Below are 57,671 nucleotides of genomic sequence, written 5' to 3'. Positions count from 1 at the left end.
ACATTCGAATATGGCGAGCCGGAACTGTCGACAACGGTGATGACACCTAAGCAGTCGCTAAGCATCAAGGTGAAGGTGACGAATACCGGATCGGCAGCTGCTGAGGAAACCGTACAACTCTATATCCGCGATATCGCGGGGGATGTGGTTCGACCGGTCAAGGAGCTGAAGGGATTTCGCAAAATCTTGTTGCAGCCCGGGGAAACGCAGGAAGTCACTTTTGACATCAACGAGGCGCAGCTGCGATATCATCACAGCGATTTGACTTACAGCAGCGATGCGGGCGAGTTTATTGCCTTTGTAGGTCCCAACAGCCGAGATGCTGCCGGCGTGCGATTTATTTTGCAAAAATAGAAATCATCATAAGGATCAAAGGAGTGGAAAGGATGACGACAGCAACGGAGGCGAGGAAAGTTCTTCGTGCGGGGGACTTGACCTTTACGTTATGGAACAGCGGCGATCTGTACGAAATGAAATATCGGGACATCCTGATGAATCAGCTGTTATCCGGCCCGGTGGAAGGCTCGATGAACAATCTGTATTTACGGCTGCATCATCCCGAAGGGATTCGGGCCATTCCCTTACTCGGCATCCGCTCGAACAGTCGGCTGAGCTTCGGAGCGGATCGTGCGGTTTGGAAAGGGGAAGCCGAAGGGATTCAGTACGAGGTCGTTTTGAGACTCGATTCCCGGGGAATTTGGTTCTGGGATGTTCGGTTGGAGGGACAAACCACGGTTGAGGTCGATGTGGTTTATGGCCAAGATATCGGGCTTGCCGAACCGGGAGCGGTGCGAAGTAATGAAGCGTATATGTCACAATACATTGACCATACCGTCTTTCAACATGAACGGCGAGGGGCGGTCATCTGCTCGCGGCAAAACCAGCCGCAGCGCGGGAAATTCCCATATCTGCAGCAAGGGGCGCTGACTGGAGCAACGGGATTTTCGACCGATGGCTTTCAATTTTTTGGGTTGTCCTATAAAGAGACGGATCACCCTGAAGCGCTGATGCGCAAGGAGCTGGCGAACGAAGTATATCAATACGAATTTGCGTATGCGGCGCTTCAAACAGGTCGTCAGGTGCTGAGTGGGCAAGCGCGGGTTGTCTTCTACGGGCTGGTGCGGGAGGATCATCCGGAAGCGATCGAGACGCTGGAATTCCAGGAGTTGATTGAAGATGCGTGGCGTGAATTCGAGGCCGCTCCTGTAAATGCGGTTGAGGCTGCAGCTTCCGTAGCCTTGGCGAAGGAAATTGGCGAGCCGTTGTCGGGTTTACCGATGGACGAGGCCGAAATCGAGGCTTCGTTCCCGCATCGTCAGCATGAGGAGCGGGATGACGGGCAGCTGCTGTCATTCTTTACGGATACGCACGAGCATGTCGTTTTGAAGGCCAAAGAACTTCGAGTTGAGCGTCCGCATGGCATCATCTTGATGTCCGGCGGGAACGACCGGGTGGGCAGCGAAGTGATCACGACAACTTCATACATGTACGGCGTCTTTAATTCCCAAGTCGTCGTGGGCAACACCTCGTTCCACAAGTGGGTATCCAACGTACGCAACGCGCTGAACGTCTCCAAAGCGTCCGGGCAACGGATCTATGTGGAAGTGGACGGAGTGTATCGGCTGCTGACGATGCCGTCGATGTTTGAGATGGGCTTTAACTATGCCCGTTGGACCTATAAACTAGCGGACGATACAATCGTCATCACCAACTATACCGCAACGGATTCCCCGGAACTTGCGCTTAACGTCGTGTCTAAGAACGGCCGAGCGTACCGTTATTTGGTGACAAACCAAATCGTGATGAATGATGTGGAGTTCCAACGATCTTTCCTTATGGAGCAAAACAATGGAGTGCTGACGTTCCGCGCCGACCGTGAAGCGTTGTCTGCTTCCGTCTATCCGGACCTGGCGTACCGGATGCACGTGACGGGAACGGGCTTTAGCGTGGCTGATGAGCGTCGGCTGGCTCCGGATGCCGCGCCGGGCAGCTCGTCACTGGTGGTGTTGGAAATAGAGCCTAGCAGCCATTGGACACTGACGGTGCAAGGGCTGCTGCACGGCGGGGAATCGCAGCCAGCGATTCAGGAAGTCCAGGAAGAAAGTGTTCGGTATCGTGCGTTTTTGAGCCAAGTGATGAACGGTTTCCGGTTATCGCTGGAGGAAGTGTCCGCACCCGCAGCTCAGGAGCTGCAAAAGCTTAATACGCTGGCCTGGTGGTATACGCACAATATGCTCGTTCATTTCTCGGTGCCTCACGGGCTGGAGCAATACGGCGGGGCCGCTTGGGGAACCCGCGATGTGTGCCAGGGGCCGGCGGAATATTTTTTGGCGACGCAAAAATACGAGGTGGTCAAGGACATCCTGAAGACGGTGTATGCTCACCAATATGAGGATGATGGCAATTGGCCGCAATGGTTTATGTTTGATCGGTACTTCCGGATTCAGCAAGAGGAGAGCCATGGCGACATCATCGTTTGGCCGCTGAAGGTGCTAAGTGATTATCTGACGGCGACCGGGGACTATGGATTGCTGGATGAAAAGGTTCCGTATACGGTCAAAGGAAGCTTTGAACCGTCTGCTGCATCGGCGACGATCCGCGAGCATGCGATGAAGGAAATTGGCTATATCCGCAGCCATTTCTTGCATGACACCTACTTGTCTTCCTACGGCGACGGGGATTGGGATGATACGCTTCAACCGGCGAACGCCCAGCTCAAGCGCTTTATGAGCAGCAGCTGGACGGTGGCGTTAACGTACCAGACGTTCCGTCAGTTGGCGGAGGCGCTGTCGGAAGAGGAACCGAGTTGGGCGGAGGAGCTTGCGGAGCTGGCGGAGGGCATCAAGCGTGATTTTAACAAGTATATGCTGAGCACCGAAGTAATCCCGGGCTTCGTCTATATGGAACAACCGGGCCAAGCCGAACTAATGCTGCATCCATCGGATACGAAAACGGGAATTCATTACCGCCTGCTGCCGATGACTCGCAGTATGATCGCCGAGTTGCTCACTGCGGAACAGGCGGAAGCCCATTACGGCGTGATTAGAGAGAAGCTGTACCATCCGGATGGCGTGCGCTTGATGGATCGGCCGGCCAAATACCGAGGCGGTGTGAGCACGCACTTCAAGCGGGCGGAGCAGGCGTCCAACTTCGGGCGTGAGATCGGACTGCAGTACGTCCATGCCCATATCCGCTTCATCGAAGCGATGGCGAAGCTGGGCAAAGCCGAGGAAGCTTGGAGCGGGTTGCACAAGATTAACCCGGTAGGGCTGAAGGATGTCGTGCCAAATGCGGAGCTGCGGCAAAGCAACGTCTACTTCAGCAGTTCGGACGGCAAATTCTCCACCCGTTACGAGGCGGAGGAGCGGTTTGATGAGCTGCGGAGCGGGAAGGTGCCGGTGAAAGGCGGCTGGCGAATCTATTCCAGCGGCCCCGGAATCTATATGAACCAGCTGATCTCCAACTGCCTAGGCATTCGAGTGCGAGGGGAGGACCTAATCATTGACCCTGTGCTGCCGCCGCATTTAGATGGACTGCGGTTTAAATTTGCGTGGATGGGTATCCCCACCACGTTCATCTACCACCTGAAAGGCCAGGGCCGCGTGGTGCGGATCAACGGCCAAGAGATCCCGGTTCGGGAGAATCCGGGATATTACCGGAGCGGCGGCGTTCGGATTGGCCGGCAGGATTTTGCGGCGTTCGGGTCGAATGATCATAACGTCGTTGAAATCTGGATGTAAGCTGAATTCAAGATTCGACGTCGAGTTTGCATCTAAGAAACTCATCGTGATGGGAAGAACACTTTTTGAACTACCGAGTAAAATAGAGGTTCAAAAAGTGGGGTTTCCAGCACCGAGAAGGTTGGATGAAGCTTAGGGACTGAGTAGCGGAGCGTAGGAAAAACCTACGTGAGCAACGGAAGGGCCGGCTGAATTCAAGATTCGACGTCGAGTTTGCATCTAAGAAACTCATCGTGATGGGAAGAACACTTTTTGAACTACCAATTAAGGGGAGTAATGTTGTGGTAAGCATTAAGGACATAGCCAAAAAAGCCGGAGTCTCCATCTCCACGGTATCCTATGCTCTAAATGGAAGCCCGAAAATTACCGACGAGACGACCGCAAGAATTTTGGCGATCGCGGAAGAACTGAATTATGTGCCCAATGCTGCCGCACGTTCCTTAAAAACCCGTGAATCGAAGATCATCGGCGTGTATTTGACCGACTTCAGCGGCGCTTTCTACGGCGACTTGTTGCAAGGCGTCAAAGAAGTGCTGAATCAAAAAGGGTACGACATGGTCGTATGCAGCGGCAAGCAGTCCCATCGACTGCTGCCTGAACGGATGGTCGACGGGGCGATTATTTTGGATGCCACGTTCTCCAGTCAGGAGCTGCTCAAATACGCTGACATTGGGCATAAAATCGTGGTGCTCGACCGCGAGCTCAACCACCCGAACATTAACCAGGTTCTGCTGGATAACAAGGCGGGAGCGACCTTGGCGGTCGAGCACTTGATCGAGTTGGGGCACCGCAAGCTGTATGTCGTTACAGGGCCCAAAGGTTCCTACGACTCGAAGCAGCGGTTAAAAGCAGTAAAGCAGACGGTTGCTCGTTTCGACGGGGTGGAGCTGACCGAAATTGAAGGGAACTTCAACAAGGACGCCGGCGAACGGGCGGCTGAGCAGATCCTTCGGGACGCGACCTCACCGGTGGGCGTATTTTGCCTGAACGACGAAATGGCGATAGGCCTCTACAATGCGGTGAAACAAACCGATTATGTGATCGGGAAAGACATCCACATTATTGGCTTCGATAATATCGAGTTAGCCGAATATACGGTGCCGCGTCTGGCGACGATCGACTATTCCAAACGGAAGTGGGGAGCGTTGGCATCCGAGCAGTTGTTGAAGGTACTGGCCGGGGAGCCGGTTGAGCATGAACGGGTGTACGTGACGTTGGTGAAGGGCGAATCCGTGGGCCAAGCGAGATCGTAAGGAGAGATAAGGGTATCATTTACCCTTATTTTTCATGTTAAGCGAAGAATCGGGCATATAACGGTAAAAAAGGGTCTTATTCTGCCCCAAACGAGCCGAAATCCCCCTTCAAAGCACTATCTGGCGAAAATAAGACCCTAAAATGGCCTTATTTTCCCGCAACAAGGGGTTAAGGCCGAAATAAGGCCATAAATGACCGCTATTTTGACAAGTGAATCACCGCGACGAAACCCAAAAGAAGCCGCTGATCCATCGAATCAGCGGCTTCTTCGTATTTTAGGCTCTCGACCGAACTTCCTGACGCATGAACAGGACGTAGGACAGGCCAAAGCAGATCATAGTGGCGGCCAGCAGACCGGTCAGCTGCGGCCAGATCAACAGCAGGCTCTGGCCCAGCGACAGCGGGCTGGCGATCGCCCCGACAAGCTGATCCATCGTCAGCGGCCCCAAGGCGCGAACGCCAGGGGAGAGCATTGTCGAGATCGTCTCCGAGAACAACTCTGTCGGGGACAGGCGATTCAACGTCAGCACGAGGTTCATCTGCCGCAGCTGCGCATCCGGTGCCGCCATTTGCGACACGGCCGTCGCGCTGTCGATCATATTGATGATCATGCCGTAGAAGATCGTAAAGAACAGCCAGATGGCGATGGACGACAGCGCTGAGGTGGCTGCCTGCCGGAAGCGGATGGAGAACAGGATCGACAAGCAAAGCCAGAAGCCGATGTAGACCACCGCAATCAGCAGGAAGATCAGGATGCGGGCGAATTCCTCTGGAGTTGGCGGATATCCGATCGTAAACAACCCGAGTCCCATCACCAGCAGCCCCAGCGAGAAGACCACGACCGCAATGATCACCAAAGCGGAAACGAATTTGGCCTTGATGAAGTCATCGCGGTAGATCGGCTGCGACAGCAGGCGCCCCAATGTGCCTTTGTTCCGTTCGGAATTGACGGCGTCGAACCCTAACGTGATTCCGATCAGCGGTCCCAACCAGGATAAGAAAGTAGAAAAAGAGGGAACCGCCAGTGCAGAACTGGTTAAGGTATACATCTTTAGGAACAGGAACGTATCGCCGGCCCCGCCGCTAGCGGAACTGCCGCCCGAACGAATCGCCGAGACAGCGGAATAGATCGAGCCGATGCAGGCCAGTACGATGATGCCCATCAGGATTCCAAAGCGCCAGCTGCTCAAGTGGTCGCCGATCTCCTTCTGAACCATCACCCAAAAAGAGGAAGACGAGCGCTCCCGCGGCGGATTCCCTTCTCCGCCGGGACGGAGCTCTGTCCACAGCTTGCGTGCCCGTTCCCGCCACTCATCCAGGCGCAGTTGCTCTTTGAAAGAACGGCTGGCTGCAGTTTTGTTTGGCTGCATCATGACTCACCCCTTTTTTCAAAATAGCGATGGTAAATATCGTCAAGTCCGTATTCCTTACGACGGATGTACACCAGCTCTGCGTCCTTCTGAATTACGGCCTCAGCAATTTGGGCGGTCAGGTCCCGTTCGCATACGACCGTTGCAGTTACGCCGCGTTCGAGCTCGTCGTCTCCTTGCTGCGGGTAACGGATGTCACGGACCCCCTCAATGCCAGAGATGTTGCGAGCTAACTCCTCCGTCCAGCCTTTGGCGCCAACCTCTATATAGACGTTACCGTCCGCATCCAACTGCTTGGACAAGGTGCGGATGTCACCGCAGGCAATTAACTTGCCTTGGACGAAAAGGCCAACCCGGTCGCAAATTTGCTGCACTTGATGCAGATGGTGCGAGGACAGCAGCACCGTCAGCTTCTCGTCGCGGCTGAGCGAAGAGATGAGGGCGAGCAGCTCCCGCACCCCTTCCGGGTCAATCCCCAGCGTCGGTTCGTCGAGGATGATGACCTCCGGATTTTTGATGAGGACGTCCGCCAGACCTAACCGTTGCCGCATCCCGCGGGAGAACGCGCCGACTTTCTTGCCGGCGTTGTCCGCAAGCCCGGTTTTCTCCAACAGGGCTTTGGCGCGCTGCAAGGCTTCTTGCTCCGATACGCCGTTCAGCCTTGCGGTATACACGAGATTATCCAGCGCTGTCCGATCCTCGTAGAACCCGACATCATCAGGCAGATAGCCAACCTTCCGCTTCACCTTCAGCGCCTCGCGCGTCGGGTCAAAGCCGCAAATCCGCGCCTGTCCCGAGGTGGGCTCGGTCAGCCCCAGCATCATCAGGATGGTTGTTGTTTTTCCCGCGCCATTGGGGCCAAGCAGTCCAAAGATTTCTCCGCGAGCGATGCTTAAGTTCAGATGGTCAACAGCGGTGGCTTCTCCGTATTTCTTCGTCAGCTGCACGAGTTCAATGACCGGACGTTCACCAGCAGCCGATGGGGTAGGTGTCATGCCGGTTTCCGTAACCATGGATTATCTTCTCCCATATTTCCGGAACAGGTAATAGATGCCTCCGCAAACGGCCAGTATGATGAGAACCCCCACCCATCCCCATAATACGGACGATTTGACGGTAACCCGCAGATCAGCGTTCGCGCTTTTGTTCGCGGAGGAGGCAGTCAGACTGACGACGTAGTCCCCTGGGAGCGATTTTTTGCTGGATTTAATGGTAGCTTGAACCTGCTTGCTTTCACCCGGCGCGATCGAGGTGATCGAGGAAGGCTCGAAGGACACCTCCCAATCCGTCGGAGCGGCCGAAGAGAAGGAGAGATCCTGCAGCTCAGCAGAGCCGGTATTTTGGACGACGAAGGTCAGTTTGCGTTCGGAGCCTGCTCCAACATCTGCGCTCAGCCGGTCATCTACCGTCGAAAATTTCATGTCGTACGTTCCCGTCACGACCGCTTCGATTTTGGCGTTAGCTGTGGTGTCCCCGCTTGTAGCCGAAATCGGAATTTCATACGTGCCGGCTTTGATTTGCTCCGGCGGCTTCACCTCAATCGTAATCGACTTCTCGGTGTTAGGTTCTACTTCAACCGAAGTGACGCTGTTGCCGTCCGCTTTGAAGCGAACATCCCAGCCTTGATCGGCTTGCGCGCTGAAGGCGTAGGTCTGCTTCTGCGTTGTTCGGTTGCGCAGTACTGCACTGTACGTAAACGTGGAGTCCGAATGGCCCTCCATGTTCGCTTGATCCAAGGTCAGTTCGGTTTTGAAGGTCCCTTGCTCGGAGACGTTCACGACCAGCGGCAGCGTTGCATCATCTGCTTTCAGATTAAACACGTACCGGCCTTTGTTAATTTGCAGCGGAACCTCAAGATCCAGGGTGAAGGATTGCGTTTCACCGGCTTTTACAGCCAACTTGGAAATCTCGCGTCCGCCGGCGGTGAGCTCATATTTCCAATCCTTGCTTTGCGTCTCCAGCGATAGATTGGCCGAAGCCGTACTGCCGCCATGGTTGATAAGGTCAATCGAATACGACACAGATTCGCCCGGTGCAGCGGACCATTCCAAATATGGCGTAAAGAGCTCCAACGAGCCCGCCGCCGAGGCTTTGCCGACCCCGGTTAAGGCACCGCTTAGGGTCGTGACCAGAATGAGCAGCATCAAGGCTGCTTTTCGATAGGTTTGAAGCATCTTTTGTACCCCCTAAGAAAAATAATGATGTTCATCAAGGGTACGCACGAAACCTCGTTTTGGATTTATGGATTATTAGAAATTTTTTTGGGGTTTTCAAGCGAATTCATTTTTGATAAAACGGGAGGTAAGAAGAGGAGAAATTTTGCGGGAGGGACAAGTATGGACCTGCAAAATGAAGAGATGACCAGGCAGCTTCGAGAGATGTGCAACGGTTCGGTCCGTGCATTTGATGCGTTCTATGCCTGTTATTCTCCTTTTGTCATGCAGGTGGCCGGCCGTCTGGTAGGGGAGCGGATGGAGGCCGAAGATATATGCCATGAGGTGTTTTTGGAGGTGTTGCGGCGGGGGCATGATTATGACCCGTCGCGCGGGTCCATCAAAGCCTGGCTGGCGGTGATGACCCGCAGCCGCAGTCTCGACCGATTGCGGCGCAAGGCGCGGCTGAAGTATCCGGGCGATGAGGCGCTGCGCCGGGATGCGGTGGACGAAGACAACTCCGGCGAGAACGAAGTCTTGTCCCGGCTGGAGCGGGAAGCGCTCCGCACAGCGATCTATACGCTGCCGGAGACGCAGAAGAAGGCGATTATGGGCTCTTACTTCGCCTTGCAAACTCAACGCGAAATGGCCGAAGCTTGGAGCGTTCCGATCGGCACCGTAAAGTCTTGGGTACGATACGGACTGAACAATTTGCGCAAGCAGCTGGAGAAGCAAGGTTGGGGAGAAACGCTGGAAGGAGGGAACGAGCATGAACGGGCAAAACAGCGATAAGGTAGGCAACATCGGCGGCCCAGGCAATGAGAAAGTCTGCATTCGGATGTACACCGAGCAGGAGTGGATTGATTGGTTGCTAGGAACGCTGGAGGAACCAAGGCACTCTGAAATGGCGATGCACCTGAATCACTGTAAAATCTGCCTAGAGCAGAAAACGTATTGGGAAAGCGTCCTTGGCCTTGCGAACGAGGACGGTTCAATGCCGGAGCTGAAGCAACCGGAGCATTCGGGGACTACGGTGATGGCAGAGCAACTGAAACTGCAGGACATGTCGGAGCTAGTGAGCGGATCGGCCCCAGGCAACCGGGCGTTACCTCCATATCCGGCGGCAGATCCGGAACAATCGCAATCACAACGGTATCAGCAAATCGTTCCTCCTTCCGTGCCGCGTCTGGACCTATGGGCAGATCTTGCCCCTTCCGTGCGGATCCGGCGCAGTCTGCGGAACCGGGTCAGATGGATTGGCTGGCGCCGCAGAGCGCTAAGGCTGTTCACGGTTCGTTGGAAGTGGACGGTATCGCTGGCGGCCATGCTGCTCGTCCTGGTCGGCATGGGGGTTGTCATCGATCACTTAAACCAGCCGGCCGCCAGCTGGGATCGCTATGTGCAAACCTATGAGCCCGAAGCGCTGCCGGTCCTGTCCAAGCCGGATACCATCTCTTATCCCATCGCTATGGGCCGCATGGAGCCGGAGAACGGCATGGTGTGGTACAATGCAGGTACGCGAGAGATGCTGATGCTGGTCGGCGGGCTCGTTCCGGATAAAGGACAGATGGTTCGCGTCTGGATCGTGAAGGAAGGAGCGCGCGACAGCCTAGGGTTGCTGCAATATCACAACAACCGGGCGCATCTCTACGTCAAGGATAAGACGCTGGGTTACGGCGACAGCCTGGAGCTGACGATTGAACCGGCCTATGGCACGCCGGAGATGAACGGATCTACCAATTCGATCTCGTTAGATTTGTTAGGGCGGTAATGCCAAGAATGCGAGATTTGGGAGGTTATATTTCCTAAATCTCGCTTTTTTTATATGAGAGTTGCGGTTTAGGGCCAGCCACGATACGCCGAATAACGAGATAAGCGGCTTGAGCAGAAAGGAGATACTTCAATATGGATCGGCTTGAATTTATCGGGACCGGGGATGCGATGGGTGTTCCTAGAGTGTATTGTGATTGTGAGGTGTGCGGAGAAGCCCGCAGCTCCGGCCTGAACCGGAGGTATCGCTCTTTAGTGGCAGTGGATGGGGATGAAGGCAACTTTCTGATCGATTGCGGACCGGATTGGCGGTCCGGCATGGAGCGGCGGGGACAGCGTTTTGCGGAGCAGATTCTGGTCACGCATGCCCATTTCGACCATATTGGCGGACTGCCTGAATGGGCCGATGCCTGCCGTTGGCTGGGGAGACGAGGACAGTTGTATGCGCCGCAGGAGGTGCTGGACACGATTCTTCGCCAATTCCCTTGGCTGTGCGGCCATTTGGATCTGCATGCGGTTGACGCTGAGGGCACTCACCTAGCCGGGTGGCAGATTTCTGCATGGAAAGTGTTCCACGGCAAAAACGGCTTTTCCTATGCCTATCGATTGGCGAAAAATGGCTTCACCTGGGCCTACTGCTCCGATTCCATCGCCTTGCCAGCGGATCAGAAACAGCCGTTGTTCGGTCTTGATCTGCTGGTGCTGGGCACAAGCTTCTATCACGAATTCGCAGAATTTTCGACTCGGTCGGTGTATGATGTGAAGGAGGCGCTGGAGCTGCTGAGCGAGGTTCGGCCGGCACGGACGGTGTTCACGCATCTGTCGCATGACATCGATCTGCGGCGCGATTATGGATTGCCAGAGGGCGTAGAATTTGCCACAACCGGAATGAGGGTGTCGTTGCAGAAGGAAAAGTAGAAGCGACACTGGCATGATGATATACGCGAAAAATCAAGTACATTTCACCGAAATGGAGTTCGTTTGGCCAATTGTATATGAAATTTCATGCTTATTCCCCCTATTTGGACGCAAATGCCCTAAATCTATATGAAAAATCGAGTAGATTTCGAGTTTTGGGCGTTAAACAGTAAATTGTACTCGAAATTTCAGCTATATTCATCGACAAGCGATAAAAAAACTAACTGGACGCATCCAGTTAGTTTTTTGCATTCAGCACAAACTTGTCGATTACATGTTTCACGCCGTCTTCGTTATTGCTTAACGTGACATAGTCAGCGATTTCCTTCAATGCAGGAATCGCATTGCCCATCGCCACGCCTAAGCCGGCTGCTTCGAGCATCTCATGGTCGTTCCAGGAGTCGCCGATGGCGATCGTTTCGGACAAGTCGCAGCCGAAATGGGCCGCCAGGAAGCGCAGGGCATGGCCCTTCGTGCCTTCCTTATGCATGATTTCCAGGAAGTTCGGCTTCGATTTGGTGATATGAACGCCGTCTCCCAGCAGCTCGCGCAGTTCCGGTGCGATTTGATCCAGGTAATCCGGTTCATCGATGATCAGCATTTTGGGCGTCGGCTGGGCGACCAACTTGGCAAAATCCGGCTCTACATAATACTTAGTCCGGTTCAGATTGGTGTAGTCGATCAGCTTCTGGTTCTCCTCTCGGGCGTACAGCTTATCATCGATGTACGTTTGCAGGTGCAGGTTGCGCTCGATGCAGTATTCGAACAGCTTGCGTGCTGCCTCCATGGGGACGTAACGCTCGTAGAGCACCTTTTCGTCCATCAGGTTTTTGACGAGCGCGCCTTGGTACGTAATAATCGGCACGTTCAGTCCCGTCTGACGGGCGATCGCTTGGGCAGAAGCGTAGGCGCGGCCGGTTGCCAGCGTGACTACAACGCCCTTGGCCACCGCTTGCTCCAACGCCTGCTGGGTTGCAGGGGTGACCTCTTTGTCATCATTAATTAACGTATCATCTATATCGATGGCAATCAGTTTATACATGGTTTCTCTCCTTTAGGGAAGATCTCTCTATCGAACCGTTCCGGGGGATTCCGATTCAACTCCACCCGATTTCAATTCCGCGAGCAACATGCCGCCCAGAATACATAAACAACCAAGCCCGGTGGCCCAGCCTAACCGCTCGCCGCCAAATAGCACCCCGGTCGCCGCAGCAAACACCGGTTCCATGGCGAAGATGACCGCGACCCGAGAAGGACTGGTGAATTTCTGGCATACAGTCTGGATCCAAAACGCAAATGCGCTGGTAGGCCCAATGGAAACGAGCAATGCCAGCCAAACTTCCGGCTGCATCAGTTGCCCGGCCGTTTCGCTCCAGGAAGCGCTGCGCTCGAACAAGAGCGAACCCGCTGCGCTGAGAACGCCCACAACCGCCATCTGCAACGAAGCTAAGGGCAATGCCGGATAATGGGGAGCAAAGACACCGGTATAAGCAACGTGCAGACCAAAGCCTACTGCGCACAAAAACACGAGCCCGTCTCCCAGGTTCAACACGAAGCCGGAACTGCCGGCAAACGCCAGCAGATAAAGCCCGGCGGCAGCGAGAAAGGCGCTGATCCAGGTGAAACGCGAAATTTGATGTTTTAACAGCCAATAGGACAAAAAAGGCACGATCACAACGGACAATCCGGTGATAAAACCGGCGTTGGAGGTTGAAGTATACAGCAAGCCAACCGTTTGAAACGTATAGCCAATAAACAGGAATAATCCCAGCAGCGCAGCATGCCCCAGCATACGCCAGGTGAGCAGCTTCCATTCCTGCCGGTAGAACACGCTGATGATCAGTGCGAGCAGCAGTGCTGCGCCGATAAAGCGGATGCCGTTAAAAGCCAGGGGCGGGAGCACTCGCACCGCATGCTGAACGATCAGAAAGGTACAGCCCCACATGAACGCCACGAACAGCAGCGCCATATCTGCCAGGCGGGTGCGGCTCGCGGCGTTTTTTTGCGTTAGGGTAGAAGTCGGATGATCGTCATTCTTCAAGGAAAATCAGCCCGATGAATTCGTCCAGCTCAATGTTGCCGAAATAGTGCTTCACGTCAACGCCGGTGAGCGCTTCCCGTACAGCCGAATCCTCATATTTTACGCCTCTCAGCTTGTCCTCGATATCAGCGACGTCGCCGACACCAAAGAAATCACCGTAAATCTTGATGTCCTGAATATGTCCGTCCTTGATGTTCATGCGCAAATCGATAATCCCGACAGGGAATTTCTTCGCATGCTTCACATTGCTCTCCGGCGACAAACCGTAATTCCAATCCCAGTTCTTGTAGCGTTGTGCGGAGATTTCATGGATTTTCGCCCAATCCGCTTCCGTCAGTTTATATTGAGGCACTTCATTTGGTTCCATGCCAAAAATATGCCGCAGCAGCTCTGCGCGGAACTCCTCGATCGTCATTTTGCGATCCAGGAAGTCAATGATGTTGGCCACCCGGCTGCGCACGGATTTGGTGCTCTTGGACTTGAATTTTTCCGGATTGGCGTTCAGTGCGGCTTGGACGTTGTCGAGGTTCAGATTAAACATCAGCGTACCGTGGCTGAACATGCGGCCCCGCGTAGCAAATTGAGCGTTACCGGAAATTTTCTTCTCCCCGACTTGAAGGTCGTTGCGTCCGGTCATTTCCGCATCTACGCCAAGGGATTTGAGCGCAGCGACCACCGGCTCGGTAAACTTGCGGAAGTTATGGAACGACTCGCCGTCATCTTTGGTGATAAAGCTAAAGTTCAAGTTCCCCAGGTCGTGGTAGACCGCACCGCCGCCAGAAAGACGACGAACGACTTGTACGCCGTTCTCCTTCACGTATTCCTGATTGATCTCCTCGATGGTGTTTTGGTGCTTGCCGATAATGATGGAAGGCGCGTTGATATAAAACAGCAAGTAGCTGTCGTCCTCCAGCGGTAAATGTCTTAAGGCATATTCTTCGATGGCCAAATTGACGGACGCATCGGTAATGCCTTCGTTATCGATAAACAGCATGGTTCTCCATCCTCCTATTTTGCGGCCGGATACCTGATTCTCAGGCCCCGGGATGTAGTCATACAAGCATACGATTTTATTGTAAACCAATTGGTGTCGAAACCAAAGGGGGAGCATCGTTTTTTGCGGAAAAAGAACGCCATGTCCTTCCTTGTTGACGGAAAAAGACGGGACAACGATAATGGGGACACCTGAACTTTTTTGAAGCGAAGAGAGGAATGACACTCTATGGAGTTGGAAGTATACGGACACGGCGGCGATCTGCTGACCGCTTCGGCCCGGTATGGCGTGGCGGCTGGAGAATGGACGGATTTTAGCGCGAACATTAATCCGTTGGGACCTCCGCCTGGACTGCTGGAGGCGCTGCGCGAGGCGTTGCCCGGCATTGTGCGGTATCCGGACCCGGGGCATCGCGGACTGGTCAAGCAGTTGAGCATGCACCTTCAAGTCGAGGAGGACATGCTGGTCATTGGTAACGGGGCGGCGGAAAATATGGCATTGGCGCTGCTTGGACTCACTCCGCAGAAGGTGGGGGTGGTGGAGCCTTGTTTTTCGGAATACCGTACGCTCTCGGAGCAGTTTGGCGCCCGGGTGCAGTCGGTGTTTGGAACGGAAGCGCGGGCGTTTAAAGCCGCACCGGAGGAAGTGGAGGAGTTGATTCAGAAGACGGATTTAGTCTTTATCGGTCAGCCCAACAATCCGAACGGTGTGCAATACAGCTTGGATGAACTGCGGCGGTTTGCTGCGGCCGGAGAGCAGTACGGCACGTATATCGTTATTGACGAAGCGTTTATCGACTTTATTCCGGAACCGGAGCGTCAGACATTGCTGCCGGAGCTTCGGAATAACTCGCATCTGATCTTGATTCGGTCGATGACGAAATTTTTTGCGATTCCGGGCCTTCGGCTCGGTTACGCGATCGCCCATCCGGACACGGCCCGGCGCATGAGGGACAAGCAGGTGACCTGGAGCGTCAACTCGTTGGCCTTGCTGGCGGGCGAGGTATGCTTGCGGGCAGATGCTTCGCATGAGCAGGCGACCCTTGAGTTGGTGAAGCGACAGCGTGACCTTATGCACAGCGAGCTGACGCGTCTTGGGTGTCAAACCTGGCCGGGCGAAGCGAACTTCCTGCTTGTGCGGCTGCCAGAGCCGTGGACGGCTGAATCGATGCAAACTGCGCTTGGTCGGCGCGGGGTGCTGGTGCGCAGCTGCGCGATGTATCCGGGGCTGACGAACCGGGATATCCGGCTGGCGGTGAAGGATGAGTCGGCCTGCCGCAAGCTGCTGCGGGAGCTAAATGACGTGATGGTTGATAGGATGGTCTAAGCCTAGGTGTGGGGAGGATGGAAAAATGAAGATAGAGATGCCTTTTATGGAGGCGCAGCCAGGTGAGGTTTATGTTTCTGAAGCCTGGCCGGGGTTGAAGCTGGCGTATGGAGAACGGCATTTGCTGCTGGAGGCGCCGGATGAGATGGACGGGCTGAGCAGCGCGGTGTTTGGCGGAGGAGCTGGGCGGCTGCGGCGGATGGTCAACATCTATGTCGACCGCCAATACCGCTGCGACGACCCGGCGCGAGACATTGCGGAGTTGCTGGAGCAATGGGAGTACCCGGCTGCTGGGACAGCGGGGCTGCTGACGGCGGTCCCGATGCGTTACGCCGCGGTGGCGGAGGAACGCGGCGAGGATTTCGCCGTCGTCTGCTGCGCGACGGCGGGGGCGTCGAACGCCGCGCGGGCGGGCGTTCGGCGGACGACGTTCCCGGCCTCCTGGTCGCCGGGAACGATTAATGTGCTGCTGGCCGTGGATGGGCGGCTGACGCCGGCGGCGATGGTCAACGCCGTGATGACGGCGACGGAGGCCAAGACGGCCGCGCTGGGCGATCTCGGCGTGCGGGACGCCGAGATCGGGCTGGCGGCCACCGGCACCACGACCGACGCGGTCGCGCTTGGCGTGAGTCAGCGGGCCGACTGGCCGCTGCTGCATGCCTACGCGGGCACCGCGACGGACCTGGGCGGCATGGTGGGCCGCCTGGTGTACGCCGCCGTTGAGGCGTCGCTGCGCGCAGCGGCTGCAGGCACCGGTACGGGCGCGAGCGCGGAGGCACGCCGATGATGGCGGCGTGGTGGGTGGTGCCGGTCGCGTATGCGCTCGACCGGATGCTCGGCGATCCGCGCTGGCTCCCCCACCCGGTGGTGGGGATCGGCAAGGCGATCGCCGCGCTCGAGGCGGCCATCCGCCGCCTCGTCCCGCCCCGCCGCTACCGCGCGGCGGGGGTGCTGCTGCCGCTGCTCGTAGCCGGCGGCAGCTTTGCCCTGACCTGGGCGCTGCTGCGCCTGCTGGCCCAGGTCAGCCCATGGCTGGCGGCCGCGGTGGAGGCCGCCCTCATCTGGACGACGATCGCCGCCAAAGGCTTGCGGGAAGCGGGCATGGACGTCGCCGGCCACCTGCTGCGCGGTGACCTGCCCGCTGCCCGCCGTGCGCTGGGCATGATCGTCGGACGCGACACGGCACACCTGGATGCGCCGGAGGTTACGCGCGGCGCCGTCGAGACCGTCGCCGAAAACATCGTCGACGCGGTGGTGTCGCCGCTTCTTTTTGCGCTGCTGGGCGGCGCCCCGCTGGCGATGGCCTACCGGGCGGTCAACACCCTCGATTCGATGGTCGGCTACAAGAACGACAAATACATCGATCTCGGCTGGGCCTCCGCCCGGTTAGACGACATCGCCAATTTCATTCCCGCCCGGCTGACGGCGCTATTGCTGTTCGCCGCAGCCTGGGCGTTGCGGCTGGATGCCCGCGGCGCTGCGCAGGCCGTGCGCCGCGATGCCCCCAAGCATCCGAGCCCGAACAGCGGCTATCCGGAGGCTGCGGTGGCCGGGGCGCTGGGCGTACGGCTCGGCGGAGAAAATTCGTACCACGGCGTCGTATCGTTCCGCGCCTACATGGGGGAGAAAACCCGCGAGATGGTGCCCGAGGACGTTGCCCGTACGGCCCGCTTGATGTTCTGGGTCGCAAATGCCACGGTGATCCTAGGAACGGGGATCTGGATGGCGATCACCGGGAATTGGGGTTGGATATAGGCTTTGAAGCGTGGACACGCTGGGGAGGTGGAAAGAGGATGGACGTGGAATGGTGGCTGGTACGCCACGGCCTGACGGCATGGAACACGGAACGCCGATATCAAGGCCATAGTGATCCCCCGCTGCTGCCAGGAGAGACGTCGGGTTTAACCGGACTGCGCCGGGAGCTGGAAGGGGTAAACTTTGCAGCGGTATATGCCAGTGATTTGCGGCGCTGCTTGGAAACATTGGCTTGGGCTCGTCCGGATCTGCGGGACAAGGTGCACATCGACCCCCGGCTGCGGGAAATGAACTTTGGCCAGTGGGAAGGACAAACCTATGAGATGCTGAAGGATGACGAGCGATACCGGGCTTGGATCGATAACCCGCAGGCGGTAACCCCGCCCGGCGGCGAATCGTGGCAGGCTTTTCAGTCCCGTCTATCGGGGGTATGCGGAGACCTGCTGGCGCGGTCAGGTGCTGTGAAGGAGACGGTCTCTGGCGTCCTAGGCCGGGTTAGCGATCAACCTGCGGAGCCTCTTGCCCCAAAGGTGACGCAGCAGCTCTCCACATCAGTGCAAGAACCATGGCGTCTGCTGATCGTCACCCACGGCGGTGTCATCTCACTGCTTTGTTCGCTGCTCATGCCCGGTCTCAGGTTTTGGGACACCCGTATTGGGCCGGGCGGGGTTCAACGTTTGTATTTTCAAGGGAAAGAAGATGGAGAAGGGGGGAAAGGAAGTTGAAGCTAAGTTTGCTGGATTTCGTACCTAAGCTTCCGGGGACGTCGGCGGAGGAGGCGGTCCAACAAGCAATCCGTTTGGCTCGGGAGGCGGAAGCCCTGGGTTATCATCGCTATTGGACGTCGGAGCATCACGGGATGGAAGGGCTGGCCAGCGCAGCGCCGGAGGTACTGCTGTCTGCCATTGGAGCCGCGACCCGTCGGATTCGTCTCGGCTCCGGTGCCGTATTGCTGCCGCATTACAGTCCGCTGAAGGTTGCAGAAAGCTTCCGGCTGCTGTCGGCCTTGTATCCAGGGCGAGTGGACCTTGGCATCGGAAGAGCTCCCGGCGGGGAGGCGCAGGTGACGATGGCTTTGAGCGGCAATTTTCTGGAACGGGTCGGCCGCTATCCGCAGCTGGCTAAAGATCTGGCGGACCTGCTGGCGGATGAATATCGCTACGACGATCATCCCGTGATAGCTCGGCCGATCCCTAAACTTTCGCCGGAGCTATGGATGCTGGGCACCAATGTGAAAAGCGCCACGTACGCCGCCGAGCTCGGAACGGGCTATGTTTTTGGCCAGTTTATGAGCGACAGCAACGGAGCAGAGATCCTGCGCTCGTATCGGGAAGCCTTCCGCCCCTCCGTTCATCTAGCGAAGCCGTCAACGATTCTGGCGGTGGGGCTGATTTGCGCGGAGAGCGAAGAACATGCACAAGCGTTGGCGGCAAAGACAGGGGAAGGGTACCGCAATCGCGGCGGAGCACCTTTTCAATGGTTTGCGGGGACAGCCTCGCAAGCCCGCGAGTATCTGCTGGACCTGCAAAACCAGTGCGGAAACGACGAGTTCCTGATCGTATCCCCGATCCCCGATTATGAGGAGCGGCTGCATTCCTATCGGCTGGTGGCTGAGTTAGGTATATAATCCCGAGAAGCGGTCTCCCAAGCCCCCCAAACCCGCTCCAACCTAACCATACACAAGTTCCCCTTGGCAACCCGAAAATCGGCTAAGGGGTTTTTCATTTTCCTGAGGAAGGAAACAAGGGGAAATTTACACACCTAAAAAAAACCAACCGGATCCCTGAAGTTCGCGCCTTGTTGAAAGCGCTTAAAGGCATAATAATGGTTTTATCCTAAACACAGGGGGCATGATTTAATGTTCAATAAGAAGCATTGGAAGAGAACATCCGCCATCGCTTTAACCGCCGCGTTGGCGCTGAGTTTGTCGGCGTGCGGAGGCGGCGGGGCGAAGAACGACGCGGCGGCGAACGAGCCGGCCGGCAACGGGGCAACGAGCGGGAGCGGCGGCGAGAAAATCACCATCACGTTCCAAAATATTTACCCGGACCCGGCAACCCCGTCCTATAAAACGATCCATGCGCTGGTCGAAGAGTATGAAGCGGCGCATCCCAACATCCATATCGAGCTCGACACGCTGAATACCGACCAGCAGAAAATCAAGCTAAAAACGCAAGCAGCCTCCAAAGAGGTTCCGGATATTACGATCGTGAATCCGGCGGCGCAAATGAAACCGTTCGTGGACGCCGGCCTGCTGGCGCCGCTGAACGACATGTTGGATCAAAACGGGCTGAAAGACACGTACCAAGAGGGGCTGCTTGATTATTACAGCTTCGACGGCAACGTTTATGCATTGCCAGACGGCAACAACATCGAGGTCGTTTACTATAACAAAGAACTGTTCGAGCAAGCCGGCATCACGAAAGTCCCGGAAACGTTCGACGAATTCCTGGCTGACGTGAAGATTTTCAAAGAAAAAGGCATCACGCCGCTGGCGATCGGGGAGAAGGATTCCTGGACCGGTTCGTTCCTGTTCATGAACATTCTGCTTCGTACAAACGGCGGCCCAGGCTTCCTGCAGGACGTCATGGACGGAAAGAAAACGTTCGAAGATCCGGCCTTCATCGAAGCTGTTGACAAGTTCCAAGAGCTGGTGCAAGCCGGTGCCTTCCCGGACGGCGCAACTTCGATTGACGCTACGGCAGGCGGCAACATCTTCAAATCCGGTCAAGCGGCTATGTGGGTCATCGGTTCTTGGGAAACCGGGGCCATCGACGCTTCGTCCGTTGCAGGTAAAGTGGGAGCGTTCCCGTTCCCGACGGTTAACGGCAAAGGAGACCCCAATGAGTTTATGCTAGCGCCGGGCAGTGCGTTCGCGGTATCGGCGAACAGCGAGCATTTGCAAGAAACGAAGGATTTCTTGAACTTCTTTGCGCTGAACTTCCCGAAGAAGCAATTTGAGAACAAAAACGCGGTTGGCCTTGGTCAAAAAGTTGACGGTGACCTGAAAGCCGCAGGCTACTCTGATCTGGCGATCGAAGTTGCTGAATTGTTCAACAAAGTGAAGGGCGGCGACCTGGCGTTCGACAATACGATGAACCCGGCAACAGCGCAAGTCCACCTCAGCAGCATCCAAAACTTGTTCGTGCAGCAAGTGGATTCCGCTCAAGTGGCCAAAGAGCATCAAACCGCCTATGAAGCCAACAAGCAGTAATTCCTTGAGCCAATAACCCTACCTGATCTTTTTACAAAAAGTTACCTTTCCATCGATGCGAAGTAGCCCTTAACAGCATTCGTGCTAGAGCGCTTCTTCGCATCGCATTTCTATTGGGGGGCGGAGAGATGAAAGTACTGAAGGTGCCCGCACGCACAATAGCCGTCTTCGTATTGCCTTGTCTGTTGTTGTATGTGTGCTTGGTGTTTGTTCCGATACTCGTGTCGTTTGGGACCAGCCTGTTGAACTGGGACGGGATCACCACCCCGAAGTTTACGGGGCTGTCCAATTTCCGGGATATGTTCTGGAACGACCCGGTCTTCTGGCCGTCGGTCCGGAGAACGCTGCTTTATGCGGTAGCCTCCATGCTGGAGATTCCGCTTTGCTTGTTTTTTGCTATATTGCTTAGCCGTTATTTGAAAAAGGGGAATACGCTGGCGTCGATCTATTTTACGCCGGTCATTTTATCGGTTGTTATTATCGGACAACTCTGGAAAACGATCTATAACCCGACCTCGATGGGCGGCATGCTGAACGGCGTGCTGATCGCCTTAGGTCTGGACAGTTGGACGCATAATTGGCTGACTGAGCCGAAAATCGCAATGTACAGTCTGTATTTCGTGTCACTGTGGCAGTATTTCGGCTATCATTTGCTCATTCAATATACCGGGGTGCAGAACATTCCGGATGAAATCTATGAAGCTGCAAAAATCGACGGGGCGGAAGGGTTCAAAGCAGACCGTTACATCACGATGCCGCTGATCGTCCCGATCTTCAAAATATCGATCGTCCTGGCGTTTATCGGCTCGTTGCAGGCGTTCGACCTTGTGATGGTCATGACGGCCGGCGGCCCGGCGCACGCCACCGACGTCATCTCCACGCATATGTACAACAGCTCGTTTCTGTCTTTGAAATACGGGTACGGCAGCGCGATCGCTACGTTCCTGGTTCTGTTGTGCCTCACATGCACGGCGATCATCAATTCCATCTTCAACAAGCTTGAGCGCAAATACAGCTAGCAAAGGAGGCGAGGTTCATGCGAAAAGTCAAAAAAGGAATCGTCTACGTGCTGTTTGCGATTCCGGTCGTTACCCAGCTGTACCCGCTGTTATGGTTGCTGCTGTATTCCTTGAAGACGAATGAGGAGATTATGGGCGGGAGCTTCTTCGCCTTGCCGAAAGAGCTGCAGTGGCACAACTATCAAGACGCCTACGAGTCGGGGAGCTATTTGAAATATTTATCCAACAGCGTGATCGTTACCGGGATCACCATGATCTGCGTCATTCTGCTCAGCTCGATGGTGGCGTATGCGATTTCGCGGTTCCGCTGGCGGTATGGGAACATGGTCATGACCATCTTTTTGATGGGGATGATGATTCCAATGCAGGCTACGCTGTTGCCGTTGATGGTGATTTTCAAAAACGTTGATATTCTCAACACGCATCTGTCGCTGATTTTGCCGTATATCGCTTTTTCCACTCCGATCTCGGTCTTTATCCTTAGCGGGTTCATGAAGAGCATTCCGGCGGAGATCGAGGAATCAGCATTTATCGACGGAGCGAGCATTTATCGGATCTTCCGCAGCATTATTTTGCCGGTGTCCGTTCCGCCGATGATGACGGTTTGTATTTTAACGTTTATCACGATTTGGAACGAATATATCTTGGCTGCTACGTTCATTTCGTCGGAGCGACTGAAGACGCTGCCGTTTGGGGTGTATACGTTCGTCAGCCAATATTCCGTGAACTACGGGGCCATCGGCGCTTTCCTGGTCATGGGTGCGCTGCCGGTCATTTTGATCTATTTCTTCCTGTCCAACCAAATTACGAAAGGAATGGTAGCCGGGGCAGTAAAAGGGTAAAGATTGCGCTTGCAAAATAAGTAAGCCATCTTATAATGAAGGAGCAGCAGGACACGGGGTTGGGAGGGAGAAAACAGTTGCGAAACAGCTTTCATTCCATAAACCATCGGTTGTTTTTGCTGTTTCTTTTTTGTATGTCGGGCATTTTGCTGATCGTCAGCGTGCTCTACTACAGCCGGACGACTGAGCAATATCACGAGAAAATTAGTGACCTATCGCAGAAAAACGTAGCTCAAACCGTCGGGCTGTTTAGCCTGCTTTATGAAGGGTACGACAGCTTGTCGAAGTCGATCACCAACAATTTTGAAATGATCCGCCTGCTGAACGAAAAAACCGACGAGCCGGCGGTTGCCTATATTAACGAACAATCGATTACGAACATTATTGGAGCGATCTTTTATTCCCGTGACGATTTGGTGGGCATTCACGTCATTACCAACCGAGGGAAGATATACAACTACGGCAACTCGATGAATGTGCTGGATCCTTCTTATCCCGAGGAGGATTGGTATCACCAGCTCCGCAATTCATCCGGGAAACTGGTATGGTTGGGCGTCTATTCCCATTCGCTGATCGATTTGGCCGAGGACAGCCCGGTGTTTGCCTTTGGCCGGCAAATTTACGATTTAAACGAGCATAAACCGATAGGCATTGTGCTTTACGAGGTGAACCCGGGGCCGGTGCTGGATGCTTTGGATAATCTCAAGCTGGGCGAGCATAGCGAGGTCTATCTCGTCAATCAGCAGGGCCAGGTGGTCTCTTCATTATCCGAACCGCCACCGGTGCTGGAAGACCTTCCGAAGCTGGATGCGGCTCACAGCTTGGTTGTGGAGCAGGAGGATTCGGGAATTACGGTGGCGTCTCGCCTGCCTTTTTCCGATTGGTCCGTGGTCAGCGTGACACCTCGACAGGACTTGAACGTTGAGCTGGTGGAGACGAAGCGGTATTTGCTGATCGTTATTTCGATTCTGATCATCGTCTCGGCTGTCGTCGCCAGCATCGTATCGCGAACCATTGCGAATCCGCTGAAGAAGCTGATCCGCGAGATGAGGCAGGTGGAGATGGGGAACTTCCGCGGGATGGTGAACGTCTCCTCCTACCAGGAGATTAATATTCTCGTCGCCTCGTTTAACCGAATGGTCAGCCGGATCGAAGAACTGATTGAGCGGGTGAAGATTTCTTCGGTCAGCGAGAAGAACGCCGAGCTGCATGCGCTGCAGTCGCAGGTGAATCCGCATTTTTTGTACAACACGCTGGATATGATTTATTGGATGCTTGATGAGAAAGAGAACGACCGGTTAGGCGAGCTCGTCTTATCGCTGTCTTCGATGTTTCGCTACAGCAGTGAGTGGAAGGATGGAGCCAAGGTTACGCTGCGCGAAGAGCTGGAGCAGATTAACCATTATTTGACGATTATTTTGATCCGGCTGGAGGGCCGACTTCGGGTGGAGAAAACCATCGATGAACGCTGGCTGGACATTCGGCTGCCAAAGATGACCGTTCAGCCGATTATCGAAAACGCAGTGAAGTATGGATTAGAATCGCTCAAACGCCAAGGTGTGCTTAAGTTATATACCCAAGAGGTTGGAGATGTGCTGAAAATCGTGGTGGAGGATAACGGCAACGGGATGACGGCCGAGCGGCTAGCTTGGTTGAAGCAGTCGATCAATTGCCCGATCCCGAAAGTATCCGGCACGGGCAGCAGCGGCATAGGGCTGCAAAATTTGCACCGCCGTCTTCAACATATGTTCGGTGAACGTTACGGTCTGGAGATCGAAAGCATTCCTGATCAAGGAACCAGGGTAGCCGTCGTGCTGCCGCTTCCGATGGAGGGGGACGTTGCAACATGAATATTTTGATTGCGGATGATGAACGGGCGATTCGCGAAGGCATTAAGCGAACGATCAACCGGATTTATCCGGAGTATGGGGTTGAACTGGCTGAAGGGGCAGAGGAAGCCGCGAAGCTGATGGGCGAGAAGCGATTCGACATTGTGCTCACTGATATTTTGATGCCGGGTATGAACGGACTGGAATTTATGCGGATTTCGAAACGCCGATTTCCTCGGGTGAAGTGGGTGGTGATCTCTGCGCACAGCGAATTCGCCTATGCCCAGGAGGCGGTGCGGCTGGGGGCCCGCGATTACTTGCTGAAGCCGATTGGGAAAACGCGCCTGCAGGAAATTATCAGCACCCTGGCCGCAGAGGTTCGCGAGGAAAGCGAGCAGACGAAGGAAGAGGAGCTCTTAAAAGCCAATCTGAAATATTTGCGCGAGGGCGTATTTCAGCGATTAGCCTCGGGTCTGGATATCGGGAACCTGGATTTGACGCCGTTTATGGAGGACTATCAAAGCTTTTATTTGATGATGGTTCAGATGGATGCTGGGGACAAAAACGTGCGGCTGGAGCATTTTATCGTCGAAAATGTGTTGTCCGAACTGATTGAGCGCCACGGCCGAGGGTTTGTCGTGAGCTATGACCGCCAAAGCCTGCTGGGTCTGATCACGCCGCGGGAGCCGGAGCGGATCGAACGGTTTCAGGAGGAAGTGAAGGCGCATTTGAAGCACTATTTGAAGGTGCCTTTTCAAATCGTGCATTCAGGCTTAAACAACGATTTCAAGTCGGTGCCGCAGGTGGTCATGCGCATGAAACAGGCTTCCGATTCGCCGGTTGCCTTGCTGGATCCGCCGAAGGGCAGCGGGGAGAAAGCGATCGAAGTTGCCCTCCAATATATCAAGGAGCACTACAATGAGGAGCTTTCTTTGGAAAAGGTCGCTTCCGTCGTCTTCCTGAACCCGGCGTATTTCAGCCAGCTGTTTAAGCAGAAGGTGGGACTCGGCTACAAGGAATACGTAACCTCGCTCCGTCTGGAGCAAGCGAAGCAGCTGCTGCTGAACCCGAAGCTGAAGGTCGGAGAGATTGCAGAGTACCTCGGCTATCAGGACATCCGCCATTTCGCGCAGATGTTTCGTAAGAAGTATCATGTCACGCCGAATGAATACCGGCAGCAGCAGAATATTAACATCTTGCTGGCCAGCAGCGGCAAGCGGAGTAAGTAGGGAAGAGCGTTCTGTTCTGGTGTACAATGGGAGAATGAACGAATAGACGAGAGAGGATGCCGCAAGATTGCACCCAAGATATAGGATGGTATGGGTTGTTCAAAGAGGAATGTGACGTGTTGTGTTACATTCCTCTTTCTTATTTACAGAATTCCGTCGATTATTTGCACCCAACTTCGGAATGCCTAAATTTTTCCTTTCTATACCTTTAGTCCTATTTTATAATGTTAGCAAAATTTACATATCAGGGGTGGGCATATGAAACGAAACGTTGGGTTGGGAAGACTTGCCGTTTGGTTTAGCTGCGGCTTTACGGTGATCTTGGCCGTCTGTGCGATATGGGCAAAGACGCCGTGGTATATCCCCTGCCTTGCGGTAGTTACTTTCCTCAGTTTAGGAGTTGCGCTGTTCTTTGAACCCGGCTGGCGGGCAGCTTCGGGAGGCGGGGCGCTGGGGAACAAGCGCTCTGCCTTGGGGACAAGTGAACCCCCGCAAGCAGAAACCGATTGGACGGCGGTATTTAACGAATCGCTGGTGGCGGCGGATCGATTGCAGGCGGCGGTTGGTGAAGTGAGCGAGAGCCTCGAGCAGCTGCAACGATTAGCCGATACCGCAGCGGCCGAGGATCAGAAGCTGAAGCAAAGCAGCGAGCGTTCGCTGGAACAGGTGCAGGAGAGTCTGGCGGCGATGGAAGAGGTGGCAGCCTCGGCCTCTCAAATCCATGACGCCGCCGGGCATCTGCTTGCCCGCAGTGAGAATACCCGAGCAGAGGCCATGCGCATGGCGGGAGCGCTGGAGACCGTAGACGGCACCATTCGTGCTTTGGCGCAGTCCCAAGAGTTGATCGAGAGGCCGATGGAGGATTTGGAGGGGAATACTCGGAAGCTGGGGGTATTGTATCGGAGCCTGGAGGAAATTGCATCGGAGGTCGCGTTGCTGGCGTTAAATGCATCGATCGAGGCGGCCCGGTTAGGTGAGCAGGGGAAAGGGTTTGACGTTGTCGCCGTGCGCATGCGCCAGTTGGCGGATCAAAGCACCGAGGCGATCACTTCCTCCGCGCCGTTATTTCAGCAGATCGCTGTAGATGTTGAGCGTGTGAAGTCCACGCTGAAAGAGGGACGGGCCTCGGCCCTGGAAGGCATATCGTTAATGAAACGGATGGGGGAGGACATCCGGTTGATTGCGGATGAAGTAGCCGAGGTGAACGGGCTCGTTGCCGAAGCGGGACGGCGAAGCGGGGAACAAGCCGAGCTGACGCGAAACATGGAGGCGATGCTGAGCGAGGTGCATGAAGCGCTGAATCGGAGCATCATCCATGTGGAGGGGGCGCTGACTCGGATGGAGTCGGAGCGCGAGCATATCTCCAAGCTGCAGACGGTGGTCGTGGGCTTGGATCGGGCCCAGGGCGAACTGATGGTATCGTTGAAGTCCGTCCATTCCGGGACGGATTCAGTTGCCGGGGGCGAGGACGCAGCGGCCCTTGGACAAGCCTATGCCCGAATACTGCTGGAGGTGGCTAAAGAACCGGGGTTTCACTTGCTGGAGCCGGCTGGTCACCGAGCTGCCTTGGAGCAGCTGTTAGCTGCAGAGCCGGGCCTGGAAGCGGCCTGGTCCAACCGCCAGGACGGATCTTTTATCATGTCCATTCCGGAAGCCGGCTTGCTCAACGCTAAAGGACGGGACTGGTTCCGTCGGGCGCTGGCCGGAGAGACGGTCGTCTCCGAAGTGTATATCTCCGCGATCACCAAGCGGCGTTGCCTGACGCTGGCCGTGCCGATTGTCCGGGAAGGCGAAGTCCTCGGCGTCCTGGGCGCCGATTTGTCTTTAGAACAGGGTTGAACGAAGGAATAGCAGATTTCATTATTGTCAGCCTTCCGCTTTTCCCCTATAATCCAAGAGAGAAGAAAGCCTTAAGACAAGCGTACAATTTGTGCCCGTAGGTCCTGGAGCAACGGTGAAGCATGCCGCAGCGCTTCGGGTTAAAAGGGAAGCCGGTGTAAATCCGGCACGGTCCCGCCACTGTAAACAGGGACGAGCTCATGATGCCACTGTCGCCCGCGAAGGGAGATGGGAAGGCGAGTTGTCGTCGATACCTGGAAGTCAGGAGACCTGCCACGGGAATTCAAGACGGTCCTTCGAGGAAAGGATAACGTTCTGCCAAGAGCATCATAGCTTGGCGCTGCCATCGTGGAGTCGCTCCGCTTTGCGTGCGCACAGCATGACTTTGTAGACGTAACCCCATCCGCTAGGATTGGGGTTTTTTCTTTGTGCCGATAGAGAGTTGGCCGCGCTTCTTCGCCGCCGGCTGCACAACGTACTGCTGGAACACAAGGCGATTCTTTATCTATTGCAAAATAAAGCAAGGGGAGATCTGGAAATGAGAAACTGGAGAAGACTAGGAAGCCTGTGGCTGCTGGCCCTGCTGCTGGTGCTTGCAGCCTGCGGTAACAATAACGCTGTCACCCCGGGATCAGGGAATACCGCTGACGCTGCACAGCCAACGCAAAATGCGGGAACGAACGCAGGGGCGGACAATTCGGCGGGACAGGAGACGACTTATCCTTATACCGTAACGGACTCGACTGGCAAAGAGTTCACGTTTGAGGCTGCGCCGGAACGCATCGTGTCGCTGGCACCTTCGGAGACGGAAACGCTGTTTGCGCTGGGGCTTGACGAGCAAGTGGCTGGTGTATCCGATCTGGATGATTATCCTGAAGCGGTGAAGGACAAGCCGCGGATGGGCGGATTTCAGGTGAACGTGGAGGCGATTGTGGCCGCGCAGCCGGATCTCATTCTTGCAGCGAGCGTGATTGACGAAGCGACGGTTAAAAACTTGACGGATATGGGATATAAAGTGTTCCAGTCCAATCCGAAGACAATCAACGAAGTAATGGAGCATATTCAGACCATTGGTGACATTACCAACCACCAGGCTGAAGCTGCCAACGTAGTCGACAAGATGAAGCAAGAGGTCCAAACGGTGACCGATGCGTTAGCTTCGCTCAGTGAAGACCAGAAGAAGAAGGTCTACATCGAGTTTTCTCCGGGCTGGACGGTGGGCAAAGGCGAGTTCATGGATGAGATGATCACGTTATCTGGCGGCATCAACGTTGCTTCCGATATCAAGGGATGGTCCGAGATCAATGAAGAACAAATTATTCAGGCGAACCCGGACGTTATTCTTTACGCGAAAAGCGTTGTTGACGAAAATAACCGGACGTTAGCGGATATCATTAAAGCCCGTTCAGGCTGGGATCAAATTTCGGCTGTGAAGGAGAACCGCATTATCGCATTGGACGATAATCTGCTGGCTCGTACGGGCCCTCGTGTCACGCAAGGACTCATTGAAGTCGCCAAGGCGGTTCACCCGGATTTGATCCAGCCATGAAGCGCGGCAAATTCGCCGGATACGGAGCCATTGGGCTCCTGCTGCTGGTCGTAACGCTGCTGCTCTGCATCGGCATCGGTTCCGTTTATGTGCCGGCTGGGGAAATCGCAGCAATTTTGCTGCATCGTATCCCGGGGTTCGACCGCCTGATCACGCCGGATTGGACGACGGCAGCAGAGCAAATCGTCATACAGGTCCGTTTGCCTCGCGTGCTGCTTGGGATGCTGGTCGGTGCTTCGCTCGCCGTGGCGGGCGCCGGCTTCCAAGGGGTGCTGCGCAACCCGTTGGCGGATCCGTTTACGCTGGGCGTATCGTCAGGCTCGGCAATCGGTGCGGCGGTGCTGATCTTTTTCGGATGGCAGTTTTCCCTGTTTGGGATCTTTACGCTACCGATGGTTGCGTTCCTGGCGGGGGCGGTTACGTTATGGATCGTGATTTGGCTGGCTAGAGAGAACGGACGGCTGCCGATTGAAAGTCTGGTTTTGTCCGGCGTCGTGATGCAATCGTTCCTAGGGGCTGTTGTCTCCTTTTTAACGGCAATGTCGAAGAAAACCATTAATGAAATTTACTATTGGACGATGGGCAGTTTAAGCTTGCGCGGATGGTCGTATACGGCCATCCTTTTGCCGTATTTGCTGCTGGGAGCCTTATTCCTTTGGAGCCGGGCTAAACATTTGAACCTGCTGACTTTAGGTGAACGTCAAGCCTCCCATTCCGGGATGGCCGTAGAACGAACCAAACTAGCTGTGTTGCTCGTTGCTACACTGATGACGGCGGCTGCGGTATCCGTGTCAGGGGTAATCGGATTCGTAGGCCTGGTCGTTCCGCATATGATCCGTCTGATCACCGGCCCGGATTATCGGCTGATCATTCCTTTGTCGGCGCTGGGCGGCGGGATATTTATGATGTGGAGCGACTTGGCGGCTCGCTCGCTGCTGGCTCCAACGGAGGTCCCGCTGGGCATCGTCACCGCCTTTGTGGGGGCGCCTTTCTTTGGGTATCTGTTGTATCGGAAGAAGAAACAGAGGGAGGAGGAGCTGCGTTGATCAAGGTGTCTGGGGTTGCCAAGGCGTTTGGCCGGCTGGAGGTGCTTCACGGTGTGGACTGGCAGGTTGGCTCCGGTGAGTTTTGGGGCTTGATTGGACCCAACGGCAGCGGCAAAACAACCTTGCTCAACTTGATCTCCGGCGTGGAGAAGCCGGATGCCGGCGAGATTGCGTTGAGCGGACGACCGCTTTCGTCGTATTCGCGCAAGGAGCTGTCGCGCAAGGTCGCCGTCCTTCAGCAGGACGGGCTTCCGGCTGTGGCTTTTACGGTGCGTGAAGTGGTGGAAATGGGGCGGTTCGCCCATCAGGATTGGCGCGGCAAGGAGATCGGCGGGGCGAAGGCAGGCGAACGCCTCATTGATGGAATTATGGAACGTCTCGACCTGAAGGAGCTGGAGCATCGTCCGCTGAGTGCGCTTAGCGGGGGGCAACGCCAGCGGGTAGCACTTGGGAAGGTGATGGCTCAGCAGCCCGAGCTGGTGCTGCTCGATGAACCAACAACCTATTTGGATTTGCGTTACCAGATGCAATTTATGGAGCTGGTGGCCGAATGGCAGCGCGATGCCGGACTTACCGTCGTTTCAGTGATGCATGATTTGAATTTGGCTGCCTTGTTTTGCAGCCATCTCTTAGTGATGAGCGGCGGGCAAATTGTGGCGCAAGGCGCGCCGGACGGCATTTTGTCACTGGAGCTGGTTGAAACCGTATTTGGAGTTCAGGCCCACCAAGTGGTTCATCCGGATTCGGACGTTCCGCAGCTATTGCTGCGCCGGGCAAGTTTAGGTTAAGGGTACGAGTCAGTAATACAGAAAAGGGGAATATGGTTATGGCATACAATTCAGTCGAACAGCTTGCGCAAGCAATTACTCCTTTGGACGAAGCAGCGATGAAAGCGGCGCAGGTCCATTTGGACCAGTTGACGAAGCCGCCGGGAAGTCTCGGGAAGTTGGAAGGATTGGCAGTGAAGCTGGCAGGCATCACGGGAATCATTCGTCCGGAGTTTCCAAAACGGTCGGTAATCGTAATGGCGGCGGACCATGGCGTTTGTGAGGAAGGGGTCAGCGCGTTTCCGGCAGAAGTGACGCCGCAGATGGTGCATAACTTTTTGGCCGGCGGCGCAGCGGTGAATGTGCTGGCACGCCAGGCTTCGGCTGACGTCGTTTGCGTGGATATCGGGGTGAATGCAGAGATGTCACATCCGGGGCTGCTGCAACGTAAGTTGCGTTACGGGACAGGAAATATGGCCAAGGGACCGGCGATGAGCCGGGAGGAAGCCGAAGCCGCCATTCGAGTTGGGGCCGAGGTGGTGGCTGATGCGGTGTCCCAAGGCGTTCGACTGTTCGTCACCGGGGAGATGGGTATCGGAAACACCACAGCCAGCGCTGCGATCATGAGCAGTCTGACGGGGATCGCACCGCAGCAGAGCGTTGGGCGTGGAACCGGGGTCAACGATGAACGGCTTCGGCACAAAATTTCCGTCGTGGAGCGGGCGCTGGAGGTCAATCGCCCGAATGCCAACGATCCGCTGGACGTGCTAGCTAAAGTCGGCGGGCTGGAGATTGCCGGAATGACTGGCGTCATTCTGGGAGCCGCAGCTCATCGCTGCCCGGTCGTGATCGACGGCTTTATTTCAACTGTGTCCGCGCTGCTGGCGGTACGTATACAGCCGAATGTGGCCGACTATATTATTGCTTCGCACGTCTCCCACGAGCAGGGACACCGTGCGCTCCTGCAGGAGCTTGGCCTTAACCCGATGCTGGAGCTGGATATGCGGCTTGGGGAAGGCACAGGCGGCGTGCTGGCGCTCCATCTTGTAGATGCGGCTTGCCGGATCGTTGCTGAAATGGCGACGTTCGAAAGCGCGGGCGTCGCGTCCGGTGAAGGAAATGGTGGGGGGACCGAGTGATGAAGATCCTGGTGACCGGCGGAGCCCGCAGCGGCAAAAGCACATTCGCTGAACGTTGGGTCATGAAACAGGCAACATCCGCTGATTACGTTGCAACGGCGCAAGCGTTTGACGATGAGATGAAGGCCCGTATCAGGTTGCACCAGCTCCAGCGGGAGCAAAGCGGGTTCACCTGGACGACGCATGAAGCGCCGCTTGAACTAGCAGAGATGCTGCAGGAGTTAGGTAAGCGGCCCGTTGCAAAGGAGGGCGCGGCCGCCGAAGCCGCGGGTCCGGTTGTGCTGGTCGACTGCCTGACGTTATGGTTGTCGAACGTGCTGCTGAGCGCATCGGAACAGGCCGATGGTGTGGACGCCGTTTTGACGCGGGAAATTGAGCGGTTGACCGCTGCGGCCGAGGCTTTTCCCGGCACTTTGGTGATGGTTACAAATGAGGTCGGCAGCGGGATCGTGCCGGAGTATCCGCTTGGCCGGCAATATCGGGATTGGGCCGGGCTGCTGAACCGAACGATGGCGTCGATCGCGAATCAGGTGTTTCTGGTTACCGCCGGCATCCCCATCGAGTTGAAAAGCAGGGAGTATCGCTTATGACGAACGGACCAGAGCACAAAGCGCCCTCCGGGGCGGGTAAGCATGGAGCTCTGCAGCCGATCTTGGCGGCCTTCCAGTTTCTGTCACGCTTTCCGGTACGGGCTGAACTGGATTTTACAACGGACTTGCTGCGGCGCAGTATCCCCTATTATCCGCTTGTCGGAGCAGCAATCGGCGCTGTTGTCTGGGCAGGCGGTTTGCTTGCCGACTGGCTGCTTCCTTCGTACCCGGCAGCCATCCTTTCCTTATTGATTTGGGTTGGATTAACTGGAGGTTTGCATTTGGACGGTTGGATGGACACGGCCGACGGACTGCTGAGCTACCGGTCACGCGACAAGATGCTTGAGATCATGAAAGACAGCCGGGTAGGCGCCATGGGCGTTCTGGCCTGCGTCCTATTGCTGATGCTCAAAGCCTCGCTGCTGACCTCGCTCTTCCAAGGGGGCCTGCTGACGTCAGGACTGGCGATATGGCTGGCACCTCTGTGGAGCCGGTGGTTTATGACCTGGGCGATGCACCGCTGGCCCAAGGCCCGGCAAGGTGAGGGATTGGCTGCGCAATTCCACGGCTTCAGCGAACGGGATGCCTGGGGGAGTACCATCATGGCGGTGACGATATCCGTTGTAGTGTTGCTGCTCACTTTGCTCGTGTCGCTGGGAGGAATGGACGAATCGGCTTTGCTGCGATCGCTGCTGTTTATCGGCTTGTCTCCCTTTATCGCCTGGGCGGCGGGAACTTGGGCCGCTCGACGAATCAATGCCAAGCTCGGCGGTTTGACCGGCGATACCTACGGGGCGCTGGGCGAAGGGCTGGAAGCGGTACTGTTGTTGCTTGCGGTGCTGATCTTTTCAAATTGATATTTCAAGGTCAGAGGCGCTTTAGGCGGAAGGGAGACCTTTGGCTTTGGGCGCTTTTGCACCATTATCCCCTTGGATCAGAACCAAGGAGAAGAGAAAGGTAGAACTAGATCGAGAGATCCATCGGTATTCCAAAGTGAGTATAGGTCGGCAGTAGGTAGCATAGCGGCAATCGAGCACGTCTCTGCAAGCTAACTGGGCGAAAGGGATAATTTATGTTGCTGCGGGCTTCTTTGCACCATTATCCCCTTGAATCAGAATCAAGAAGGTTAGAGTTGGGAAGGCGAAATAAGGTACCTAAGAGATAAAGACGGACAGCTGGAAGCGGAGAAACATGTTGGGCAAGCACCACCGGCTGAGTGAAAGGGATAATGGTGAAAAAGCGTGCGGAATTACCACTGGCTGAACGAAGGGGATAATGGTGAAAAAGCGTGCGGAATTACCACTCCCCTGAACAAAAGGGATAAAGGTGCAAAAGGGCCTGACGAGACATGGTACTACACGTACGGATTCGGAAGGAGGGAACGCGCGATGGGCGAAAAGCATAAGAAGCTTTGGGATCAGGATCGGGAAAAAGGCGAACCAACAACATCAGGGGCTGTACTCATGGTTCAAGGGACAGCGTCTGACGTGGGGAAGAGTGTGATCGTGACGGCGCTGTGTCGTATTTTTGCGCAGGATGGGCTTCGACCGGCTCCGTTCAAGTCACAAAATATGGCCTTGAACTCGTATGTTACGGCGGACGGCCAAGAAATTGGACGGGCCCAAGGGATTCAGGCGGAGGCTTGCGGCATCGCTGCCACCACCGACATGAATCCGGTATTGATCAAGCCAACCGGGGACATGCACTCGCAGATCGTTGTGCATGGGCGTCCTTACCGTCACCTTAGCGCATCTGATTATCGTGAGGAGTTTCTGCCCCATGCCAAGCCGCTGGTCATGGAAGCGCTCGGTCGGCTCCGCGATAGGCATGGCATTGTGGTGATCGAGGGGGCTGGGAGCCCGGCGGAGATCAACCTGAAGCAACGGGATATCGTTAACATGAACTTGGCTGCATGGGCGGATGCTCCCGTGATTTTGGTGGGGGATATCGACCGCGGCGGGGTATTTGCCTTTCTTGTTGGTACCCTGGAGCTGCTTGAACCGCACGAACGCGCCCGCGTAAAAGGGTTCATTATCAATAAGTTTCGCGGCGATCTGTCTCTGTTGCAGCCTGGCCTGGATTGGCTGGAGCAGCGGACCGGAATCCCCGTACTTGGAGTTCTACCCTACCTAAATGATCTGGAGATCGAAGCGGAGGATTCCGTAGTCCTGGATACCTATCCAGCTCGTTCAGAGCCATCTGCAACGAAGGAACTGGATATCGCCGTCATCCGTTATCCGCATATTTCTAACTTCACGGATTTTGACCCGTTGGCAGCCGAACCGGACGTATCGTTACGTTATGTAAGCAAGCTGTTAGAACTTGGACATCCCGATGTGGTGATCTTGCCGGGGACAAAGGATACGATCAGCGATCTGGAATTTTTGCGCAGGCAAGGGCTGGCGGAGGCAGTTTGCAACCTGATCGAAAAGGGGACGCACACCCAGCTGGTCGGAATTTGCGGCGGATATCAAATGCTGGGCGAACAACTGCATGACCCTGAAGGCGTGGAGTCCAATGAACCGAGGTCGGCATTGGGCTTGGGTCTGCTCCCCTTGGCTACAACCTTCCTCCCAGGTAAAAAAACGGTGCGCGTGCACGGATATACGTGCGAAGACCATCCGATCGCATTGCATCCTCAGAACCAGGAGCTGCCGATCTCAGGCTATGAGATTCATGCCGGATCAACTCAGCAGTTGCGGGACACTCAACCATTATTTCTACTTCGAGTCGCTGAGGGGGGGGATCAGCTTGAAGCGCAGACGCATCCGGAAGGTGCAGCCCGCGCTGATGGCAGGGTGTTTGGAACGTATCTGCATGGGGTGTTCCATAATGATGCTTGGCGGCGTTCATGGCTGGATGGACTGCGGATGACCAAAGGGCTGGAACCTTTGAACGTTACCTTTGTTTCTTCCTCACGGAAGGAGGAAGCCTTCGATCGGTTAGCGGAGCAGGTTCGCAGGCATCTGCGCATGGATCTCATTTACGACATTGCTGGGATCCAAGGTAAGCTTTGACAAATTGGGTAAGGATAAGGTAGGATAAAAGTACGCTTAATTTTCGATGGGTAAAGTCGAAAAGCGGGGGAACCAATCTTTTGGGGCGAATCGTTTCAGGTTTAACGTAGGGAACCATCTTTCCCGAGCCCGTCAGCTAACCTCGTTTGCAGTGGATGGGTCATTTTAATATTATTTCAGTCATCAACTAATGACCCTGTTCTTTGAAGCGGGGTCTTTTTGCGTTCTGCAAGACCTTTGACCCGAGCATTCGGCGGAGTACTCGCATTCACTGCAAGTTTCGAGCTTCTTCTTTACGCATCGTACTAATAAAGGAGGAGAGGATCTATGGCTAGTCCGAAGTACATCACCGATATTGCCAAGGTGAGCCAGTTGTCCGAGCAGGAGCGTCAGGAGTTGAAACCGATTACCGACAAATTCGTTTTTCGAGTGAACGACTACTATTTGAGTTTGATCGACTGGAATGATCCGGAGGACCCGATCCGCAAGTTGGTGATCCCCAATACGGGAGAACTGAAGGAATATGGGCGCTGGGACGCTTCTGACGAAGCGGCGAACTATGTGGTGCCTGGCTGCCAGCACAAATATCGAACGACCGCGCTGCTGATTGTGTCCGAGGTTTGCGGCTCCTATTGCCGGTACTGCTTCCGTAAACGGTTATTCCGCAACGATGTGAAGGAAGCGATGGCGGATGTCACACCTGGCATTGAGTACATCGCACAGCATCCGGAGATTAATAACGTCCTGTTAACCGGCGGTGACAGCTTGATTTTAGCGACCAGAAAGCTGCGTTCGATTCTCGAGAAGCTAAGAGCTATTGAACATGTAAAAATCATCCGCCTCGGTTCCAAAATTCCTGTGTTTAATCCAATGCGTATTTATGAAGATCCGGAGTTGCTGGATCTAATTCGGGAGTTCTCCACTGTTGATCAACGGATTTATGTTATGGCGCATATCAATCATCCGCGCGAAATTACCCCTGAGGCCAAAAGAGGGTTCCAGGCGCTGCACGACGCCGGGGCTATCGTGGTCAATCAAACGCCGATTCTCAAAGGCATCAACGATGATGCGGCCGTACTTGGTGAATTGCTAGATCGCTTATCTTGGGCTGGCGTCACTCCGTACTATTTCTTTATCAATCGTCCCGTAGCCGGAAATGCTGACTTTGTCATCCCGTTGAAACGAGCGTATGAGCTAGTAGAGGAAGCGAAAGCCCGTACTTCAGGGCTTGGAAAGCGCGTGCGATTATCGATGAGTCATTCTTCAGGAAAAATCGAAATCCTGGCTATCGAAAACGGGCAGGCCTATCTCAAGTATCATCAGTCCCGGGACGGTGAATACGGCAAGTTTATGATTTTGCCTTGCCCGGATGATGCGACCTGGTTTGACGATTTGCCAGGCAGTGAAGCATACTGGAAGAAGCCGGAAAAGAGGCTGGATTCGAAGGCGGATACGCAATCGGATCAGACCACGGAAGATGCGGCTTCTGCAAGCCCAGTGACGATTTAAGGGATAAAATAAAACGTACCCTTTCCGTTTCTCCGATCAGGGGAACGTGAAGGGTACGTTTATTTTTAGAGTCAGATCCGGAATTTTGCAATCGATTCTTGCAACGACAACGCCTGCTCATACAGTGAGCGAACTGTACGCGCGTGCGCTTCCATTTCGTCCAGCTGTTGCTGCGAGTAGCTGCTGATTTGCTCCATGTTCTCCAGCGATTTGGCGGTAATATTGGCCGATTCCTCTACCGATGCGGTGACTTCCTCGGTACCGGCAGATACCTCTTGGGTGGAGGCTGAAACCGATTGAATCGTCAAGTTCACGTTCTGAATCAGCTTCGTTAATTGTTCAAACGCTTGCCCCGCTTGCTTTACCCGTTCGGTTCCGGAGACGATCTCCTCGCTGGCCCGTTGCATGGCGTTGACCGAATTTTCCGATTCTTCTCGGATACTGAGCAGGTTCTCTCCGATTTCCTCCATCGCTTGGCGGGACTGCTCAGCCAGCTTACGAACTTCCTCGGCCACGACAGCAAAGCCTTTGCCGTGTTCGCCGGCACGTGCAGCTTCAATCGCCGCGTTCAGCGCCAAAATATTAATTTGCTTCGTAATTTCTGTAATGGTTACTACTACGTTCGAAATGGACTCGGAGCGATCGTTCAGCGTACGGATATGCTCCAGCGTTCGATTAGCCGCATCTTCGACATGCTGCATTTGCGTAACCGCTGTTTGCGCCAAATGATTTCCGGCGTCAGCCTCCTCCGCAGCTTGTCCAATCCGTTCCGTGACTTCGGCAGATGAAGACGCAATGTGCTGTACACCTTGGGAAATTTCTTCCATGGCCCGGGCGTTTTCGGCTGCTGCGGAAGCAATCGTCATGCTGCCCGCTTCGATTTCCTTCGTAGCTGCATTGGAGCGGGCAATCAAATCTTCAAACGTTGTCACCGAACGGGATAAGTTCTCAGATCCGTCTACGACCACTTGGGACGTTTGCATCACTGCAGCGAACATGTTTTTGAGCTGATGTGTCATCGTTTGGAAGCTTCCGGCTAGTTGGGCAATTTCGTCATGTCCTTTCACTTCGATGGCATGACGGAAGTCTCCGCCAGCCATTTGCTCCGTGACCATCACCAGCTTGCGAATTGGCTTCGTGATTCGCGTACTTGCAAAATACGCTGCGGCCATGCCCACCACAATGACAAGTAAGGTGATGCCGATACAGATGAACAAAATTTGGTCTTTCTTCTTATCGATGAAGGTAGCGTCAAGGCCTACGGCGAGCATGGCTTTACTGCCGGGAATCGCGATAAAAGCCGTTTTGTGCGAGCCGAATTTGTCTGTATACAATTCACTGATTTGTACCCCGCCACCAGCTGCAGCAGTCATGGCCGGTTGGATCTCCAGCTTGTCACCGGGAGCCATCTCCGAGTTCTCATTTGTTGCCAGAACGGTAGCGCCGTCTTCTTGAATATGTAGTAAGTAAGCATTACTTAAGTTGTATTCTTCAGCGCTCTTCGTCAAATACGATTCCACCGTAAAACGGGAGTTATCTTTGCCGCTGAGCAATTGCAGGGATTGGGTCGTATCTAACCGTTTGAAGATGTCTTGAGTACTAGTAAGCAGCACTTTATCGAACTGTGGCAGCACATTCTGCTCGATGATCCCCATAGAGATGTTATAAAAGCTGACACTAAATAAAAGTGAAGATACGACGATAATCGCCGCATAGGTACTCATCAATCTGCGGCTGATGGAGCGATTAATGACATTGAACACGAGAATCCTCTCCGTTTCCCCTTTAAAAATGTGATGTATACGCTTGGCTGTCTCTATTCTTTTTAACCAGCGGTTCATAAGTATCATTTTATAGGAAAAAAGGTCCTTTGAAAACGAAAAAATACTACTTTTTTTGGTTTTCGTAAAAAGTTTCAAAAAAAACGTCTAAATCTATCGGAAAATGGATAAAAAGAGAGCCCTGCGACCCTTTTTTGCAGATCACCAGAGCTCTTCGAGCACAAAAGTAACATATCATGTTAGATATGTGCTAATTGTTTTGGATAAGAAGTGAGAACTTCAACGCCGGTTGCGGTGACTAGAACGTCGTCTTCGATACGAACTCCTCCGACGCCAGGCACATAAATGCCAGGTTCAACCGTAAAGACGTGGCCTTCTGCGAGAAGAAATTCGTTCTCCCCATGAACCGAAGGGAACTCGTGTACATCGATCCCCAGCCCATGGCCAAGGCGATGGATAAAATAAGGTCCATAACCGGCAACTTCAATCACTTCACGGGCGGCGCGGTCAATGGAGGCGAAGGTGACGCCTGGCCGAATGGCAGCAATCGCAGCTTCGTTAGCTGCCAGCACCGTTTCATAAATCCGGACCAGTTCCTCGGACAGTTCGCCCACCGCAAAGGTACGCGTAATGTCGGAGGCGTAGCCATCCGCATAAACGCCGATGTCAAACATCAGCAGGTCGCCGCGCCGGATTTGCCGATCACCGGGGACGCCATGCGGCAGGGCGGTTTTCTCGCCGGACAGCACCATGGAATCGAAGGAAGGTCCGTCTGCACCAAGCTTGCGGATTTGGTACTCGACTTCTGCAACCAGCTCATTTTCGGTTACGCCTTCCTTTACTTTTTTCAGCGATTCGCTGAGCACCTGTTCGATCAGATCTACGGCATGCTTGATTTTGCCAACCTCTTCCGGGCTTTTCCGCACCCGCATGTCCCGAAGCCACGGTCCAATATCAACTGATCCGGAGAAGGAGAGCTTCTCCTGCATCCGCTCATAATTTGCCACCGAGACTTGCTCCTTCTCAAAGCCCAGCGTCCCTAGCGAGCCCCCGAGTCGTTGCTTCAAGATCGCGTAAGGATCATCTGTATCGCCATGGGTAAGGATCTCCGTTACGTCCGCCGCTTTACGGGCAGCCTCTTCATCCAGTGCAGGGACAACCAGAAAAGGCTCGCTTCCCGCTTGAAGGACGGCGCCGAGGAAGCGTTCATGCGGATTGCTGAGAAAGCCAGTCAGGTAATACACATGCTTCGGATCCGTAATTAGCAGCGTATTGACGCCGGAATCACGCATTTTGCGTTCTAATGCAGTCCATTTATCATTCATTGGGCAAAAAACTTCCTTTCGTTCAGTCTCTTGTTCCATTATAGGCCAAAGCAGGGAGGAACGATAGTTAGAGTCGTTGCGCCGGGCGGGCAGGGGTGAGACGGATGACTTTTTTAGGCAAAAGGTTTACTTTTTAAATATTTTCAATAAAATAGGAAGAGGTAATCCTATTCAAATTTGAATATAAACAAAGGAGAGAAGATTTTGGCTACCGCAACGAAAAAATCGACCCGGCTCATCTTGTTCGGATTGATGCTGGGGATTCTGATGTCGGCGATGGACAACACGATCGTAACAACGGCGATGGGAACGATCGTTGCTGATTTAGGTGGGATGGAGCAGTTCGTTTGGGTGACTTCGGCCTATATGGTGACGGTGATGGCGGGGACGCCGATTTTCGGCAAGCTGTCGGATATGTATGGCCGGAAACGCTTCTTCTTATTTGGCATCGCCATGTTCCTGCTTGGCTCTGTGTTATGTGGGCTCGCCGGAAGCATCGTGCAGCTGAGTATATTCCGGGCGATCCAGGGGATCGGCGGGGGAGCGCTGATGCCGATTGCGTTTACGATCATTTACGATATCTTCCCGGTGGAGCAACGCGGGAAAATGACCGGCCTAATGGGTGCCGTGTTTGGCACGTCGAGTATTTTTGGCCCGTTGCTGGGTGCATTTATCACGGACTCGCTGAGTTGGCATTGGGTTTTCTATATTAATGTACCGATCGGCATCGTGTCATTGGTGTTGATTATCCTCTACTACAAGGAGTCGCTGACGCATGCGAAGCAGCAGATCGACTGGGGCGGGGCGTTTACCTTGGTTGGCGCCGTGGTGTGTCTGATGTTTGCCTTGGAGCTGGGCGGCGAGAAATATGCATGGAATTCTGCCGTGATTTTGGGCTTGTTTGCGGGTTTTGCCGTGCTGTTTGTCGCGTTCCTGCTGTACGAAACGAAAGCGCAAGAGCCGATCATTTCATTTGAAATGTTCAAAAACCGGCTTTACGCGACAAGTTGTTTATTGGCGTTATTTTACGGGAGTGTATTTATCGTTGCGACGGTATACATTCCAATCTTCGTGCAGGGCGTCTATGGCGGCTCAGCGACCAACTCCGGCATTATTCTGATGCCCATGATGATCGGCTCGGTGGTTGGCAGTATGCTGGGCGGGATGCTCGCTTCCCGGATCCCCTATCGCACGGTGATGGGCTTGTCGGTGATTTGCTTCGTTGGCGGTATTTTTGCGCTGAGTACGTTAACGAATGACTCGTCTCGCTTGTTGCTTACGCTTTACAGCATCTTGACCGGATTTGGCGTTGGCTTCTCCTTCTCGGTGCTCAGCATGGCATCTGTGCATCACTTTGACATGCGGCAGCGCGGAGCGGCGACCTCAACCAACTCGTTCCTTCGATCGTTAGGGATGACGCTGGGGATTACGATCTTTGGCATCGTGCAGCGCAACCTGATGTCGGGGGCGATGGCCGATGCATTTGCTGGAATGGGACAAGGCGGCGGGAACTTCGGCGATACTCAGGAAGCATTAAGCCCGGAGAAAAGAGCGCTGATTCCGCCTGAGATTTTGGACAAGATTACAGAGGCGTTGTCCACTTCAATTGCCCATACGTTTATGTGGGCCCTCGTTCCTACCGTTGGCGCCGTGCTCGTCGTACTCGCCATGCCGAAGGACCGGATCGAGCGCAAGGCGTTAAAGCCGTCGGAACAGCGGGGGTAATCGGGAATGAAAGGTGTAGCGATCCGTCTTTGTATTTTGGGTTTGCTGCTTGAGGAGGATCAGCATCCTTATGAGATGCTCATCCGCATCCGGGATCGGTTCCTCGATCAGCACGGCAATTTCAAAATCGGCTCGCTGTATTACGCCGTCGACCAGTTGGCCAAATCGGGAGATATTGAGGCAGTGGAAACGATTTACGGCGAGGGACGTCCGGACAAGACGGTCTATCGGATCACGGACAAGGGTCGGGAGTATTTTCAGAAGCTGCTGATCGAACGGTTCCAGGAGGAAGTGTCCGCCTATCATCCGCTGCATGTTGCTTTGGCATTTGCCAGACATGGGGATCGGGAGAAGCTGATCGCCATGCTGCAAGACCGAATTCGTAATGCGGAGCATGAGGTCAATTTGAGCTACCAGGTTTACGAAGAACATCGGGGGATCGTGCCAAGGAGCGTACTGCACTTGATGGTGGGACGTTACGAGCATGCCCGGACAGAGCTTAATTGGCTGCGGCGGCTGCTCAAAGACGCTGAAGCCGGACAACTAGGGAACCGCGAGCCGGTTGATTTACTCAACGAAGAGGAATAAAAAAAAGAAACTCCCCGGGTACCGTGCGCGGCTTGCGCTGACGGTATCCGGGGAGTTTTTTTATGCATCCGGTCGCAATTCTTTGACCAAGCTTGGCGGTGTTCGGCCTTCGAGGGCAGCCACCAGGTTTTCTGCGGCTCGCATCGCCATTTGCCGGCGAGTTTGGTCTGTCGCTGAGCCGATATGCGGCAAGGTTACTACGTTCGGCAGCTTCAACAGCGGATGGTCCGGATCGATCGGTTCCTTCTCGAACACATCCAATCCTGCACCGTAGATTTGGCGGTTCTGCAAGGCGGCGGTCAGCGCTTGCTCATCAACGGTAGCCCCTCTGGAGGCGTTGACGAACACGGCCGTCGGCTTCATCAAAGCAAATTCCCGAGCGCCGATCAGCTTGCGCGTTTCCGGTGTGAGCGGCGTGATTAGCACGATAAAATCCGCTTCCTTCAGCAGCTCATCCAAGGTGCAATAGGTCGCACCCAGTCTAGCTTCGGCCTCCGGTTTCCGGCTGCGGTTGTGATACAACACCTGCATCCCAAAGCCGAATTGCCCGCGGTGGGCCACGGCTTCGCCAATTTCGCCCATTCCGATGATGCCAAGCTTCTTATGGTGGACGTCAAGACCAAACAGGTTTTGGCCGTCCCCGCGTTTCCATTTCCCTGCTTTCACATATCGGTCCAGTTCCGATACCCGGCGGGCGACGTCCAGCATCAAGGCGAGAATCAAGTCGGCGACGGTGTCATTCAGAACGGCGGAGGTGTTGGTCCCCAGCACGCCGCGGGCTTTCATTGCTTCGAGATCAAAGTTGTTGTAGCCAACGCTGATATTGCTGACAACTTTTAATTTGGGAGCATGATCCAACAGCTCCTGATTGATGCTGCGGTCCGCGGTCAACAATCCCTCAACATCGCTTAAGCTGGCGAGAAGCTGGGCGCGAGTGATCGGTTCGTCACCTTCCCACTTGCTGATTTCACAATGCTCGGCCAGATAATGCTCGACTTCTGGGGGGATCGGGCGGGAGATAAACACTTTTGGTTTCATGAGGTTCTCCTCTCTCAGGGGATAACTCCGTTGTTACGCACACCACGTAAACAAAGGATTAGCGATTATCGACTTTCTCCGGATACATGTCATGATTCAACAGGCGATGCTCCGCCATCGCTTCGTACTTGGTGCCGGGACGACCATAGTTGCAGTAAGGATCGATGGAGATGCCGCCGCGCGGCGTAAATTTGCCCCAAACTTCGATGTATTTCGGATCCATGAGCTTGATCAAATCGTTCATGATGATGTTCACACAGTCCTCATGGAAATCGCCATGGTTGCGGAAGCTGAACAGGTAGAGCTTGAGCGACTTGCTTTCCACCATTTTGATATCGGGAATATAGCTGATGTAGATGGTGGCGAAGTCAGGCTGTCCCGTGATCGGACAAAGGCTGGTAAACTCCGGGCAGTTGAATTTTACAAAATAATCACGGTACGGATGTTTATTGTCAAAGGTCTCTAATACCTCAGGCGCGTAGTCAAAAGGATATTTGACGCCCTGGTTGCCCAGCAGGGTTACGTCTTGCATTTCTTCGGGTTTTCTTCCGGCCATATGAAGCCCTCCTTATAGATATATTCGCGTTGCCGTATGGGCTGTGCGTAAGGGATTGCGTGAAACGGTGTACGGGGGGAAAGGTTAGGGCAAAAGCTCTAACGGACCGTACAGCCTTTATTTGCTGATTTCCCGGCTATTTCCCGCTGTAACGGACTCCAACGCCCTTATTGGGGTTCATTCGCAGCCGATGTGCTGCTTCTCTGCGAAATAAGGTCTTCTGAGTCCGTTAGAACGGGGAAGCCCCCTTGGAGCCGCAAATAACGTCTCTAGTGTCCGTTAGCCGCGGGGGCCCCGCTACACGCCTCGTTTGTTGCCCCAGACGAGGGCATGCAGCTGCGGCAATACCCGGACGTTGTTCAAATCCGGCGTGGCCATCACCTTGTCGATGAGCGCTTCGTAGCGGCGCAGCAAGTCGGACGCATGCTCCTGGATGTCCATCCGCTTCACGTCCGGGTTCCCTACCTGCACATACATCGGCACGTTGGGGTAGCGGGCGTGCACTCGCTTGGCATAGGCGAGATCGTCGTCATCGAACACGACGACCTTCAAGCTGACGGCCAGCGGGTGCGGCCGGGCAGCCAACCTGGTGACGATATCGTCCAGCACGTCCCAGTTGGTGTCCATGCCCGAGCTTGGCGGCTTCGGCGACAAGGTCACCTGGTCGATCTCGGCCAGCCAATCCTGCCAGCGCGAGCCTTGGGTCTCGACCGCGACGGCGATCCCTTCGGCGTGAAGCAGCTCCACCAAGCCAGCCAGCTGCGGCAGGAGGGCAGGGTTGCCGCCGGACAAGGTGACATGGGAGAAACGGTCGCCTCCGATGTCGCGCAGCTCGCCAAGGATCTCCGCTGGAGTGAGGCGGCGGATCATATCCTTCCCGCTGCCGTCCCAGGTGAAGGCGGAGTCGCACCAAGAGCAGCGATAGTCACAGCCGGCGGTGCGAACGAACATCGTTTTTTGCCCGATCACCATCCCTTCACCTTGGACAGTGGGGCCGAAAATCTCCATAACAGGGATCGGCAGTTCGCGATGTTCTTGCAAGGTTGCATCCTTATTCATCCCGCATCCACTCCCGTCTTGCTTCCGCATAGCTGGTAGGCGTTTCATAGAGGCGGACGAACTCTGTCCGAGCCTCCAGCACCGGATTGCGATAAGCTTCCGATTGCAACGCCTCTTCCATCTTCTCGAACAGCCACACCACCATATTTTCGGCGGTGGTATTCATCGGCGGCAGCGTTTCATTAATATAACGATGGTCCAGATAAGTTTCAATTTCGTTCTTCCAAATCTCCTTGATCGTGCCAAAATCAATGGTCATGCCGATCTCATCCGGCCGGCCGCTGATGCCAAACACTACTTTGTACGTGTGGCCGTGCAGGTTTTTGCACTTGCCGTCGTACGCGTGCAGGTGGTGTGCGGCATCAAATGTGAACTCCTTGCTCACCAGCACCCGGCGACGGTGATAACGCAGCTGGTCCCGACGGATGTCTTGGTCCAGCTTCTGCAGCGCTTCAACGATGCGAAATTCTCCCGGTGTCCGTTTCATCGTGAGTTCGCCTCCTGGCGTTCCTGCAAGTATTTATCGAGCCCGGCTTTTCTCAGCTTGCAGGCCGGACATTCGCCGCAACCGTCGCCGATGATGCCGTTGTAGCAGGTGAGCGTCCGTTCACGGACGAAATCAAACGCTCCAAGCTCATCGGCCAGCTTCCAGGTCTCCGCCTTGTCAATCCACATCAGCGGCGTATGGATCACAAACTCGTAATCCATCGCCAAATTCAAAGTTACGTTCAGCGACTTCACAAATACGTCGCGGCAGTCGGGGTAACCGCTGAAGTCGGTTTCGCATACGCCGGTGACGATATGCTTGGCACCGACGCCTTTGGCAAGAACGGCAGCAAAGCTGAGGAAGAGATGGTTCCGGCCGTCCACAAACGTGCTTGGCAGTTCTCCCTCTTGATGCTCAATCGCAATGTCGCTGCGCGTCAAAGCATTGGCCGTTAATTGCCCAAGCAGGCTCATATCCAGTACGGTGTGCTTGATCCCAAGCTCAGCGGTAATCGATTTGGCACATTCGATCTCCAGCTTATGGCGTTGACCGTAATCAAATGTCACGGCCTCGACCTCGCCGAATTGCTGGATCGCCCAGAACAGACAGGTCGTGCTATCTTGACCGCCGCTGAACACCACAACTGCTTTTTCCTTTTTAAGCATAAAAAAACCCTCCGTCTTCTTTAATAGTGAAGCGGGAATCGTTCGTCCCCGGCCCATTGTGATAGAAGAAAGAGAGTTCTTGAACTGATCACAAAAAAACAAGCCCATTTCGACCGGCAGGCTGTCCTTAGCGCTGCGACTCCGTTGCCGTACAGCAAATGGCATGCGAGCGCGAAGAACCCGCCGAATCAAGGCAGGGCATTTATAGTTTTTTATAGAGGGAGTTCTCGAACCTCTCCCGTGCATTTCCATGAGGATTCGCACGGATTTCTTCTTCAATTTCGTGATGCGCTGGGGTTCAGGCCCCTAGGCACAAACCCCATTATAACATATTTTGCGCGCAGGGGAAGTGAAGGGAGGGGGTGGTGTACTTTTTTTAATGAAATTACGTAATTTTGGTTCACAAACGAGCGAATCTCACCGATAATGGAAGAGATTAACTCTAGGAGGGATATCATGCGAAAAATCAAAGGGTTGGCCATTCTACTGTCGCTGCTCCTGGTAGCGCTCACGGGATGCCAGGCGGTTGGCGGATTTGATGTGGCCAAAGCGCTAGCCAACAGCACCAAGACGATGAGCAGTGAGTCGAAACAGACGGTGACCGTCGAAGTTGTACCGGCTGAATCGGCTAAGTTGACGGCAGAAGACCAAAAAGCCATTGATCTCATTAATTCTTTCTCTCTGAATATCGATAGTGCTAAGGTGCAGGATACCAAACATATCTCGATGAAAGGCTCCGTTGGCTTGAAGGGTGAGAAGATTCCGTTCCTCTTCTCCATGGACGACAAGGGGATTGCGCTGCAGGTTGAAGGCGCGAAGCAGCCGTTGTACATACCTCAGACGATTGAGGGCGTGGACCTGCCTGACATGAGCGGCTTGGAATCCGGGGCGCAGGAGCTTAGCGTCAAGTTGGCTGATTTCGTACTGAAGCATTTCCCGAATCCTTCGGTGTTGACCGTGAAGCAAACGTCCTCGCAGGTGAACGGGGAGACGCTGAGCTTGACGAACCTGCATGCCGAAGTGCGCGGTGACGAGCTGTTTGAGCTGATTAAGCCGTTCCTCGCCAGCGCGGTGAAGGATGAGCAGGGGCTGAAAGATCTGATCGGTGGTTACTACGATCTGTTGATGCCAATTCTGAACCTGTCGGGTGTTGAGGAGGATGCCGAAATCACGCCGGAGCAGGCGCAGGAAGCGAAGAAGGAAGCCGTGGATGAGCTGTACAAAGAACTTCAGCAAGGCATTGAAGAGCTGCTGTCTTCTTACGACCAAAAGGTAGCCGAATTGTTCGCAGAGATGCCGGAGCTGGCAACGGTATTTGGCAAGGATACGGTGCTGAAACTGGATCTCTATTTTGATGGCAAGCTGAACATCCGCAAACAAGCTATGGAATTGAACATCGCGCTGCCGGCTTCCGAGGATCTGCCGATTTCTGCGATTAAAGTGCGCAGCGACAGCGAAATGTGGAACATCGGCGGGACGGTCACCGCGGACCAAGTGGATACAAGTGCCGGTGTGATTGACGTGACGGAAGCAGAGTTGACTCCAGGGCAAATTTTGCGCAATTTCCAAGGTTCTGCTCCGTTGTACAAATTGCTCAAAGAAGACCTGGATTTGACCCATAAACAGCTTGTACTTGATACCCAAAGCGACTACTATGGATTGATCACGAAGAACGGCACCTCCTTTGTGCAGTTGCGTTACTTGTCTGAACAATTAGACGCCGAAGTGAAATGGGCACCGGAGACCAAACAGATTATTGTAATCGATGACCTGACTGGCAAGGAGATCGTCCTCAAAGTTGGCTCGAAGCAAGCAACGGTAGGTGGCGAGGCGGTTACGCTGAACCAGCCAGCTTTTGTGCATGAGGATGGGATGACTTACGTGCCGCTCCGCTTCCTGGCAGAGGCGCTTGGCGCATCTGTGGATTTCGACGCTGACGGCTGGATTACGATCATTAGAGAGTAAGCAAAAATGGACCTTTCCGAGCTATCCTGAGGATGGCTTAGGGAAGGTCCTATATTTTTGGCTGGAGATTGATTAATTGCCCCTGCCCAGGTATAATGATAATCATTATCAATAGAAAATGGGGGCAGTACAACATGAAGGTTTTCAAACATCGCTTTCTTGCGGTGGCGACGGTGCTGTTGCTGACGTTCGTGCTTGCGGCTTGCGGCCAAAACAGCGGCAATACGGCAAACGATGCGGCATCGAACAATAATGCAGCAGGAAACGCGCAATCCGGCAACGGATCCAATGATTCTGCCGAAGGACAAGCGGCAACGAAGGTTTACAAGGACTACACCGGGCAAGAGGTTGAGATTCCAACCCATCCACAGCGGATTGTATCGATTACACATCTGGGTGACCTGTTGGCTCTCGGCGTGAAGCCGGTTGGGGCAGGCTCACTTGCTTTGGAAAATTCGGTTCTGCTGAACAAGGAACTGGAAGGCGTGGAAAGCGTCGGCGATATCTCCGTAGAGAAAGTGCTGGAGCTTCAGCCGGATCTGATTATTGTTCCAACCTATACGCCAGCCGATATCGTTGAGCAATTGAAGAAAATCGGTCCGGTTGTCACTCTCGCCACCACGGGCTGGGAAGGCATTGACCCGTTGGAGGAAGTGAAGACGGTGGGCGAAATGCTGGGCCGTGAGCAACAAGCAGAGGAATTTATTACCCGATATAAACAAAAAGCCGAGGAGGCCAAAGCCAAACTCAGCGAGGTCATTGGACCTGACGAAACCGTTGGGACGTATTCAATCTGGGCGAAGAACTTCTGGGTATGGCCGAAAACTCGGGATGCCGGCTATAACCTGTACGAAATGTTTGGCTTGAAGCCGCAGGAGAAGATCGAGAAAGAGGTATTCCCGACTACGGGCGCAGATATTTCGTTGGAGGTCGTTCCGGAATATGCTGCGGACCATATGTTTGTGACAGTGTATGAACCGGACGGCGGGAAGGAACGTGCAGAGGAAGTCATGAATGGACCGGTGTGGAAAAACATCCCTGCCGTGAAAAATAACCATGTGTACCTGCTGAACTACAAAGAGTTCTGGATGGTCGATGGACTAAATCTGGAGAAACAGCTGGATATTCTGGTGGATCTGATCGTCAGCCAAAATCAGAAATAAACCAAACTAAGAGGGCCGTTCCTCGCGTCGTTTGCCGATGCGGAGAACGGCTTTTTCATGTTTAACGACAACCGTCGTGTTGGTTTACAGGGCATGCTGGTCATCACCTCGCTCCATATCAATAGTTGACAAAGCCCAGGAAAGGAAGATATAGTATGGATTGTTAATCGTAAAAATTACGAATAAATCAGAATGGGTTCTGGTCTTAAATACGAAGGGAGATGAAACGAATGACGGAGCATCGAGTGCGTCCGATTCCTGTTACGGTGCTGTGCGGCTATTTAGGGTCGGGCAAAACGACGCTGCTGAACCACGTCTTAAGCAATCGCCAAGGGCTGAAGGTGGCGGTGATCGTCAATGATATGAGCGAAATTAACGTCGATGCGGATTTGATCAGCGCCGGAGGGAGTTTGTCCCGCACGGAAGAGAAGCTGGTGGAGCTATCGAACGGCTGCATTTGCTGCACACTGCGTGAGGATTTGCTCAGAGAGGTGCAGAAGCTGGCTGCGGAGGGTCGGTTCGATTACATCTTAATCGAGTCCACGGGCATCAGCGAACCGGTGCCGATCGCACAAACGTTTACTTATGCGGACGCTGAGACAGGGATTGATTTGACGGGGATCGCCAAGTTGGACTGCCTGGTTACCGTGGTAGACGCTTACCGGTTCTGGCAGGATTTCTCCTCCGGCGAGACGCTTCTGGAACGCGGGCAACAAGCAGGGGAAGACGACAACCGCGATGTGGTGGATTTGCTGATCGATCAAATTGAGACCTGCGACATTTTAATTTTGAACAAATGTGATCTCGTGGACGAGGAGGAGCTGAAGGAACTGGAGGGGGTCCTGCGCAAGCTGCAGCCAACCGCCAAGTTTATCCGCTCTACCATGGGCCGTGTAGATCCGCAGGAAATTTTGAACACGGGCTTGTTCGATTTCGAGAAAGCCAGTCAATCCGCGGGATGGAGTCGGGAGCTGGAACTGGAAAACCATACTCCGGAAACCGAGGAATATGGCATCGGTTCGTTCGTCTATCGACGGAGACGTCCGTTTCATCCAGAGCGGTTGGCTGAGTTTATGAGCGAATGGCCAGAGGAAGTGGTACGGGCGAAAGGGCTCGTCTGGATTGCAACCGCAGGGGATCTGGCGGCCAATTTAAGTCAGGCGGGGCCATCGATTCAATTTGGTCCGGCCGGGTATTGGTTAGCCTCATTGTCTGAACGTGAGCGGGAAGAAATGTTTGCGGAAGAGCCTGAGTTGCGGCGCAAATGGGACGATGTGACGGGTGACCGGATCACTGAACTGGTGTTTATCGGCATTGGAATGGATCGCAGCGGGATCGAACGGGAGCTTGATGCATGCCTGTTAACCGACGAAGAGATGCAGATGAACTGGGGAGACTTCCCTAATCCGCTGCCATGGATTTCGGCGGAAGAGCTGGCGAACGCCAATTAAGATTTATTCTTAAGTCCAGCGGTATGATGTCAAGCTGTTGATTTAATCGAATTGGAAATTTCCCGTGCCTGTTGAGCGCGGAGTCACGAAAAAAGGGCGCATCAAACCAAACCCAGCCAAAAACCATGTCAGATACCAGATTTTTACTGGGAATTCGTGAAGGACTAAGGCAAAGGAGGCGTTAATCCTTGGCGCTATTCACCTTCCTTCGAGGCGTGTAGAGTTGGCCGCTGCGTAGCAGCACATCGACCAGACGCACGAGTTTTCTTGCCGTTAAGACGAGGGCGCGTTTGTGTTGATTCTTGGGCACTTCGTGATACTTCTTCCGGTAATATTCACCGAATTCTTCATCGCGCATCCTAACCGAGTTGGCAGCTTCAACGAGGTAGTAGCGCAGGAATCGGTTGCCGGATTTGATGCGGGCGGTGTCCTCCGCCTCGAAGACGCCGGACTGGTGCCTGCGCCACGTCAGACCCGCGTACTTGGCGACGGCGGCTTGATCCTTGAACCGTTCAATATCGCCGAGTTCGCCGAGCAGACCGGCTGCATAGACTTTGCCGATGCCGGGCACTGACAGCAAGCACTGAGCGCCTTGAATGCCGTCGAGGACCCGCTCGATCGCTTTGTCGAGATCCTTGAGCTGCTTCTGGATGCTGCGGATGGATTCGATGGAGGTGCCGAGCACCAGGTCAATCGAATCCTCCACGACCTTGGACAGCCGATAGGAGGCGCGGGCAGCTTGCTGAATGCAGCGGGCGACCCGCTCGGGATCGGGGAAACGATTGCGTCCCTTGTCCCGCAGATAGTCGGCCAGATCGGCCACGTCCATCTCGGCGATGTCATCGAGGCTGAACTTCTCGGAGAGCATCTCCATGAGCGCATGGCCAAACACGGAGCTGTCGACCTCGGTTGTAAACGCATTGCACTTGTAGAACAGGTTCTGCAAGAAGTACTGCTTCTCGCGAGCCAAGTTATGGACCAAGTGGAAACGCATGCGCGTGAGGCGTTGAAGGGCGACATACTGCTCCTGCATGACGATGGTGGTCGTCAGGCGGCCGAAGCGCAGGCGATCCGCAATGACCCAGGCGTCGAGCCGGTCGGTCTTGTCCATATCCGCATAGGCTTCTCTGAACTTGCTGATGAGCTTGGGGTTCAAGGTGAACACCTTGGCCTTGCGCTCTCGAAGCGCTGGATCCTGATGCAGGTACATGGCAGGGTGCCAGCTGTAGACGGAAGTGGCTTCCAAGCCGATGTGAATCTCGGTGACGGCCAACTTGTCCGCTGCAGCGACGATTTGGTCACGCAAGTGCGAGGCGCCATTCAAATTGTTTTTGACGGTGAGTGTCTCAAGCTTGTCACCGTCAGCGTTCATGAAACACGCTTCGAGCTCTTGCGAGCTCACGTCAATACCGACAAAAAGCTTCAAGTGAAATTCCTCCTTTCGCTAGGGATTCAGGGAATGGACGCTCCGGGATGCCTCCGGCGCACGCGCAGATCTATCACCCTCGCGTATGAGGACACACTTCGGGCCATGAGCTGCCCCGGATCTGCTAAAACCGGGCATGGGATGCCGAAGGGAACAGCCAGCGGGTAAGAAGCTCAGACGCGTACCGGAGAAACAGACTTAAGGAGTAGACGATGCTACTGGAGGCAGAAGGATTTCCCCGAATGGACCCTACGTTCCATTGTCCAGAGGCATACCGGAAAGTCCAGTCCCTGATAGAATTTTCAAAGAACAAGCTGAAAATTTGGAGGCTGTTTTCCATCCCCCGGGGGGATGGAAATGAACCTAAAAGAGCTTTTTAAAGATACTATACGAGGAGGAATGAACATGCGAGTGGTTATCACATTAGCTTGTACGGAGTGTGGGGATCGAAACTACACGACCACGAAAAATAAAAAGACTCATCCCGAGCGTCTGGAACTGCGGAAATACTCACCTCGGTTGCGTAAATACACGATTCATCGGGAGACACGTTAATCGAATAGTGGAGGATGGCTAGCGTAGAGGGCGAATTGTCGCCTTTGTTAATCGTAAAAATTACGCTCTAGAAAAGAAGGGGTAACATGATTTTATCCTCGTTGGAAAACGTCGTGTTTGGGTATAGTGACAAGCCGGTTATTGACGGGGTATCCCTCGAAATCCATGCTGGCGAGTTCGTTGGCATTACCGGACCAAACGGCGCAGCAAAGACGACGCTGCTGAAGCTGCTGCTCGGTTTGCTGAAGCCGTGGAGCGGAAGCGTGAGGATCAACGAGGAAGTGCTGGTGGATGGCCGGTTGAACGTCGGATATGTCCCGCAGCAGGTTGCCGCATTTAACAGTGGATTTCCCAGTCGAGTGCTGGAGCTGGTGAAGTCAGGCTGCTATCCCCGGCTGGGCCTGTTTCGACGATTTGGTGCGGAGGAACGGCAGATCGTCGAACGCAGTCTGAAGCAGGTCGGGATGTGGGAGCATCGTGATCGAAAAATCGGTGAATTGTCCGGCGGGCAGAAGCAACGGATCTGTATTGCCCGGGCTTTAGCTGGGCAGCCCCGGGTACTGGTTCTGGATGAACCCACGACAGGCATGGATCAGCAAAGTCGGCAAGGATTTTACCAGTTGCTGCGGCACATGACAGACCAACACGGGTTGACGGTGATCATGGTAACCCATGGCCCGGAGGAAGCGGAGACATATCTGGACCGCATCATCTCCCTGGAGCAGCAAGAAAGCGAGGAATGGCAATGCTTGACTACGCGTTCATGCAGCGTGCGTTTTGGGCCGGCGCTTTGATCGGCAGCATCGCCCCGATCATCGGCGTCTTCCTGATGCTGCGGCGCCAAGCGTTGATGGCTGATACGTTGTCGCACGTCTCGCTGGCAGGTGTAGCCCTCGGAGCGGTGCTGGGCTGGAACCCGGCAATAGCTGGCTTTGTCGCTGCCATCCTTGGCGGGCTGTTGATTGAGCAACTGCGCCGCAGCTACCGGGCATACAGCGAGATGCCGGTTGCGATTGTGATGACTTCAGGCCTGGCGCTCGCCGTCGTGCTGATGAGCTTACGCAGCAACCTGAGCCAAAGCTTCAGCGCATACCTGTTTGGCTCCATCGTTGCGGTGAGCGACACTCAGTTGGTGTTGATGGCTGGCGTGGCTTTGCTGGGCGCCATGTATTTCATCGTCCTGCGAAGACCGTTATACAGCTTAACCTTTGACGAAGAAACCGCTCGAATCAGCGGGATCCCGGTGACGTGGCTGTCGTTTTCCTTCGCGGTGTTTACTGGCATGGCGGTGGCGGCGGCGATCCCGATTGTGGGCGTGCTTCTGGTGTCCTCGCTGATCGTGCTGCCCGCCTCGCTTGCGCTGCGGTTGGCCCGGGGGTTTGCGGCAGCGATCATGATCGCCGTTGCCTCCGGTCTCACGGGGATCTTCAGCGGACTGACCGCCTCGTATTACTTGGATATGCCGCCCGGCGGGACAATTGCGTTAATTTTGCTCTTGTTTTTATTAGCCGGCATCGCAGGGCAGAAGGTACGGGGCTGGATGGCCCGGAAGAACGGCCGCCGTGCAACCCGACCGGAACGGGACAACGGAGAATTTATAAGTATGCCGGCGAAAGACGGCGAGTCATTATCGTTGGAATAAGGGAGAGAAGAGAATGAAATTACGCTATGTAAAAAGCTTTGCCACTACGGCTATTCTGAGCCTGGTGCTGGTGATCGCCGGTTGCGGCGGAGGCGGACAGGGTGGAGGAAATGCAGCCAATTCGGCGAATGCTGCTACGAATGCGGCAGGCAGCAATGAAGAGATGGCTGCCAAACAGCCGCTGCGGATTCAAACAAGCTTTTACCCGATGTATGAATTTACGAAGCAAGTCGCTGGCGATCTGGCGACAGTTGAGCTGCTCGTTCCCGGCGGTGTAGAACCTCATGATTGGGAGCCGAGTCCCCAGGATATTCGGAAGCTGACAGAATCCGATCTGCTTATCGTGAACGGCGCCGGGATGGAAAGTTGGCTGGAACAGGTGGAGGCTTCCGCATCCGGCGGTAAGCCGGAAATCGTTGAGGCCAGCGAAGGGATCGCGCTGATGGAAGGCGGAGAAGAAGAGGAGCACGGGCATGGCGAGGAGCACGCAGGCGAAGAGGAACATGCCGACGGGGATGGACATGACGCCAATCATGATGCCGATCGTGATGCAGACCACGACGCCCATCATGAATCCGAAGCTGGGGAAGCGGCGCACGATTCCGATCATGGCCATGACCACGATCACGGCGGGCTGGACCCGCATGTCTGGCTATCGCCGGCCTTGGCGATCCAAGAGATTCGCAACATTGAGGCCGCTTTGGCGAAAGCGGACCCAGAGAACGCGGCCAACTACAAGCAAAACGCTGACGCCTACGTTGCCCAGTTAGAGCAATTGGACCAAGACTTCTCTAGCGCGTTGACTAATGCAAAACGTAAGGACTTTATTACACAACACGCTGCCTTTGGTTACTTGGCCCAGGAGTATGGGCTGACCCAAGTACCGATCGCCGGATTATCCCCTGACCAGGAGCCGTCAGCGGCTCAGATGACGGAGATCGTAAAGTTCGCCGAGCAGCATCAGGTGAAGACGATATTCTTCGAGACATTGGTCTCTTCCAAAGTAGCCGAGACGATTGCCCGGGAAATTGGAGCGAAGACAGCGGTCTTGAACCCAATCGAAGGACTGACCGCAGAGGATGAAGCAGCGGGCCGGGATTACCTGTCGCTGATGCGTCAAAACCTCGAAGCTTTGAAAGCAGCACTAAACGAGTAACTGATTGGATAAGACATACGCTCCAAAAGCAAAGCAGCCCTAGGCCATAACTGGCAAGGGCTGCTTTGTTTAACGAATGTTTTTACCATAGAAGATTTCATCCATTTCAGTGACCAGCATCTCGGTAATCTGCTTTTGCTCTTCGGCAGACAGTTCGTCCTTCGTATACCCGAACAGGTAATTGTTGAGATCAAACTGCTTCAGCTTGCATTTCGTATGGAAAATATGCTCCGGGTAGACATTCACATCAATCATCTGATATTTCTCAATCACTTCGTCGGGAATATAGTTCTGGATCGAGCTGATATCGTGGTCGATGAACAGCTTGTGGCCGTTAATGTCGCGGGTGAAGCCGCGTACGCGATAATCGATGGTCATGATGTCCGCCTCGAAGGAGTGGATCAAGTAGTTTAACGCCTTCAGCGGCGAGATTTCCCCGCAAGTCGATACGTCGATGTCGGCGCGGAACGTGCTGATGCTCTCTTTCGGATCGTATTCGGGATACGTGTGGACGGTGATATGGCTCTTGTCGAGCTGCATCACTACAGATTCCGGCAGCGGCCCGGGCGATTCGTCAAACGACTCAGTGGGCACCTCCACCACGGGGCCTTCGGAAATCAACATCGTGACACTGGCTCCTTGCGGAACGTAGTCCTGATTCGCGATATTCAAAATATGAGCACCGATAATTTCAGAGACCGTGCTGAGGATTTTCGTCAGGCGATCGGAATTATACTGGTCGTCGATATAGGCGATATAAGCTTCGCGCTCCTGTCTGGTTCGGGTGTAACAGACATCGTACATATTAAAGCTTAATGTTTTGGTCAGGTTGTTGAACTCATGCAGCTGAATGCGCTGCTCCGGCGTCAACTTCATGAGAGATCCCCCTTAGCATAGGTGTACTCTATTGGTTATTCCCTTTTCTTCTGGGAAAAAAACGTTCCGCCGCTTCAGCATCCCGATCAGGTGAACCGAGGTCTAGTGTCAGGCACCTGGATCAAAACTGCTGTCGTTCTCTTCTTTCCCTATCATTTCCACCCTATGTTAGTTTGACAGAAATAGCGTTCATATTGTATCCTACAAACAAATTGAATTAGACCTCACTTTCTAGCAATGGTGAGGTAGAGGCGCGATATTTAACAGTCTTCGGAGGAGCTTGAGCAGGCGATGAGCCCGGGGAGAAGGAAATGTCGCCGAAGCGGTATATAGGCTCGCTATATGCTGCTGGGCCTGCAGTTAATAGCTGCAGGACTGTCTTGATAGATAAACCCGATCTATCAAGTTGCGCTATCTCGTCGAGGGGAAAGTGGGTGTCAGGACGGAAATGAACCCATCAAACGGCCTCGGTGTATACCCGAAGTCGTTTTTTTTGTTTCTGTTTTTATTGATTCATTAATTCGTATGGAGAGTGAAGAAAAATGAGAAAAACCTGGTCTTTATCCATCCTCATGTTATTGTCGGTCGTGCTGATCCTTTCAGGGTGCGGCTCCTCCGGCGGCAAAGACGATAATACGTTTAAAGTAGGACTTGAAGCGGGATATGCCCCGTTTAACTGGACACAAAACGATGACTCCAACGGCGCAGTTCCGATTGACGGGAGCTCCGAATTCGCAGGCGGCTACGATGTAGAAATCGCCAAGAAAATTGCCGACGGCCTCGGCAAGAAGCTTGTTATTGTCAAGACGGAATGGGACGGTCTGGTTCCGGCGTTGACCTCCGGGAAGATCGATGCGATTATTGCCGGGATGTCCCCAACCGAAGAGCGTAAGAAGACGATTGATTTCTCGGATAACTACTATAAATCGAACCTGATTATGGTGGTGAAAAAAGGAAGCCCTTATGAAGGTGCGACATCGATCCAAGACTTCAGCGGCGCGAAAGTTACGGCCCAATTGAATACGTTCCACTATTCTGTTATCGACCAAATCAACGGGGTGAACAAGCAACCGGCGATGGACAACTTCCCGGCAATGCGTGTAGCCTTGGAATCCGGTACGATTGACGGTTATGTGTCTGAGCTTCCGGAAGGTGTCAGCGCCGCAACCGCAAATGAGAATTTCGCTTACGTGGAGTTCCAGGACGGCTTCAACACTTCCGATGATGATACCGCCATCGCGGTTGGTCTTGAGAAGGGCAGCGACTTGACGTCGAAGATCAACGAAATTCTCGCGGGCATTTC

General features: G+C 54.4%; 50 protein-coding genes and 4 riboswitches (2 of these 54 running past the window's edge). Of the genes, 35 read left to right on the top strand and 15 right to left on the bottom strand.

The genetic code is table 11. The annotated features are described in order from the left end of the window. The 3 genes from C812_RS12805 to C812_RS12795 form a co-directional block, all read left to right on the top strand. Window positions 1-354 carry the final stretch of a glycoside hydrolase family 3 N-terminal domain-containing protein gene (locus C812_RS12805; protein ID WP_016313074.1) on the top strand. The gene continues 1,812 nt to the left of window position 1, outside the view, so the window shows 354 of its 2,166 coding nt (coding positions 1,813-2,166); its start codon lies beyond the left edge, outside the window; its stop codon occupies window positions 352-354. 32 nt (window positions 355-386) lie between these two features. Next, window positions 387-3,740, top strand: a complete 3,354-nt coding sequence (locus tag C812_RS12800) for a GH36-type glycosyl hydrolase domain-containing protein (protein WP_016313073.1) — start codon at window positions 387-389, stop codon at window positions 3,738-3,740. Between the two features lie 281 nt (window positions 3,741-4,021). Beyond that, window positions 4,022-4,993 (top strand): LacI family DNA-binding transcriptional regulator, encoded by a 972-nt coding sequence (locus tag C812_RS12795; protein WP_016313072.1) that lies wholly within the window; start codon window positions 4,022-4,024, stop codon window positions 4,991-4,993. Between the two features lie 276 nt (window positions 4,994-5,269). Here the strand turns inward: C812_RS12795 and C812_RS12790 are convergent, their stop codons facing one another. From C812_RS12790 to C812_RS12780, 3 genes are read right to left on the bottom strand one after another with little or no spacing between them, the layout of a single operon-like run. Then, a complete protein-coding gene (locus C812_RS12790; protein ID WP_084770728.1) occupies window positions 5,270-6,367 on the bottom strand; it encodes an ABC transporter permease in 1,098 nt (365 codons plus the stop codon). Continuing rightward, window positions 6,364-7,377, bottom strand: coding sequence for an ABC transporter ATP-binding protein (locus C812_RS12785; protein WP_016313070.1), 1,014 nt, complete (start codon window positions 7,375-7,377; stop codon window positions 6,364-6,366). Before C812_RS12785 ends, C812_RS12790 begins: the two co-directional genes overlap by 4 nt. Before the next feature lie 3 nt (window positions 7,378-7,380). Then, entirely contained in the window at window positions 7,381-8,538 is a 1,158-nt protein-coding gene (locus C812_RS12780; RefSeq protein ID WP_016313069.1) for a COG1470 family protein, read from the bottom strand. Between the two features lie 162 nt (window positions 8,539-8,700). On the opposite strand from C812_RS12780, the gene C812_RS12775 reads away from it, so the two are divergent. From C812_RS12775 to C812_RS12765, 3 genes are all read left to right on the top strand, one after another. Continuing rightward, on the top strand, window positions 8,701-9,309 hold the full coding sequence (locus tag C812_RS12775; protein ID WP_016313068.1) for an RNA polymerase sigma factor: 609 nt from the start codon (window positions 8,701-8,703) through the stop codon (window positions 9,307-9,309). Continuing rightward, on the top strand, window positions 9,287-10,288 hold the full coding sequence (locus C812_RS12770) for an anti-sigma factor (protein WP_016313067.1): 1,002 nt from the start codon (window positions 9,287-9,289) through the stop codon (window positions 10,286-10,288). Before C812_RS12775 ends, C812_RS12770 begins: the two co-directional genes overlap by 23 nt. Window positions 10,289-10,422: 134 nt before the next feature. Beyond that, complete coding sequence (locus C812_RS12765) at window positions 10,423-11,205, top strand: MBL fold metallo-hydrolase (RefSeq protein ID WP_016313066.1); 783 nt, start codon at window positions 10,423-10,425, stop codon at window positions 11,203-11,205. A 238-nt stretch (window positions 11,206-11,443) separates the two neighbouring features. On the opposite strand, the gene C812_RS12760 is transcribed toward C812_RS12765, so the two are convergent. Genes C812_RS12760 through lplA form a run of 3 tightly spaced genes read right to left on the bottom strand, consistent with a single transcriptional unit; the run spans window position 11,444 to window position 14,240 of the window. Further along, on the bottom strand, window positions 11,444-12,247 hold the full coding sequence (locus C812_RS12760) for a Cof-type HAD-IIB family hydrolase (RefSeq protein WP_016313065.1): 804 nt from the start codon (window positions 12,245-12,247) through the stop codon (window positions 11,444-11,446). A gap of 27 nt (window positions 12,248-12,274) precedes the next feature. After that, complete coding sequence (locus C812_RS12755) at window positions 12,275-13,246, bottom strand: DMT family transporter (RefSeq protein ID WP_016313064.1); 972 nt, start codon at window positions 13,244-13,246, stop codon at window positions 12,275-12,277. Then, window positions 13,236-14,240, bottom strand: coding sequence for a lipoate--protein ligase (gene lplA, locus C812_RS12750; RefSeq protein WP_016313063.1), 1,005 nt, complete (start codon window positions 14,238-14,240; stop codon window positions 13,236-13,238). The genes C812_RS12755 and lplA overlap by 11 nt, the downstream gene beginning before the upstream one ends. Window positions 14,241-14,468: 228 nt before the next feature. On the opposite strand from lplA, the gene cobD reads away from it, so the two are divergent. The 19 genes from cobD (at window position 14,469) to C812_RS12655 (ending at window position 36,910) form a co-directional block, all read left to right on the top strand. Then, the gene (gene cobD / locus C812_RS12745) at window positions 14,469-15,566 is read left to right on the top strand and encodes a threonine-phosphate decarboxylase CobD (protein ID WP_016313062.1); all 1,098 of its coding nucleotides are present in this window, start codon (window positions 14,469-14,471) and stop codon (window positions 15,564-15,566) included. Between the two features lie 25 nt (window positions 15,567-15,591). Continuing rightward, window positions 15,592-16,353 (top strand): adenosylcobinamide amidohydrolase, encoded by a 762-nt coding sequence (locus C812_RS12740; protein WP_016313061.1) that lies wholly within the window; start codon window positions 15,592-15,594, stop codon window positions 16,351-16,353. Further along, on the top strand, window positions 16,353-17,321 hold the full coding sequence (gene cbiB / locus C812_RS12735; RefSeq protein WP_036625404.1) for an adenosylcobinamide-phosphate synthase CbiB: 969 nt from the start codon (window positions 16,353-16,355) through the stop codon (window positions 17,319-17,321). Before C812_RS12740 ends, cbiB begins: the two co-directional genes overlap by 1 nt. Before the next feature lie 38 nt (window positions 17,322-17,359). Continuing rightward, window positions 17,360-18,046 (top strand): histidine phosphatase family protein, encoded by a 687-nt coding sequence (locus C812_RS12730; protein WP_016313059.1) that lies wholly within the window; start codon window positions 17,360-17,362, stop codon window positions 18,044-18,046. Beyond that, complete coding sequence (locus C812_RS12725) at window positions 18,043-18,948, top strand: MsnO8 family LLM class oxidoreductase (protein ID WP_016313058.1); 906 nt, start codon at window positions 18,043-18,045, stop codon at window positions 18,946-18,948. The genes C812_RS12730 and C812_RS12725 overlap by 4 nt, the downstream gene beginning before the upstream one ends. Window positions 18,949-19,179: 231 nt before the next feature. Further along, on the top strand, window positions 19,180-20,535 hold the full coding sequence (locus C812_RS12720) for an extracellular solute-binding protein (RefSeq protein ID WP_016313057.1): 1,356 nt from the start codon (window positions 19,180-19,182) through the stop codon (window positions 20,533-20,535). Window positions 20,536-20,663: 128 nt separating this feature from the next. After that, on the top strand, window positions 20,664-21,554 hold the full coding sequence (locus tag C812_RS12715; RefSeq protein ID WP_016313056.1) for a carbohydrate ABC transporter permease: 891 nt from the start codon (window positions 20,664-20,666) through the stop codon (window positions 21,552-21,554). 17 nt (window positions 21,555-21,571) lie between these two features. After that, on the top strand, window positions 21,572-22,396 hold the full coding sequence (locus C812_RS12710; RefSeq protein WP_016313055.1) for a carbohydrate ABC transporter permease: 825 nt from the start codon (window positions 21,572-21,574) through the stop codon (window positions 22,394-22,396). Between the two features lie 77 nt (window positions 22,397-22,473). Then, a complete protein-coding gene (locus C812_RS12705; protein WP_016313054.1) occupies window positions 22,474-24,246 on the top strand; it encodes a cache domain-containing sensor histidine kinase in 1,773 nt (590 codons plus the stop codon). Continuing rightward, window positions 24,243-25,454, top strand: coding sequence for a response regulator (locus C812_RS12700; protein WP_016313053.1), 1,212 nt, complete (start codon window positions 24,243-24,245; stop codon window positions 25,452-25,454). The genes C812_RS12705 and C812_RS12700 overlap by 4 nt, the downstream gene beginning before the upstream one ends. A gap of 258 nt (window positions 25,455-25,712) precedes the next feature. Beyond that, the gene (locus C812_RS12695; protein ID WP_016313052.1) at window positions 25,713-27,293 is read left to right on the top strand and encodes a methyl-accepting chemotaxis protein; all 1,581 of its coding nucleotides are present in this window, start codon (window positions 25,713-25,715) and stop codon (window positions 27,291-27,293) included. Between the two features lie 81 nt (window positions 27,294-27,374). Beyond that, window positions 27,375-27,585, top strand: a riboswitch (cobalamin riboswitch). Window positions 27,586-27,831: 246 nt separating this feature from the next. Beyond that, window positions 27,832-28,842 (top strand): ABC transporter substrate-binding protein, encoded by a 1,011-nt coding sequence (locus C812_RS12690; protein ID WP_016313051.1) that lies wholly within the window; start codon window positions 27,832-27,834, stop codon window positions 28,840-28,842. Next, on the top strand, window positions 28,839-29,888 hold the full coding sequence (locus tag C812_RS12685; protein WP_016313050.1) for a FecCD family ABC transporter permease: 1,050 nt from the start codon (window positions 28,839-28,841) through the stop codon (window positions 29,886-29,888). The genes C812_RS12690 and C812_RS12685 overlap by 4 nt, the downstream gene beginning before the upstream one ends. Continuing rightward, window positions 29,885-30,676, top strand: coding sequence for an ABC transporter ATP-binding protein (locus C812_RS12680; RefSeq protein ID WP_016313049.1), 792 nt, complete (start codon window positions 29,885-29,887; stop codon window positions 30,674-30,676). Before C812_RS12685 ends, C812_RS12680 begins: the two co-directional genes overlap by 4 nt. A 38-nt stretch (window positions 30,677-30,714) precedes the next feature. Beyond that, the gene (gene cobT, locus C812_RS12675; protein WP_009226059.1) at window positions 30,715-31,794 is read left to right on the top strand and encodes a nicotinate-nucleotide--dimethylbenzimidazole phosphoribosyltransferase; all 1,080 of its coding nucleotides are present in this window, start codon (window positions 30,715-30,717) and stop codon (window positions 31,792-31,794) included. Further along, window positions 31,794-32,384 (top strand): bifunctional adenosylcobinamide kinase/adenosylcobinamide-phosphate guanylyltransferase, encoded by a 591-nt coding sequence (gene cobU / locus C812_RS12670; protein WP_016313048.1) that lies wholly within the window; start codon window positions 31,794-31,796, stop codon window positions 32,382-32,384. Before cobT ends, cobU begins: the two co-directional genes overlap by 1 nt. Beyond that, window positions 32,381-33,241, top strand: coding sequence for an adenosylcobinamide-GDP ribazoletransferase (cobS, locus tag C812_RS12665; protein WP_016313047.1), 861 nt, complete (start codon window positions 32,381-32,383; stop codon window positions 33,239-33,241). Before cobU ends, cobS begins: the two co-directional genes overlap by 4 nt. A 531-nt stretch (window positions 33,242-33,772) precedes the next feature. Then, window positions 33,773-35,401 (top strand): cobyric acid synthase, encoded by a 1,629-nt coding sequence (locus C812_RS12660; RefSeq protein ID WP_016313046.1) that lies wholly within the window; start codon window positions 33,773-33,775, stop codon window positions 35,399-35,401. 23 nt (window positions 35,402-35,424) lie between these two features. Then, window positions 35,425-35,567, top strand: a riboswitch (cyclic di-AMP (ydaO/yuaA leader). Between the two features lie 161 nt (window positions 35,568-35,728). Further along, window positions 35,729-36,910: a KamA family radical SAM protein gene (locus C812_RS12655; protein WP_016313045.1), complete on the top strand. Its 1,182-nt coding sequence runs from the start codon at window positions 35,729-35,731 to the stop codon at window positions 36,908-36,910. A 71-nt stretch (window positions 36,911-36,981) separates the two neighbouring features. Here C812_RS12655 and C812_RS12650 read toward each other — a convergent pair whose 3' ends face one another. Then, window positions 36,982-38,673: a methyl-accepting chemotaxis protein gene (locus tag C812_RS12650; RefSeq protein WP_016313044.1), complete on the bottom strand. Its 1,692-nt coding sequence runs from the start codon at window positions 38,671-38,673 to the stop codon at window positions 36,982-36,984. A gap of 257 nt (window positions 38,674-38,930) precedes the next feature. Continuing rightward, window positions 38,931-40,016: a M24 family metallopeptidase gene (locus tag C812_RS12645; protein ID WP_016313043.1), complete on the bottom strand. Its 1,086-nt coding sequence runs from the start codon at window positions 40,014-40,016 to the stop codon at window positions 38,931-38,933. A 201-nt stretch (window positions 40,017-40,217) separates the two neighbouring features. Between C812_RS12645 and C812_RS12640 the strand changes: the two genes are divergently transcribed. Then, window positions 40,218-41,741, top strand: coding sequence for an MDR family MFS transporter (locus C812_RS12640; protein WP_279626227.1), 1,524 nt, complete (start codon window positions 40,218-40,220; stop codon window positions 41,739-41,741). Window positions 41,742-41,747: 6 nt separating this feature from the next. Then, the gene (locus C812_RS12635) at window positions 41,748-42,329 is read left to right on the top strand and encodes a PadR family transcriptional regulator (RefSeq protein ID WP_016313041.1); all 582 of its coding nucleotides are present in this window, start codon (window positions 41,748-41,750) and stop codon (window positions 42,327-42,329) included. A 60-nt stretch (window positions 42,330-42,389) separates the two neighbouring features. Here the strand turns inward: C812_RS12635 and C812_RS12630 are convergent, their stop codons facing one another. From C812_RS12630 to queC, 5 genes are all read right to left on the bottom strand, one after another. Then, the gene (locus C812_RS12630; protein ID WP_016313040.1) at window positions 42,390-43,367 is read right to left on the bottom strand and encodes a 2-hydroxyacid dehydrogenase; all 978 of its coding nucleotides are present in this window, start codon (window positions 43,365-43,367) and stop codon (window positions 42,390-42,392) included. A 58-nt stretch (window positions 43,368-43,425) separates the two neighbouring features. After that, complete coding sequence (queF, locus tag C812_RS12625) at window positions 43,426-43,923, bottom strand: preQ(1) synthase (protein ID WP_009226069.1); 498 nt, start codon at window positions 43,921-43,923, stop codon at window positions 43,426-43,428. 297 nt (window positions 43,924-44,220) lie between these two features. Continuing rightward, a complete protein-coding gene (gene queE / locus C812_RS12620) occupies window positions 44,221-44,982 on the bottom strand; it encodes a 7-carboxy-7-deazaguanine synthase QueE (protein ID WP_016313039.1) in 762 nt (253 codons plus the stop codon). Further along, window positions 44,975-45,469, bottom strand: coding sequence for a 6-carboxytetrahydropterin synthase QueD (gene queD, locus C812_RS12615; RefSeq protein ID WP_016313038.1), 495 nt, complete (start codon window positions 45,467-45,469; stop codon window positions 44,975-44,977). The genes queE and queD overlap by 8 nt, the downstream gene beginning before the upstream one ends. Next, window positions 45,466-46,134, bottom strand: a complete 669-nt coding sequence (queC, locus tag C812_RS12610; RefSeq protein WP_016313037.1) for a 7-cyano-7-deazaguanine synthase QueC — start codon at window positions 46,132-46,134, stop codon at window positions 45,466-45,468. Before queC ends, queD begins: the two co-directional genes overlap by 4 nt. 198 nt (window positions 46,135-46,332) lie before the next feature. Then, window positions 46,333-46,376, bottom strand: a riboswitch (PreQ1 riboswitch). 214 nt (window positions 46,377-46,590) lie between these two features. Between queC and C812_RS12605 the strand changes: the two genes are divergently transcribed. The 3 genes from C812_RS12605 to C812_RS12595 all read left to right on the top strand — a co-directional run bounded on the left by C812_RS12605 (window position 46,591) and on the right by C812_RS12595 (window position 50,713). Beyond that, the gene (locus C812_RS12605) at window positions 46,591-48,099 is read left to right on the top strand and encodes a copper amine oxidase N-terminal domain-containing protein (protein ID WP_016313036.1); all 1,509 of its coding nucleotides are present in this window, start codon (window positions 46,591-46,593) and stop codon (window positions 48,097-48,099) included. Window positions 48,100-48,233: 134 nt separating this feature from the next. Further along, window positions 48,234-49,262, top strand: a complete 1,029-nt coding sequence (locus tag C812_RS12600; RefSeq protein ID WP_016313035.1) for an ABC transporter substrate-binding protein — start codon at window positions 48,234-48,236, stop codon at window positions 49,260-49,262. A gap of 230 nt (window positions 49,263-49,492) precedes the next feature. Next, on the top strand, window positions 49,493-50,713 hold the full coding sequence (locus C812_RS12595; protein ID WP_016313034.1) for a GTP-binding protein: 1,221 nt from the start codon (window positions 49,493-49,495) through the stop codon (window positions 50,711-50,713). Window positions 50,714-50,894: 181 nt separating this feature from the next. On the opposite strand, the gene C812_RS12590 is transcribed toward C812_RS12595, so the two are convergent. Beyond that, window positions 50,895-52,139 carry an IS110 family RNA-guided transposase gene (locus tag C812_RS12590; RefSeq protein ID WP_016310842.1) on the bottom strand — a complete coding sequence of 415 codons (1,245 nt, stop codon included), beginning with the start codon at window positions 52,137-52,139 and terminating at the stop codon, window positions 50,895-50,897. 405 nt (window positions 52,140-52,544) lie between these two features. Here C812_RS12590 and rpmG point away from each other — a divergent pair, with 405 nt between their 5' ends. From rpmG to C812_RS12575, 4 genes are all read left to right on the top strand, one after another. Further along, window positions 52,545-52,694 carry a 50S ribosomal protein L33 gene (gene rpmG, locus C812_RS21900; protein ID WP_009226082.1) on the top strand — a complete coding sequence of 50 codons (150 nt, stop codon included), beginning with the start codon at window positions 52,545-52,547 and terminating at the stop codon, window positions 52,692-52,694. An 86-nt stretch (window positions 52,695-52,780) separates the two neighbouring features. Next, window positions 52,781-53,488, top strand: a complete 708-nt coding sequence (locus C812_RS12585; protein ID WP_016313033.1) for a metal ABC transporter ATP-binding protein — start codon at window positions 52,781-52,783, stop codon at window positions 53,486-53,488. Then, window positions 53,434-54,336, top strand: coding sequence for a metal ABC transporter permease (locus C812_RS12580; RefSeq protein ID WP_036625133.1), 903 nt, complete (start codon window positions 53,434-53,436; stop codon window positions 54,334-54,336). Before C812_RS12585 ends, C812_RS12580 begins: the two co-directional genes overlap by 55 nt. A 13-nt stretch (window positions 54,337-54,349) precedes the next feature. Then, entirely contained in the window at window positions 54,350-55,492 is a 1,143-nt protein-coding gene (locus C812_RS12575; protein WP_016313031.1) for a metal ABC transporter substrate-binding protein, read from the top strand. A gap of 69 nt (window positions 55,493-55,561) precedes the next feature. Here the strand turns inward: C812_RS12575 and speD are convergent, their stop codons facing one another. Next, complete coding sequence (gene speD / locus C812_RS12570) at window positions 55,562-56,368, bottom strand: adenosylmethionine decarboxylase (protein WP_016313030.1); 807 nt, start codon at window positions 56,366-56,368, stop codon at window positions 55,562-55,564. Between the two features lie 238 nt (window positions 56,369-56,606). Then, a riboswitch (Lysine riboswitch) is annotated at window positions 56,607-56,790 on the top strand. A gap of 120 nt (window positions 56,791-56,910) precedes the next feature. Between speD and C812_RS12565 the strand changes: the two genes are divergently transcribed. Further along, a protein-coding gene (locus tag C812_RS12565; RefSeq protein WP_016313029.1) for a transporter substrate-binding domain-containing protein crosses the window boundary here: on the top strand, window positions 56,911-57,671 show its 5' portion. The gene runs 61 nt beyond the window's last position; 761 of the gene's 822 nt are visible here — the first part of the coding sequence; the start codon lies at window positions 56,911-56,913; its stop codon lies off the right edge, out of view.

Source organism: Paenibacillus barengoltzii G22 (assembly GCF_000403375.2).
Taxonomy (GTDB): Bacteria; Bacillota; Bacilli; order Paenibacillales; family Paenibacillaceae; genus Fontibacillus; species Fontibacillus barengoltzii.
Note: the sequence above shows the minus strand (reverse complement) of the source record. Positions and strands in the feature narration are given on the sequence as shown.

Excerpts from the sequence above, each read along its gene's own strand:
- C812_RS12800 (WP_016313073.1), top strand. The coding sequence starts at position 387 with ATGACGACAGCAACGGAGGCGAGGAAAGTTCTTCGTGCGGGGGACTTG.
- C812_RS12790 (WP_084770728.1), bottom strand. The coding sequence starts at position 6,367 with ATGATGCAGCCAAACAAAACTGCAGCCAGCCGTTCTTTCAAAGAGCAA.
- C812_RS12785 (WP_016313070.1), bottom strand. The coding sequence starts at position 7,377 with ATGGTTACGGAAACCGGCATGACACCTACCCCATCGGCTGCTGGTGAA.
- C812_RS12780 (WP_016313069.1), bottom strand. The coding sequence starts at position 8,538 with ATGCTTCAAACCTATCGAAAAGCAGCCTTGATGCTGCTCATTCTGGTC.
- C812_RS12775 (WP_016313068.1), top strand. The coding sequence starts at position 8,701 with ATGGACCTGCAAAATGAAGAGATGACCAGGCAGCTTCGAGAGATGTGC.
- C812_RS12770 (WP_016313067.1), top strand. The coding sequence starts at position 9,287 with ATGAACGGGCAAAACAGCGATAAGGTAGGCAACATCGGCGGCCCAGGC.
- C812_RS12765 (WP_016313066.1), top strand. The coding sequence starts at position 10,423 with ATGGATCGGCTTGAATTTATCGGGACCGGGGATGCGATGGGTGTTCCT.
- C812_RS12760 (WP_016313065.1), bottom strand. The coding sequence starts at position 12,247 with ATGTATAAACTGATTGCCATCGATATAGATGATACGTTAATTAATGAT.
- lplA (WP_016313063.1), bottom strand. The coding sequence starts at position 14,240 with ATGCTGTTTATCGATAACGAAGGCATTACCGATGCGTCCGTCAATTTG.
- cobD (WP_016313062.1), top strand. The coding sequence starts at position 14,469 with ATGGAGTTGGAAGTATACGGACACGGCGGCGATCTGCTGACCGCTTCG.
- C812_RS12740 (WP_016313061.1), top strand. The coding sequence starts at position 15,592 with ATGAAGATAGAGATGCCTTTTATGGAGGCGCAGCCAGGTGAGGTTTAT.
- cbiB (WP_036625404.1), top strand. The coding sequence starts at position 16,353 with ATGGCGGCGTGGTGGGTGGTGCCGGTCGCGTATGCGCTCGACCGGATG.
- C812_RS12730 (WP_016313059.1), top strand. The coding sequence starts at position 17,360 with ATGGACGTGGAATGGTGGCTGGTACGCCACGGCCTGACGGCATGGAAC.
- C812_RS12720 (WP_016313057.1), top strand. The coding sequence starts at position 19,180 with ATGTTCAATAAGAAGCATTGGAAGAGAACATCCGCCATCGCTTTAACC.
- C812_RS12715 (WP_016313056.1), top strand. The coding sequence starts at position 20,664 with ATGAAAGTACTGAAGGTGCCCGCACGCACAATAGCCGTCTTCGTATTG.
- C812_RS12710 (WP_016313055.1), top strand. The coding sequence starts at position 21,572 with ATGCGAAAAGTCAAAAAAGGAATCGTCTACGTGCTGTTTGCGATTCCG.
- C812_RS12700 (WP_016313053.1), top strand. The coding sequence starts at position 24,243 with ATGAATATTTTGATTGCGGATGATGAACGGGCGATTCGCGAAGGCATT.
- C812_RS12695 (WP_016313052.1), top strand. The coding sequence starts at position 25,713 with ATGAAACGAAACGTTGGGTTGGGAAGACTTGCCGTTTGGTTTAGCTGC.
- C812_RS12690 (WP_016313051.1), top strand. The coding sequence starts at position 27,832 with ATGAGAAACTGGAGAAGACTAGGAAGCCTGTGGCTGCTGGCCCTGCTG.
- C812_RS12685 (WP_016313050.1), top strand. The coding sequence starts at position 28,839 with ATGAAGCGCGGCAAATTCGCCGGATACGGAGCCATTGGGCTCCTGCTG.
- cobT (WP_009226059.1), top strand. The coding sequence starts at position 30,715 with ATGGCATACAATTCAGTCGAACAGCTTGCGCAAGCAATTACTCCTTTG.
- cobU (WP_016313048.1), top strand. The coding sequence starts at position 31,794 with ATGAAGATCCTGGTGACCGGCGGAGCCCGCAGCGGCAAAAGCACATTC.
- cobS (WP_016313047.1), top strand. The coding sequence starts at position 32,381 with ATGACGAACGGACCAGAGCACAAAGCGCCCTCCGGGGCGGGTAAGCAT.
- C812_RS12660 (WP_016313046.1), top strand. The coding sequence starts at position 33,773 with ATGGGCGAAAAGCATAAGAAGCTTTGGGATCAGGATCGGGAAAAAGGC.
- C812_RS12655 (WP_016313045.1), top strand. The coding sequence starts at position 35,729 with ATGGCTAGTCCGAAGTACATCACCGATATTGCCAAGGTGAGCCAGTTG.
- C812_RS12645 (WP_016313043.1), bottom strand. The coding sequence starts at position 40,016 with ATGAATGATAAATGGACTGCATTAGAACGCAAAATGCGTGATTCCGGC.
- C812_RS12635 (WP_016313041.1), top strand. The coding sequence starts at position 41,748 with ATGAAAGGTGTAGCGATCCGTCTTTGTATTTTGGGTTTGCTGCTTGAG.
- C812_RS12630 (WP_016313040.1), bottom strand. The coding sequence starts at position 43,367 with ATGAAACCAAAAGTGTTTATCTCCCGCCCGATCCCCCCAGAAGTCGAG.
- queF (WP_009226069.1), bottom strand. The coding sequence starts at position 43,923 with ATGGCCGGAAGAAAACCCGAAGAAATGCAAGACGTAACCCTGCTGGGC.
- queE (WP_016313039.1), bottom strand. The coding sequence starts at position 44,982 with ATGAATAAGGATGCAACCTTGCAAGAACATCGCGAACTGCCGATCCCT.
- queD (WP_016313038.1), bottom strand. The coding sequence starts at position 45,469 with ATGAAACGGACACCGGGAGAATTTCGCATCGTTGAAGCGCTGCAGAAG.
- queC (WP_016313037.1), bottom strand. The coding sequence starts at position 46,134 with ATGCTTAAAAAGGAAAAAGCAGTTGTGGTGTTCAGCGGCGGTCAAGAT.
- C812_RS12605 (WP_016313036.1), top strand. The coding sequence starts at position 46,591 with ATGCGAAAAATCAAAGGGTTGGCCATTCTACTGTCGCTGCTCCTGGTA.
- C812_RS12600 (WP_016313035.1), top strand. The coding sequence starts at position 48,234 with ATGAAGGTTTTCAAACATCGCTTTCTTGCGGTGGCGACGGTGCTGTTG.
- C812_RS12595 (WP_016313034.1), top strand. The coding sequence starts at position 49,493 with ATGACGGAGCATCGAGTGCGTCCGATTCCTGTTACGGTGCTGTGCGGC.
- rpmG (WP_009226082.1), top strand. The coding sequence starts at position 52,545 with ATGCGAGTGGTTATCACATTAGCTTGTACGGAGTGTGGGGATCGAAAC.
- C812_RS12585 (WP_016313033.1), top strand. The coding sequence starts at position 52,781 with ATGATTTTATCCTCGTTGGAAAACGTCGTGTTTGGGTATAGTGACAAG.
- C812_RS12580 (WP_036625133.1), top strand. The coding sequence starts at position 53,434 with ATGGCAATGCTTGACTACGCGTTCATGCAGCGTGCGTTTTGGGCCGGC.
- C812_RS12575 (WP_016313031.1), top strand. The coding sequence starts at position 54,350 with ATGAAATTACGCTATGTAAAAAGCTTTGCCACTACGGCTATTCTGAGC.
- speD (WP_016313030.1), bottom strand. The coding sequence starts at position 56,368 with ATGAAGTTGACGCCGGAGCAGCGCATTCAGCTGCATGAGTTCAACAAC.